Genomic DNA, 56819 nt, shown 5'->3' on the forward strand with positions numbered 1-56819 from the left:
CCTCCTCGTCGGGAGGCGGGCCCGTTCGCGCGTCCGGGGCGGCTACTTCTGGTAGATCGCCTCGACGTCGGCCGCGAAGTCCTTCAGGACGACGTTGCGCTTGAGCTTCAGGGACGGCGTGAGGTGGCCGCTCTCCTCGGAGAACTCGGTGTCCAGCAGGCGGAACTTCTTGACCGCCTCGGCGTGCGAGACGGCCGCGTTGCCGTCGTCGACGGCGGCCTGGAGCGCGGCCAGCAGGTCCGGGTCCTCGCGCAGTTCGGCGACCGTCGCGGTGGCGGGCTTGCCGTTGAGCTCCTTCCACTTGGGGAAGAAGTCCGGGTCGACGGTGATCAGGCACCCGATGAAGGGCTTGCGGTCGCCGACCACCATGACCTCGCCGACCAGCGCGTGCGCCCGGATCCGGTCCTCGATCACCGCCGGGGCGACGTTCTTGCCGCCCGCCGTGACGATGATCTCCTTCTTGCGGCCGGTGATGGTCAGGTAGCCCTCGGAGTCCAGCGAGCCGAGGTCGCCGGTGGCCATCCAGCCGTCCTTGAGGCTGTCGGCGGTCGCCTGCGGGTTGTTCCAGTAGCCGGTGAAGACGTGCGGGCCCTTGAAGAAGACCTCGCCGTCCTCGGCGATCCGCACGGAGGCGCCGGGCACCGGCTGGCCGACCGTGCCGATCTTCGGCTTGTCCCACGGGTTGAAGGCGGTGGCCGCGCAGGTCTCGGTCAGGCCGTAGCCCTCCAGGACGGTGAAGCCGATGCCGCGGTAGAAGTGGCCGAGGCGCTCGCCGAGCGGGGCGCCGCCGGAGATGGCGTGGGTGGCCCGGCCGCCGAGGGCGGCGCGCAGCTTGCTGTAGACCAGCTTGTCGAACACCGCGTGCTTGATCCGCAGGCCGAGGCCGGCGCCGCCGGCGTCCAGGGCGCGGCTGTAGGCGATCGCGGTCGCGGCGGCCTTGTCGAAGATCTTGCCCTTGCCGTCGGCCTGGGCCTTGGCGCGGGCGGTGTTGTAGACCTTCTCGAACACCCGCGGCACGCCGAGGATGAGGGTCGGGCGGAAGGAGGCCAGCTCGGCGGTGACGTCCTTGATGTCGGAGACGTGGCCCAGCTTGATCGGGGCCATCGCCGGGGCGATCTCGACGATCCGGCCGAGCACGTGGGCCAGCGGGAGGAACAGCAGGACGGAGCTCTCGCCGGTGCGGAACAGCGGGGTGAGGCGCTCGACGACGTTGCCGCACTCGGCCAGGAAGTTGCCGTGCGTCAGCTGACAGCCCTTCGGGCGGCCGGTGGTGCCCGAGGTGTAGACGATGGTGGCGATCGAGTCCTCGGAGGCGGTCGAACGGCGCTCCTGGACGGTCGCGTCCGCGACGCCCTCGCCCGCCTCGGCCAGTGCGGCGATCGCGCCGCCCTCGATCTGCCAGAGGTGCTCCAGCTCCGGCAGCCGGCCGCGGACCTCCTCGACCACCTTGAGGTGCTGGTCGGTCTCGGCGAACACGGCGACCGCGCCGGAGTCGCCGAGGATCCACTCGACCTGCTCGGCGGAGGAGGTCTCGTACACCGGCACGGTGATCGCGCCGGCCGTCCAGATCGCGAAGTCCAGCAGCGTCCACTCGTACCGGGTGCGGGACATGACGCCCACCCGGTCGCCGGGCCGGATGCCCGAGGCGATCAGGCCCTTCGCCGCCGCGTGCACCTCCACCAGGAACTGGGTCGCGGTCAACTCCTGCCAGCGGCCGTCCACCTTCCGGCTGAGCACCACGACGTCCGGGTACCGCTCGGCGTTCTGGTGCACGAGGTCGGAGAGGTTACCGCCGCTCGGTACCTGGTAGAGGGCCGGAAGGCTGAAGTCGAGCAAGACTGCTCCTCGTTCGCGACGCTGCGGGACGGCAGGACGTTACTGCCCGGTAGGCAGCTTCGGCCAGGGGGGTCGGCCCCGGTGTTCGAAGTGTCACACCCGGCCGGGTCGGACCAGGCCGTGACCGGGTCGTTCGACTGGCACCCTACGGCAGGGCCGGGCGACCGGCCGGTAACATGCGCCGCCGCCGGGCGCCCGCGGGCGTCCGCCGTCCGCCGCCCGGTGCCCGTGCGGCCGAGTCGATCGCCGGTCGCGATAGCCTGCTCCGGGCGCACCCGGGCGAGCACGCCTCGACCGGGGCGGCAGGCAAGAGGGACCGAGTCGGAGGGCCATTCCATGGCGGAGCACACCAGGTCGAGCATCACCATCGACGCGACCCCGGCCACGGTCATGGCCGTGATCGCCGACTTCGCCGCCTACCCGGCCTGGACCGGCGAGGTCAAGGAGATCGAGGTCCTGGAGGCCGCCGAGGACGGCCGCGCCTCGAAGGTCCGCCTGCTGCTCGACGCCGGCGCCATCCGCGACGAGCACGTCCTCGCCTACACCTGGGACGGCGACCGCGAGGTCGGCTGGACCCTCGTGCGCAGCCAGATGCTCCGCTCGCTCGACGGCTCCTACACCCTCGCCCCGCTCGGCGCCGACCGCACCGAGGTCACGTACCAGCTCGCCGTGGACGTCAAGATCCCGATGCTGGGCATGATCAAGCGCAAGGCCGAGAAGGTCATCATCGACCGCGCGCTGGCCGGCCTGAAGAAGCGCGTCGAGGACGGCGGCGGCAAGAAGCCCGCCCAGGGCTGACGGCGCGGAACGGGGGCCCGACGGCATGACGGCGACACGCACCATCCTGGTCAGCGGCGACGCGGGCGCGCCCGCGGTGGCCGCCGCCACCGCCCTGCACGCCGCCCGCGGCGGCCGGCGGGTCTGGCTGCTGGCCGCCGACGACCCGCACCGGGCGCTGGACTCCGTGCTGGGCGTCCGCCTGGAACCCGAACCGCTGCGGTACGCACCCGGCCTGACCGTCTCCCGGATCGACGAGCAGGCCGCCTTCCGGCACGCCCTCGGCGAGATCGCCGGGCGCCTCAAGCCCGCCCTCGACCTGCTCGGGGCCGAGCCGCTCGACCCCGAGGAGCTCACCGCCCTCCCGGGCATCGCCCGGATCGCCCTGCTGCGCGCCCTGCCCGCCGCCGACGGGGACGTCCTGGTCGTGCTCGCCCCGCCGCCCGCCGAGCTGATCGGCGCCCTCGCCCTGCCCGAGCAGCTGGAGCGCTACCTGGACCGGCTGGTCCCCGAGCAGCGCCAGGCCGCCCGGGCGCTGCGCCCGCTGCTGGCCGGACTGGCCGGTGTCCCGATGCCCGCCGACTGGCTGTACGAGAGCCGCGGCAAGGCCGCCGGCGTGCTCGCCGAGTCCCGGGCCGCGATCACCTCGCCCGGCACCAGCGTCCGCCTCGTCGTGTCGGCCGACGGCCATCCGTTCGACGACCTGCGGCGGATCCGCGCCGGGCTGGCCCTGCACGGGCACCGGCCGGACGCCGTCGTGGTGCACGGCGCGCTGCCGGACAAGGCGCTGGAGTCGCCCGACCCGTGGCTGGCCGCGCTGGCCGAGCGCCGCCGCGAGGAACTGGCCGCGCTGACGGCGGCGAGCGACGCCCCCGTCCTCGTCACCGGGCTCGCCGACGTCACCCTGGAGGCCGTCGCCGACCGCCTCTACGGGGACGGACCCGGCCCCGAGCCGCTGGCCGCCGAGCCCTGGCCGGTGGAGGACCGGCTCGCCGAGGAGGGCCTGCTGGTGTGGCACCTCGCGCTGCCGGGCGCCGAGCGGGCCGACCTGGACCTCGTGCGCCGTGGCGACGAGCTGGTGGTCGGCCTCGGCGCCCACCGCCGGGTGCTCGCCCTGCCGTCGGCGCTGCGCCGCTGCACCGTCGCGGGCGCGGGGCTGACCGACGGGGTGCTCACGGTGCGGTTCGCGCCCGATCCGGCGCTCTGGCCCCGGGGCTGACGTCCTCCTGCGCCGCGGGGCCGTGTCGCGCCTCGGGTAGCGTCGGTGGCCGGTGGCCGCGGGGTGCGGCCGCAGCAGAGGAGGCCCCGCGATGACCAGCACCGACCGCACCGAGCCGACGGACGAGGCGACGGACGGGCCGACCGACGAGGCGGCGAACGGACCGACTGCCGAGGCGACGGACCAGGCGGCGAACGGGCCGACGGACGCCGACGCGGACGGTTCGGCCGGCGGTCCCGGGGACACGCAGGCCCACCCCTTCGGCCCGGAGCTCGGCCCGCTGGTGGACGAGGTGCGCCGGTTCGCCGACGCCTTCGGCCAGAAGGCCCAGGAGGCGGGCGCCGACACCCTGATCACCCTGGCCGGCTTCGCCGACCGGCTGCGCGAGCAGAAGCCGGAGGTCTACGGGCACCTCGCGGCCGCCGGCTCCGGACTCGCCGCCGCCGGCGCCGAGCTGCTGGCCGCCTACCGCGCCGCCGTGGCCGGCCACGAGCGCCGCTGGACCGCGGGCGACGGCGCCGCCAGCGAGCGGATCGACCTCGACAGCCCCGACGAGCCGTCCACCAAGCAGTGAATCCGTAACCCCTGACGGGTGACGATCTCACCCCCGAGCGTGACGAACCGGGAGTATTCGTAAGACTTTTGAAGCGTCACGGCCCGGTTGGTCCCGGATTGTCTTCGGCTAATGTATGCGAGGCTGTGTACGAGGGCGTGTTTGGGCGGTACCGTTCCGTCCAGCGGGAACGAGTGAATAGCTGAGGGACACATGGCTCTGACCATCGGCGTCGATGTCGGCGGGACCAAGATCGCGGCAGGTGTGGTCGACGAGGCGGGCGCGATCCTCGCCAGGACCAGGGTGCCCACCCCGGCCGACCCCCAGTGGGCCGTCGACGCCATCGCGCAGGCCGTGCGCGAGCTCAAGGAGCAGCACCCCGACGTCACCGCCGTCGGCGTCGGCGCCCCCGGCTTCGTCGACCGCAACCGTTCCACGGTGATCTTCGCGCCCAACATCGACTGGGAGAACGAGCCGCTGCGCGGCCGGATCGAGGAGCTCACCGGCCTCGACACCGTCGTCGAGAACGACGCCAACTGCGCCGCCTGGGCCGAGTTCCGCTTCGGCGCCGCCGCCGACCACGAGGACATGGTCCTGATCACCGTCGGCACCGGCATCGGCGGCGGCATCGTCCTGGACGGCCGGCTGCACCGCGGCCGGTTCGGCGTGGCCGGCGAGATCGGCCACCTCAACATGGTCCCCGACGGCCTGCAGTGCGGCTGCGGCGGCAAGGGCTGCTGGGAGCAGTACGGCTCCGGGCGCTCGCTGCGCCGCTACGGCCGGGAGAAGGCCGCCGCCGACCCGGTCCGCGGCCGGCGGATGCTGGAGCTCAACGACGGCGTCGCCGAGACCATCCGCGGCATCCACATCACCGAGGCCGCCGAGGCGGGCGACCCGCTCGCCCTGGAGTGCTACGCCGAGCTCGCCGACTGGCTGGGCCGCGGCATGGCCGACCTCGCCGCGCTCTTCGACCCGGGCGTCTTCGTCCTCGGCGGCGGCGTCTCCGACTCCGGCCGGCTGCTGCTCGACCCGGTCGCCAAGGCCTTCGAGCACTACCTGACCGGCGGCGTGCACCGCCCGCGCGCCGAGGTCGTCCTGGCCTCGATGGGCTCGGCCGCCGGCATCGCCGGCGCGGCCGACCTCGCCCGCACCGTCTGACCCGTCCCACCCCTCGAAGAAGAAGAGCCCGCCGGCGGCGGTGCGACCGGACCCCGACCACCTCCGGACGCGCCGCCGCCGTCGCACGTCCCCGGGCTGCCGTACGGTCGGTCCCACCGATCACGGACGGGGAGGAACATGACGACGGCACCCACCGCACCGCTGCCCGGGCCCGGCCCGCGCCGACTGCGGCTGCTCGGCTACAACGTCCGCTCGCTGCGCGACGACCGCGAAGCACTCGTCCGGGTGATCCGGGCGTGCGAGCCGGACGTCGTCTGCATCCAGGAATCGCCGCGCTACTGGCGGCCCGAGGGCCAGGCCGGGTGGCTCGCGCGGCGCACCGGGACGGCCGTCCTCGCCGGCGGCGGCCGGATGGCGGCCGGGCCGCTGCTGCTCGGCCGGCCCGGCGCCGTCGAGGTGCTCGGCGTGCACGACCGCTTCCTGCCCAAGACCCGCGGCCTGCACGCCCGCGGCTTCGCCACCGCGCTGCTCCGGCTGCCCGGTTCGGCGCCGTTCACCGTCACCAGCTGCCACCTGAGCCTGGACGCCGACGAGCGGTACGGGCAGTTCGAGCTGCTGCTCGACCAGCTCGGGATCACCGAACTCGGCGTCATCGCGGGCGACTTCAACGAGCACCCGGACGGCGAGGGGTGGCGGCTGCTGGCCTCGCGGCTCCAGGACGGGCACGTCACGGCGCCCTGGGGCGGCGAGTTCACGTCCGTCCCGGAGCGCCCCTACCAGCGGATCGACGCCGTCTTCGCCACGCCCGGGATCACCGTGCGCGCCTGCGGCGTGCCGCACGGGCTGCCGGGCGTCACCGAGGCGGACCTGCGGGCCGCGACCGACCACCTGCCGGTGCTCGCCGTGCTGGAGATCCCCGAGCCCTGATGGCGCGCCGGGGGTCGCAACACGGCGGACCCACCCGGCCACGGCACCGGCTACACGACCGCGCCGTGGTCCGGGTCCTCCGGCTCGTCCTCGTCGCGGTCCTTCATCCGGACCACGAGGGTCACGAAGCCGCCCAGGAAGGCGCTGAACCCGACCCAGGCCGGCCAGCCGGAGATCTCCCGCCACACCACCGCGTCGAACAGCAGCAGCGCCGGGCCGCCGAGCACCGCGAGCCACGCGAACTTGGTGGTCACGTCCGCCGGCGGCAGCGGCTCCGGATCCGGCGGGATGAAGTGGCCCTCGTCCGTCTCCTCGGACAGCTCGAAGTCGCGCGGGCCCCCGCCGGCGGCCGGCAGCACCGGGCCGCCCGACCGGGAGCGGGGCTGCGGGGCCAGGTCGGAGAGGTCGTCGGGGGCGCCCTGGCCGGCGCCGTCCTTGTAGCCGCCCTTCAGCTCGCCCCGGGCCCGGAGGTTCTCGATCTCCGGCCAGTTCGGGTTGTTCAGGTCGACGGGGTCGTCGAACTGGGCCACCAGGGCGGCGAAGATCTCGTCCTGTTCGGCCTGGCTGCGCTCGGGCGCGCGCCGCGGCCGGGGCTCCGCGGGGGCCTCGCCGGCCCCGTCCGCCGCCGTGCCGCCGCCGACACCGCTCCCCGCCGCGTCGTTCTTCGCCCCGTCGGTCGTGCCGTCCTCGCGGGGTGCCTCGTCCCCGCCGCCCGCCGTGCTGCTCTCGTGCACTTCCGGCCCTTCAGCCATGGTGATCGTCGGATTCGACCCGGTTGACGCCCGCCGCGTGCGCGGGAGCCAGCCGTCGGATGAAGTCCAGGCCGCCCCTGAATATTTCCGCCGCGTCGTGGTCCAGCGTCGCGACGTGGAAGCTGCGCTGGCACAGCCGCTCCGTCACGTCGGTCGAGGATATCCGGGCCAGCACCAGTTCCGAGTTGGCCGGCGAGACCACGTGGTCCTGCGGACTGCGGAACAGCAGCACCGGCTGGGTCACTTCCGGCAGCCGCCGCTGGACCTCCTGCCACAGCTTGCCCAGGGACCAGGCGGCGTCCAGCGGCGTCCGGTCGTAGCCGCCCTCGGTGACGCCGGGCCGGGCGATGTCGTCGGTGATCCCGGGGACGCTCGGGACGAGGTGGCGCAGCACCGGAAGCAGCACACTCGCGGGGTTGTCCGAGCGCACCGACGGGTTGACCAGCACCAGTCCGGAGACCGTCGGGCCGTGCAGCGCGGCCAGCCGCAGGGCCAGCGCGCCGCCCATCGACAGCGCGAAGACGAAGACCTGCTCGCACTCCTCGGCGAGCACCCGCAGCTCCCGGTCGACCTCGGCGTACCAGTCCTCCCACCGGGTGACCTGCATGTCCTGCCAACGGGTGCCGTGCCCCGGCAGCAGCGGCAGGGAGACCGTGAGCCCGGCCGCCGCCAGCTGCTCCGCCCACGGGCGCATCGACTGCGGCGACCCGGTGAAGCCGTGGCACAGCAGGACCCCCACCGGTCCGCCCCGGTGGCGGTACGGTTCGGCACCGGGCAGCAACGGCATGGCGGGCTCCTTCGCGGGCGGGCGGCGCTGGGGGAGGGGACGCTGGAACTGGAGGCTGCGGAATTCGCATCGTCCCACGCGCTCCGCCGGGTCGTACACCCCCGGGCGTGCGCCCCGCGCCCACCCGGCGAGCGGGGCGGGGCGCGGGCCGCGCTCACGGGGCATTAGGATCGACCGGTCCGCAATACAGGAGGCCCGGGTTGTTCTACCGACTGATGAAGATGATCGTCGCGCCACTGCTTCGGATCTTCTTCCGGCCGTGGATCGAGGGTGAGGAGAACATCCCGATCGAGGGTGCGGCGATCATCGCGAGCAACCACCTGTCCTTCTCGGACTCGTTCTTCTTCCCGGCACTGATCAAGCGCCGGGTCACCTTCATCGCGAAGGCCGAGTACTTCAACACCCCGGGCCTCAAGGGCCGGCTGACCGCCGCCTTCTTCAAGGGCGTCGGCCAGCTGCCGGTCGACCGCTCCGGGGTGCGCGGCGCCGGCGAGGCCGCGATCCGCAGCGCGATCGCGGTCCTGGACCGCGGCGAGCTCTTCGGCGTCTACCCCGAGGGCACCCGTTCGCCCGACGGCAAGCTGTACCGCGGCAAGGTCGGCGGTCTGGCCCGCGTCGCGCTGGCCACCGGCGCGCCGGTCATCCCGGTCGCCATGATCGACACCGAGAAGGTGCAGCCGCCCGGCCAGGTCGTCCCCAACTTCGGCATCCGCCCCGGCATCCGGATCGGCCGCCCGCTGGACTTCTCCCGCTACCAGGGCATGGAGAACGACCGCTTCATCCTCCGTTCGGTGACGGACGAGGTGATGTACGAGATCATGCGCCTCTCGGGCCAGGAGTACGTCGACATCTACGCGACGGCCGCCAAGCGGCAGATCTCCGAGGACAAGAAGCGCGCCGACGCCGAGCGCAAGGCCGCCGCCAAGGCGGAGAAGGCCGAGGCGGAGAAGGCGGCCGAGGCCGAGAAGGCCGCGGAAGCCGAGAAGGCCGCCGAGGCGGAGAAGACGCAGGAGCAGAAGGACACCGGGTCGGCCTGACGGACCACCCGGAGGCCCAGGGGAGGGGCGGGCGGATGACGGACGGCGGCAGAACCGGGGCGGTGGGCGCCGGCGGCGGCTCCGGTGCCGGTGGCACGGGGCTCGGCGGCACCGTCGCGGCCGGCGGCATGTCGGTCGAACTCCCGCTCTGGCGGGCGATGTCCTACTTCCGGGTCCTCGCCCTGTGCTACGCCCTGCTCCGCTACTTCCACTCCTACCTGCACTTCCTGCACCCCGTCGCCGGCTGGATCTACCTCGGCGCGCTCACCCTCTGGACCCTCGCCAGCACCCGGGCCTTCGCCGGCCCGCAGCGCTGCACGTGGTACGTCCTCGGCACCGACCTCGCGATGGCCGTCACCGGCATCGTGATGAGCGGCCAGACCGACGACCCGGTCCGGATCAGCCACGGCTCGACCACCCTGCCGACCATCTGGGCCGCGGGCACGGTGCTCGGCTTCGCCGGCAAGGGCGGCTGGCGCTGGGCCGCGGCGGCCGGCTCGGTGATCGGCGTCGCCAACATCCTCGGCCACGGCGGCATCACCGCCGACAACGTCCACAACATCGTGCTGCTGATGGTGGCCGGCTGCGCGATCGGCTACGTCATCGAACTCGCCCGTGCCAGCGAGGCCGCGCTCACCCGCGCCCTCCAGGTCGAGGCCGCGACCCGCGAGCGCGAGCGGCTCTCCCGGGACATCCACGACGGCGTCCTCCAGGTGCTCGCGCTGGTCCAGCGCCGGGGCGCCGAGCAGGCCGAACGCCCCGGCGCCGGCGCCGACTTCGCCGAGCTCGGCCGCCTCGCGGGCGAACAGGAGCGCGCCCTGCGGACGCTGATGACCGGCGGCCCGATCCCTGCCCGCCGCTCACCGCAGGCCGTCGAGGAGCCGGGCGACCTCACCGCGCTGCTGCGCCCGTACGCGGACGAGCGGATCACGATCTCCGCCCCCGGCACACCCGTCCTGCTGCCCGCGCCCGCCGTCGGCGAACTGGCCGCGGCGGTCGGCGCCGCCGTCGACAACGTCCGCAAGCACGCCGGTCCCGCCGCCCGCGCCTGGATCCTGGTCGAGGACGAGCCGGAGGCCGTCACCGTCAGCATCCGCGACGACGGCCCCGGCTTCGCCGCCGGGCGGCTCGGCGAGGCGGAGCGGGCCGGACGGCTCGGCGTCAGCCAGTCGATCCGCGGCCGGCTGCTGGACCTCGGCGGCACCGCCGAGCTGTACTCGGCGCCCGGGGAGGGCGTCGAGGTCGAACTGCGCGTCCCGAGGAAGGGCTCCGATGACCGACCAGCCAGCGACTGATCCGGCGGCCGAACGGCCGGTGCGGGTGATGGTCGTGGACGACCACCCGATGTGGCGCGACGCCGTCTCGCGCGACCTCGCCGAGGCCGGGCTGGACGTGGTGGCCACCGCGGGCGACGGCGAGGAGGCCGTCCGCCGGGCCCGCGCCTGCACGCCCCAGGTGGTCGTGCTCGACCTCAACCTGCCCGGCCTGCCCGGCGCCGAGGTGTGCCGGCAGGTCGTGGCGCACGACCCGTCGGTGCGGGTGCTGGTGCTCTCCGCGAGCGGCGAGCACCAGGACGTGCTGGAGGCCGTGAAGTCCGGCGCGACCGGCTACCTGGTGAAGTCGGCCGGGCGGGAGGAGCTGCTGGACGCCGTGCGGCGCACGGCCGTCGGCGACGCGGTCTTCACCCCGGGCCTGGCCGGCCTGGTGCTCGGCGAGTTCCGCCGCCTGGCCGCCGAACCGGCCCCGGCCTCCGCCCCGGCCGTGCCCCAGCTGACCGCCCGCGAGACGGAGGTCCTGCGGCTCGTGGCGAAGGGCCTGTCGTACCGCCAGATCGCCGAGCGCCTGGTGCTGTCGCACCGGACGGTGCAGAACCACGTGCAGAACACTCTGGGGAAGCTGCAGTTGCACAACCGGGTGGAGCTGGTGCGGTACGCGATCGAGCAGGGGCTGGACGACGAGATCTGAGGGGTGCCTCCGGCGGTTCGGTGGGGCCGGGGGGTTCGGGGGCGGGCTTGGAGCTGGTGCGGTACGCGATCGAGCAGGGGCTGGACGACGAGATCTGAGGGGCGCCTCCGGCGGTTCGGAGGGGACCGGGCTTCGGGGGCGGGCCTGGAGCTGGTGCGGTACGCGATCGAGCAGGGGCTGGACGACGAGATCTGACGAGATCCGAGCGGCGCCTCCGGCGGTGGGATCCGCGCGGGCGCTCTGCCCGGATCCCGCCGCCCGGCCCCTCAGCGCCGCGCGGCCGCCGTCTGGCGGAGCAGGGCGGCGACGATGTCCACGCCCTCGCGGGTCAGCACCGACTCCGGGTGGAACTGGAGGCCGGCGAAGCCGGGCCCGCGGAGCGCGTGCACGTCGCCGGTGGCCGCGTCGCGCGCGACTTCGACGCCCTCGGCGGCGAGCCGGGCCGCGTCGGCGTCCGTGCAGCGCGCGGTGAACGTGTTGTAGAAGCCCACCGTGCGCTTCGTCCCGAACAGGTCGACGGTCTCCTGCGCGCCCTGGTACGGGACGGGCTTGCGCGCCAGCCCGAGCCCGAGCTCGGCGGCGAGCAGCTGGTGGCTCAGGCAGACCGCGAGCAGCGGCGCCGTCCGGGCACCGGAGCGGACGGCGGCCAGGGTGTCGGCGACGATCGGCCGGAGCACGGCCATCTTGGGGTCGTCGGCGAGCCGGGGGTCGCCCGGCCCGGGGCCGAGCACGAGCGCTCCGGGGTGGGCGGCGACCCGGGCGCGCAACCCGGGTTCGTCGTAGCGGACGACCGAGACCCGGTGGCCGAGCGAGGTGAGCAGGTGGGCGAGCATCGCGGTGAACGTGTCCTCGCCGTCGACGACGAGGGTCGGCTCGGGCTCGGTGATCTCGGCCGGGGCCTGCATCCGCAGCCAGAACGGCGCGAGGCCGCCGCGCCGGGCGCCGAGCGCGGCCTGGACGCGGTGGTCGTCGCCGAGGCGCGGCCCGCCCGGGTTGGGCAGCCGGGCGGGCACGGGCCGGGCGCCGATCGCGGTGAGCACCCCGGCGGCCTTGGCGTGCGTCTCGGCGACCTCGGACTCCGGGTCGGAGTGCCGGACGAGGGTGGCGCCGACCCGCACGACGAGGCGCCCGGTGGCCGGGTCGATGTCGGCGGTGCGGATGCAGATGGGGGAGTCGAGCAGCTGGCCGCCGCTGGCCGAGCGGCCGATGAGGGCGAGCGCGCCGGAGTAGTAGCCGCGTCCGCCGGGCTCGTAGCGCCGGATGACGCGGGTGGCGTTCTGGACCGGGCTGCCGGTGACGGTGGCGGCGAACATCGTCTCGCGGAGCACGTCCCGGACGTCCAGCGAGGTGCGGCCGCGCAGTTCGTACTCGGTGTGGGCGAGGTGGGACATCTCCTTGAGCCGGGGGCCGAGCACCTGGCCGCCGAGGTCGCCGACGGTGCACATCATCTTCAGCTCTTCGTCGACGACCATCGTGAGCTCTTCCAGCTCCTTCGGATCGTGCAGGAACCGGAGGAGGGAGTCGATGTCCGAGCCGCCCGCCGGATAGCGGTAGGTGCCGGAGATCGGGTTCATCACGACGGTGCCGCCGCTCTGCCGGACGTGCACCTCGGGGGAGGCGCCGACGAGGCAGCGACCCGGTTCGCCTCCGGCAAGACGCTCCCCGGTGTGGACGAGGAACGTCCAGTACGCGCCGCGCTCCTGGTCGAGCAGACGGCGGAACAGGGTGAGGGCGAGCTCGGGCGAGAAGTTCTCCAGCGTGGCCGTGAAGTCGCGCCGGATCACGAAGTTGGCGCCCTCGCCGTTGCCGATCTCGTCCCGGATCACCCGGCGGACGATGTCGGCGTACGCGGCGTCGTCCACGTCGAACGAGCCGTCCGTCAGTGTGACCGGCAACTGCGGTAGTGCGGCCACGAGTTCGGCCAACGGAAGGGCGTACTGCTCGGTCACCGCGAGGGCCTGGAGCGGTGTGCCGTCGTCGTGCGCCTCGAAGCCGCGCTCGCGGATCTGCCGGTAGGGGACGAGCGCGAGCAGGTCGTGGACCGGGCCGCCCTCCGGCGCGCCGGAGCGGACCGGCAGGTCGGCGAGGTGCTCGTAGGTGCCGACGGTGCCCAGCAGCACCTCGACGGTGTCCGGGGCGAGTCGCGGGGTGCGGCGGTGCAGCAGTGCGAAGGCCGGGGCGTCGGGGCCGGTGAGGCGGGCGAGCAGGTCGGCGGTGGTGGTCACGGTGCGGCTTCCTTCCGGGAGGACGTGCGGGGTGCGGTGCTGGGGTGTTCCGCTCCCGGAGGGGCCGTCTGCTCAGACGCCGACGGCCGCCCCGAGGGGCGGCCGTCGTGTTCGTCTAGGAACGCGCGATCGGTGGGCCACCCGAGGGGGAGGCCCACCACCAGGAGTGGGTGTGGGGCGCGTGCATGGGTCGAGCGTAGCGGATTGGGCGGACCGGGTGAGGCCGGTCACTTCTTTGTCCGAGATGTGTCTCACCCATCGAGCATTGGTCACGAATCGCTGGTGTCACCCCGTAGCCTTGGCCGTGTGACCGTGACGAATCTCCACTCCTGGCAGTCCCTGCCCGCGGCGCAGCAGCCTGAATGGCCGGACCAAGAGGCTCTGCGCAAGACCCTTGCGGAGCTCGCCTCCTATCCGCCCCTCGTCTTCGCCGGCGAGTGCGACCAGCTGCGCGCCAGGCTCGCTGCCGTGGCGCGTGGAGAGGCGTTCCTCCTGCAGGGCGGCGACTGCGCCGAGGCCTTCGACGGCGTCTCGGCCGAGCACATCCGCAACAAGCTGAAGACGCTGCTGCAGATGGCCGCGGTGCTGACGTACGCGGCCTCCGTGCCGGTCGTGAAGGTGGGCCGGATCGCCGGCCAGTACTCGAAGCCGCGCTCGAAGTCGACCGAGACCCGGGACGGCGTGACCCTGCCGGTGTACCGCGGCGACTCGGTGAACGGCTTCGAGTTCACCCCCGAGTCCCGCATCCCGGACCCGGAGCGCCTGAAGCGGATGTACAACGCGTCCGCCGCGACGCTGAACCTGGTGCGCGCCTTCACCACCGGTGGTTACGCCGACCTGCGCCAGGTGCACGCCTGGAACCAGGACTTCGTCCGCAACTCGCCGGCCGGCCAGCGGTACGAGCAGCTCGCCCGGGAGATCGACAACGCGCTGGCGTTCATGAACGCCTGTGGTGTCGCCCCGGAGGAGTTCAAGACGGTCGAGTTCTACTCCTCGCACGAGGCGCTGGTCCTCGACTACGAGACCGCGCTGACCCGCGTGGACTCGCGCACCGGCGAGCTGTACGACGTCTCCGGCCACATGGTGTGGATCGGTGAGCGCACCCGGCAGCTGGACCACGCGCACATCGAGTTCGCCTCGAAGATCCGCAACCCGATCGGCGTCAAGCTCGGCCCGACCACTTCGGTGGACGACGCGCTGACCCTGATCGAGAAGCTGGACCCGGAGCGCGAGCCCGGCCGCCTCACCTTCATCACCCGGATGGGTGCGGGCAAGGTCCGTGACCACCTGCCCACCCTGGTGGAGAAGGTCACCGCGTCCGGCGCCCAGCCGGTGTGGATCTGCGACCCGATGCACGGCAACACCTTCGAGGCCTCCAGCGGCCACAAGACCCGCCGCTTCGACGACGTGCTCGACGAGGTCAAGGGCTTCTTCGAGGTGCACCGCGCGCTCGGCACCCACCCGGGCGGCATCCACGTGGAGCTGACCGGCGACGACGTGACCGAGTGCGTCGGCGGCGGCGACGAGGTGCTGGTCGACGACCTGCACCAGCGCTACGAGACGGCCTGCGACCCGCGCCTCAACCGCAGCCAGTCGCTCGACCTGGCGTTCCTGGTGGCGGAGATGTACCGCGGCCAGTAGGTCCCGGTCGTGCCGCAGCCCCCGGATGTGACGAAGGCCCCTCCGGTTTCGGGATTCCCGAGGCCGGAGGGGCTTTTTCGTACCCGGAACGCCGGGTAAGGTGAGGCTTAGTGAACTAAGGCAAGCCTTAGTCAAGATCCACTGCAGTCGAGAGCAGCTGCGCCACACCCCCGGGAGAGACCGCGATGTACGTGTGCATGTGCCATGCGGTCACCGAGGACCAGGTGAAGCGGGCGATCGACGAGGGCGCCAACACCCCGCGGCAGATCGCCAAGGGCTGCAAGGCCGGCACCGACTGCGGCTCGTGCGTGCGCCGGATACAGGCGCTGCTCGGCGAGCACGGCGCCCGGCCCTGCCCGACCGCCCGGCTGGCCGCCAGGCTCGGCCTCGCGGACCCCGAGGGCCCCGCCGCCCCGGGGCCGGTCGCACCGGCCCCGACGGCCCCGGTCCCGGCGCCCGTCGTCCCGCTGCGCGCGGCCTGACCGCCGCGGCGGCTCAGGACTCCGGCTGCTCGATCAGCTGGGCGAGGTAGAGCGCCTCGCCGAGCTTCTCCAGGAGCTCCAGCTGGGTGTCGAGGTAGTCGATGTGGTGCTCCTCGTCCGCCAGGATGTCCTCGAAGATGTTCGCCGAGGTGACGTCGTTCTTGGCGCGCATGACCACGATCCCGCGCTTGAGCCGGTCGATCGCCTCGACCTCGACCTGGCGGTCGGCCTCGAACATCTCCTTGACCGTCTGCCCGATCCGGACGTGGAACAGCCGCTGGTAGTTCGGCAGGCCCTCCAGGAAGAGGATCCGGTCGGTGAGCACCTCGGCGTGCTTCATCTCGTCGATCGACTCGTGCCGGGTGAACTTGGCGAGCTTCGTCCAGCCGAAGTTCTCCTGCATCTTGGCATGCAGGAAGTACTGGTTGATCGCGGTGAGCTCGGCGGTGAGCTGCTCGTTGAGGAACTCGATGACCTCTGGATCGCCCTGCATGACGGTGCCTCCCTGCGCTGGGGCCTGCTGTGAGTGCTGCGCTGCGCATCCTGGCACCGAAATGGGAGGGACTTCCAGTAAGTTCACACTCACTAGGACATGTGTCGGAATATCCGATTTGGGGGAATGTCTGCCGGCCGTTGGCCCGTACGGGCGGGGCGCGCGGGGCACCGAAAGGGGCGCGCGCCGGGGGCCGGACGCCGTCTGTCACCATGGAGCCATGGGTCAGTCCGAACAAGAACAGCTTCCGCCGCCTGACCCGAGGCTCCCCCCGGGGCAGCGCGTCCAGCGCGGCTGGCCCGCCCTGCACTACGGTCCCGTGCCCCGCTTCAAGCCGCTGACCTGGGACCTCCAGGTGTTCGGCGCGACCGCCTCGGCGGAGAAGCACAGCTGGGACTTCGACGCCTTCACCGCCCTGCCGCGCACCACCGTCCGCGCGGACCTGCACTGCGTGACCAAGTTCTCGGTGCTCGGCAACGAGTGGACGGGCGTCCCGGCCTCCCTCGTCCTCGACCTCGTGCCCCCGGCGCCCGGCGTCACGCACGTGATGGTCTGGGCCGAGTACGGCTACAGCGCCAACCTGCGGCTGGCCGACTTCGCCGATCCGCGCACGCTCTTCGCCACCCACCGCAACGGCGAGCCGCTGACCGCGGAACACGGCTTCCCCGTCCGGCTCGTCGTCCCGCAGCTGTACGCCTGGAAGGGCCCGAAGTGGGTCCGCGCGGTCGAGTACATGCGGGCCGACCGGCGCGGCTTCTGGGAGGAGCGCGGCTACCACAACCTCGCCGACCCGTGGCGCGAGCAGCGCTACACCCACCAGGAGGAGCCGGGGGACGGCCCGCTCCGCTAGGGCCTGGGCCCTGGGCCCCCAACCCCCTCAGATGAAGGGGAAGTTGACCGTCACCGCGGTGTGCTGGGGACGCCGCTCGCCGGCCGCCGGGAACTGGCTGCTCGCCTTGCCGCTGCCGAACAGGTTGACCCCGGTGGTCTGCATCGTGAACCCGGCCGCCGTGAGCGCCTTCTCGGCCGCGTCCTTCGTCATCCCGGTGACGTCCGGCACCGGCACCATGCCCTTGCTGACCACCAGCGAGACCGGGGTGTTCTCCGCCACCTGCTGGCCGGCCACCGGCGAGCTGCTGATCACCGAGCCCTCGGGCACGGCGTCGTTGAACGTCTCGGTCACCGAGCCCTTCGCCAGCTGCACGCCGGTCAGCGCGGACGCGGCCTGGTCGGCGGGCTTGCCGGTGACGTCCGGCACGGCGATCCGGTGCGGCCCCTTGGAGACGGTGACCGTCACGGCATCGCTCTTGCGCGACCGGGTGCCCACCCCGGGGTCGGTGGAGATCACCTGGCCGGACGGCACGGTCTCGCTGTACGCGTCCACGAACTTCCCGTGCATGCCGTCCTTGTCCAGGATCCGCTGCGCCTCGGCGCGGTCCTTGCCGAGCACCCCGGGCACCGGCCCGTACAGCGACTCGGACAGCCCGTACGTCACGCCGCCGACCAGCAGCACCAGGACGGTCAGCGCGGAGGCCCAGATCACCGGCTTGCGCGGGACGCGGCGCAGCGGGTTCGGGCGGGGCGGGCGGACGGGGGTGGGCTCGTCGTAGGGGCGGGGCTCGACCAGCAGCTGGTCCATCAGGTCCGGCGGGACGTCGAGGACGCTGGTGCGCTCGGCCACGGGCGGCTCGACCGGCTGCGGGAGGGGGAGCGGCAGCTGGTGCGGGGCGGCCTGCGGCGTGCGCTGGATCACCGAGGTCGGCTCGCTGGTCGGGTAGCGCGGGCTGGGCCTGGTGGAGGTCGGCGGCTCGGCGTCCAGCTCGGCCGGGCCGAGCTCGCGCCGGACCCGCTGCAGGGTGGCCAGCAGCTCGACGGCGTCGTACGGGCGGGTGTCGGGGGTTCGGGCGCAGGCGCCGAGCACTATCGCGTCGAGCGCCGGGGGGACGGTCGGGACGCTGCGCGAGGGTGGGGGGACGTCCTCGTGCAGGTGCTTGTACATGACCTGGACGGGGTTGTCGCCGGTGTGCGGGCGCGTGCCGGTGAGCATCTCGTACAGCAGGATGCCGGCCGCGTAGACGTCCACGCGCTGGTCGGTGGGGGCGTCCGGGAGGATCTGCTCGGGCGCGAGGTAGGAGACGGTGCCCATGACGGTGCCGCCGGTGGCGGTGGTCGTCGAGGTGGGGGCGCCGTCGGCGCTGCCCAGGACCCGGACCAGGCCGAAGTCGGCGACCTTGACCAGGCCGCCGTCGGTGATCAGCACGTTCTCCGGCTTGACGTCCCGGTGGACCAGCCCGGCGCGGTGGGCGGCGCCGAGCGCGGCGAGCACCGGTTCCATGATGTCCAGCGCGGCCCGGATCGACAGCGCGCCGCGGTCGCGCAGCAGGTCGCGCAGGGTGCGGCCGGGCACGTACTCCATGGCGAGGAAGACGTTTCCGTGGTCCGCGCCCTGGTCGAAGACGTTGACCACGTTGGGGTGGGCGAGGCGGGCGACGGCCTTGGCCTCACGGATGAAGCGGGCGGTGAAGCCCTCGTCCCCGGCGAGGTCGGGGTGCATCACTTTGAGGGCGAGCACGCGGTCGAGGCGGGTGTCGGTGCCCTTGTAGACCGTGGACATGCCGCCGGTCGCGATGCGCTGCTCGACCCGGTACCGGCCGTCGAGCAGGGTACCGATCAGGGGGTCGCGCCATGCCGTGTCCACCCGAGGAGTGTAGTGCGGCGGGTCGCGGCCGGTCCCGGCGGACATCGCCTCCGGGACCGGCTTGTGACACGGGTGCCGCGTCAGAACGCCGGGCGCTCGCGGGTGTCGAGGTCGGCGCGGCCGGCCATCGCGGAGGAGGCCTCCGCGTGGAAGCGGCGCGGGATCCGGCCGGCCCGGTGGGCGAGGCGGCCGGCCTCGGTGGCGTGCCGCATGGCCTCGGCCATCAGGACCGGGTCCTGTGCGCGGGTCACCGCGGAGGCGAGCATCACGGCGGAGCAGCCGAGCTCCATCGCCAGCGCGACGTCGGAGGCGGTGCCGGCGCCCGCGTCCAGGACGACCGGGACGTTCGCGCCCTCCACGATCAGCTGGAAGTTGTGCGGGTTGCGGATGCCGAGGCCGGAGCCGATCGGCGAGCCGAGCGGCATGATCGCCGCGCAGCCGACGTCCTCCAGCTTGCGGGCCAGCACCGGGTCGTCGTTGGTGTACGGGAGCACCGTGAAGCCGTCGTCGACGAGGGTCTCGGCGGCGTCCAGCAGCTCGATCGGGTCCGGCAGGAGGGTCCGCTCGTCGGCGATGACCTCCAGCTTCACCCAGTCGGTGCCGAGTGCCTCGCGGGCCAGCCGGGCGGTCAGCACGGCCTCGCCGGCGGTGAAGCAGCCGGCCGTGTTGGGCAGCACCCGGATGCCGTTGCGGGTCAGCACGTCCAGGACGGAGCCCTGGGTGGTCGCGTCGACCCGGCGCATCGCGACGGTGGTCAGCTCGGTGCCCGAGACCCGCAGGGCCTGCTCCAGGACCTCCAGGCTGGGGGCGCCGCCGGTGCCCATGATGAGCCGGGAGGTGAAGGTCGTCCCGGCGATGGTGAAGAGGTCGTCGGCCATGGCGCTCAGCCTCCCTGCACGGCGGTGAGGATCTCGATCCGGTCGCCCGCCGAGAGCCGCGTCTCGGACCACGAACCACGCGGCACCACGGCCTCGTTGAGCGCGGCGGCGACGCCGGTGTTGGCCTTGCTGAGGGTGGTGACCACCTCGGCGAGGGTGGTCGCGGCGGGCACCTCGCGGGGCTCGCCGTTGACGGTCAGTGCGATGTCGGTCATGCGACGGCCTTCGTGGTGGAGCGGGCGGGGGAGAACCGGGAGGGTGCGAACGGCCGTGCGAGCTCGGGGACTTCGCCGGTCGCCAGGTAGTCGGCGAGCAGGTCGGCGGTGACCGGGGTGAGCAGGACGCCGTTGCGGTAGTGGCCGGTCGCGGCGACCAGGCCGGGCAGGTCGGTCGGTCCGAGCAGCGGTGCGTTGTCCGGCGAGCCGGGACGCAGCCCGGCCGAGGTCTCGACGAGCGGGAGTTCGGTGATGCCGGGGACCAACTCGTGGGCGTCGCGCAGGAGTTCGTAGACCCCGCCGGCGGTGACGGTGGTGTCGTAGCCCTGCTCCTCGGTGGTCGCGCCGATCACCAGCTCGCCGTTCTCGCGCGGCACCAGGTACAGGTGCTGCCCGCGCACGACCGCGCGGACGTTGCGGTTGAGGAAGGGGCGGTAGGCGTCGGGGATCCGCAGCCGCAGGATCTGCCCCTTGACCGGACGGACCGCCGGCAGCACGTCCTCCGGCAGGCCGGGCAGCCGGTGGCTGTGCGGGCCGGCGGCGAGGACGACCCGGTCGGCGGCGAGGGTCCCGCCGGTGCCGAGCCGGGCGCCGACCGCGCGGCCGCCCTCGACCAGCAGCTCGACGGCCTCGGTGCGGTGGAACACGACGCCCGCGCGTTCGCAGGCGCGGACCAGTGCGGTCAGCAGCCGGCGGGGGTCCACCTGGTGGTCGTCGGCCACGTGCAGGCCGCCGCGCACGCCGGGGGCCAGCATCGGTTCCAGCTTGCGGGCCTCCCGGCCGGTCAGCCAGGTCGAGTCGAGGCCGAGCCGCTCGTGGAAGGCGTGCAGTTCGCGCAGTTCCGCGCGGTCGTCGGAGTCCAGCGCGACGGCGACCGTGCCGCACCGGCGGTAGCCGGTGTCCTCGCCGCCGCTCGCCTCGGTGAGCTCGGCGGCGAACGCCGCGTACCGCTCGTTCGAGGCCATCCCGAGGCGCAGCAGCGGCTCCTCGCCGTACTGCAGCTCGGTGACCGGGGCGAGCATCCCGGCCGCGACCCCGGCCGCCCCGTGACCGGGGGAGGGGTCGACCACGACGATGTCCTCCAGGCCGCGCTGCGCCGCCCGCCAGGCGACGGCGAGGCCGATGACGCCCCCGCCGATCACCAGCACGTCGGCGCGGCTGCCCGGTGCCAAGCGTGTCAAAGCTGCTCTTCTCCCTTCGCCGGTATGACCCGGATCAGGTTCGGACGGTCGCGGGCCGTGCCAGCCCGCCTCTCAGCCCGGTACGCCGGGCTCCCGTGATGGTGTCCCCACCATAACTCCGGTGGTCCGCCCGGCCGAAGGCCCGTACGAAGGGTGGACGGGCCCGGCGCGGCCCGTCCGTGCGCGGGACGGACGGGCCGCCGGGGCACGTGGGGCCGCTGAGTACAGTGGCGCCGTGGCAGAGCTGAGCGGAACGGATCGGGTGGTCGTCGTCGGGGCCGGGCTGGCCGGCGCGCAGTGCGCGCTGGGGCTGCGGCGGGGCGGCTGGCAGGGGCGGATCGTGCTGGTCGGGGAGGAGCCGCACGCGCCGTACGACCGGCCGCCGCTCTCCAAGGACGTCCTGCTCGGCAAGAGCGACGCCACCACGCTGGACATCGACTTCCCGCACCTCGGCGTCGAACTGCTCACCGGCCGCCGTGCCACCGGACTCACCCCGGGCGTGCTGCACACCGACGCCGGCGACCTCCCGTACGGATCGCTGGTGATCGCCACCGGTGCGACCCCGCGCGCCCTGCCCGGCGCCGAGCGCGCCCACCTCCTGCACACCCTGGACGACGCGCTCGCCCTGCGCGCGCTGCTGCGGCCCGGCCTGCGCCTGGTGCTGGTCGGCGCCGGCTGGATCGGCGCGGAGGTGGCCACCGCCGCCCGGGAGGCCGGCTGCGAGGTGACCGTCGTCGAGGCGGGCCCGGCGCCCGTTCCCGGTGCGCTGCCCAGGGAGGTCGGCGCGGCGATGGCCGCCTGGTACGCCGGGGCCGGGGTGGACCTGCGCTGCGGCGTCGGCGTCGCGGCCGTCGAGCCCGGCGCGGTGCTGCTGGCCGACGGTTCGCACCTGCCCGCCGACGAGGTGGTGGTCGGCATCGGCGCCCGGCCCGCGACCGACTGGCTGGCCGGCACGGGCGTCGAGCTGGACGCGACCGGTGCGGTCGTCGTGGACGGGCGGCTGCGCACCAGCCTGCCGGGCGTCTTCGCGGCCGGCGACTGCGTCAGCTACCCGTCGGTCCGCTCCGGCGCCCGGCTGACCGTCCAGCACTGGGACCACGCGCTGCAGTCCGGCGAGGCGGCGGCCGCCGCCGTCCTCGGGGTGGACGCGCCGTACGACCCGGTGCCGTACTTCTGGTCGGAGCAGTTCGGCCGCATGGTGCAGTACGCCGGACGGCACGCCGAGGGCGACGAGCTGCTCTGGCGCGGCTCCCCGCAGGACGCGACCTGGTCGGTGCTGTGGCTGCGCGACGGTGTGCCGAGCGCGCTGCTGGCCGTGGACCGCCCGCGCGACCTCACCCAGGGCCGCCGCCTGATCGAGCGCGGCACCGCGCTGGACCCGGCCCGGGCCGCAGACCCGGCAGTGGCGCTGAAATCGGCGGTCGCGGGGTAGCGGCTGGTGCGCGGCGGGCTCCGGAGGTGGCAGTCTGGTGGCGTGAGTGAGATCGAAAGCAAGATTGAAGCCCTGGTCGCCGAGTGGATGTACCTGCCCGACATCTCGGAGCAGTGGGGGGTCCGCGTCACCGAGGTGCGCGACCTCGTCCGCAACGGCGGCCTGATCGCCGTCCGGCGGGGCCCGAACAACTCGCTGCAGGTCCCTGCGGCGTTCATCGACGGCCAGGGGCTGGTCAAGCACCTGTCCGGCACCCTGACCGTGCTGCGCGACTGCGGGTACAGCGACGTGGAGATCCTGGAGTGGCTCTTCACCGAGGACCCGTCGCTGCCCGGCAGCCCGATCCAGGCGCTGCGGGAGAACCGTGGCACCGAGGTCAAGCGCCGCGCCCAGGCGATGCTGATCTGATGGCGGCGGACACGCCGCGTCAGCGGCTGGCCGAGGCCCGGCTGTACCTGTGCACCGACGCCCGCCGCGAGCAGGGCGACCTGGCCGAGTTCCTGGACGAGGCGCTGGCCGGCGGGGTCGACATCGTCCAGCTCCGGGACAAGGGCCTGGAGGCCAAGCAGGAGCTGGAGGCCCTGGAGGTCTTCGCGGACGCCTGCCGCCGCCACGGCAAGCTGCTCTCGGTCAACGACCGCGCCGACGTCGCCCACGCGGCCCGGCCGGACGTCCTGCACCTCGGGCAGGACGACCTGCCCGTCCCGGCCGCCCGGGCGATCCTCGGCGAGGACGTCCTGATCGGCCGGTCCTGTCACGCCGAGTCCGAGGTGGACGCGGCGGTCGCCGAGCCCGGCGTGGACTACTTCTGCACCGGTCCGGTCTGGCCGACCCCGACCAAGCCGGGCCGCCCGGCCCCGGGCCTCGGCCTCGTCTCGTACGCGGCGAAGCAGCCCACCGACCGCCCGTGGTTCGCCATCGGCGGCATCGACCTGGGCAACGTCGACGAGGTGCTCGCCGCGGGCGCCCGCCGGATCGTCGTCGTGCGCGCCATCACGGCCGCGGACGACCCGCGGGCGGCAGCCGCCGAGCTCTCCCGGCGGCTGCGCCAGGCCTGATCCCGGCAGGGGCCGCCGTCGGCCGCGAGGCTCAGTACTTGCGGACGGTGGCGGCCTCGGCCAGGGCCAGCAGCACCTCGCGGGCGCGCCGGTCGGCGAGCGGCGCCGCCTCCAGGGCGGCCAGCGACTGCCGCATCAGCTCGTCGATCCGGGCCTCCACCAGCTCCGGCGCCCCGCTCCGCGCGACGAGGTCCCGCAGGCCGGTGACCTCGGCGGGCGCGAGGTCCGGCGCGCCGAGCCGCTCGTCCAGGTGCCGCGCGTCGGCGGCCGGCAGCCCGCGCATCGCGTGCGCGACCAGCAGCGTGCGCTTGCCCTCGCGCAGGTCGTCCCCGGCCGGCTTGCCGGTGACCGCCGGGTCGCCGAAGACGCCGAGCAGGTCGTCCCGCAGCTGGAACGCCTCGCCCAGCGGCAGGCCGAACGCGCCGTACGCCGCGACCAGGCCGGGCCCGGCGCCGGCCAGCAGCGCGCCGACCTGGAGCGGGCGCTCGATCGTGTACTTCGCCGACTTGTAGTGCAGCACCGTCTGCGCCCGGTCCAGTGCACCCTCGTCCGTCGAGTCCCCGGCGACCGGCTCCAGCACGTCCAGGTACTGGCCGAGCATGACCTCGGTGCGCATCAGGTCGAACGCCGGCTTGGCGGCCAGCACCGCGGCGGGGGCCAGGCCGGAGCGCAGGAACAGCTCGTCGCACCAGATCAGCAGCAGGTCGCCGAGCAGCACCGCGGCCGAGGCGCCGTACTGCTCGCGGTCGCCGCGCCAGCCGCGCTCGCGGTGCATCGCCTCGAAGCGGCGGTGGATCGACGGCAGACCGCGGCGGGTGTCGCTGCGGTCCATCAGGTCGTCGTGGACCAGCGCGCTCGCCTGGAGCAGCTCCAGGGCCGCCGCCGCGTTCGCGATCCCCTCGCCCTCGGCCGAGCCGCCGGCGCCGCGCCAGCCCCAGTAGCAGAACGCCGGGCGCAGCCGCTTGCCGCCGTCGAGCAGGAAGTCGCGCAGCGCGTCGGCGGCGGGCGCCAGCTGGGGCGAGATCCCGCCGAGCAGAGCGGACTGGCCGTCCATGAACGCGGCGAGGGCGGCGTTGACGCGCTCGCGGACGTCCTCCACGTCAATGGGGTTGGCCGGCCGGTTGCTGGACGAGGTCACGATGAGGCTCCGGTGGTTCGCTTGGGGTGCAGCAAGCGTAGCGGGGCGGCCGGGAACACCCGTGCGAGCAGGGCGCGGGCGCGGCCGGGACGGCAAGCGGAATGCCGTCCATTCTTTGTCTCAATCCGTGGAACCGAGTTGTCGCGGCCCTTCGGGCGGCGGATAACCTGCCAGCATGGCACTCGGTATCGCTTCCACCCGATCGGACCGCGCGTTGACGGTCCGCGAGCTGCTGGCGGCAGGCAAGCGGTCCTTCTCCTTCGAGTTCATGCCCCCGCGCACCGAGGTCGGCGAGCAGAAGCTCTGGGACGCCATCCGGCGGCTGGAGCCGCTCGACCCGAACTTCGTCTGCATGACGTACGGCGCCGGCGGCTCCTCGCGCGAGCGCACCGTCAACATGGTCGGCCGGATCGCCACCGAGACCACGCTGACGCCGGTCGCCCACCTGACCGCGGTCGACCACTCGGTCGCCGAGCTGCGCAACATCATCGGCCAGTACGCCGACCAGGGCGTGCGCAACGTCCTCGCGGTGCGCGGCGACCCGCCCGGCGACCCGACGGGCGAGTGGGTCAGCCACCCGGAGGGCGTCACCTACGCCTACGAGCTGGTCGAGCTGATCAAGGGCATCGGCGACTTCTGCGTCGGCGTGGCGGCCTCGCCGAACATGCACCCGCGCTCGACGAACTGGGACGACGACATCCGGCACTTCGTGGCGAAGATCCGCGCGGGCGCCGACTACGCGATCACCCAGATGTTCTTCGAGGTCGACGACTACCTCCGGCTGCGCGACCGGGTGACGGCGGCGGGCTGCGAGGCGCCGATCATCCCGGAGATCATGCCGGTCACCAACGCCAAGCAGCTGGAGCGCTTCCCGCAGCTGAGCGGCTCGGCGTTCCCCGCCGACCTGGAGGCCCGCCTGCGGAGCGCGATCGACGACCCGGCCGCGCTGCGGGCGATCGGCATGGAGCACGCCACCGCGATGGCCGAGCGGCTCCTCGCCGAGGGCGCGCCCGGCCTGCACTTCATCACGCTCAACCACTCGACCGCGACGCTGGAGATCTACCAGAACCTCGGACTGCACCGGCGCTGAGCGTTCACGGGCCCGTCACCGCACCGATGGTGGTGGGCTCGGTCGTGTGCAGTCAGGCCCCACGGACGGCGGGAACGCGATGCGGTGCCCCGGCCGTTGAACCGGTACAGTCGCCGCACACGCGCGGCGCGCGCGGGCACGCGACTGGAGGTATCGGGCGGATGGGCATCGGATACCTGCTGCTGTACGCCGCGTTGGCGGTGGTCGCGCTCTGGCTGGTCGCCGAGCTGCTCCTGCAGAACCGGGCCCCGGTGCACTGGCGCGCGCTCGCCCTGGCCGGCTTCCTCGGGGTGGCCGGCGGGATGGTCCTCGGGTCCGTCCCGGTGATCGGCGCGGGCGCGGCGCTCTTCGCGGTCGGCCAGACGTTCGTCACCCTCTCGGTCAAGCGCGGCTACACCGGTGGCTGGTCGCTGCGCGCCGCCGACGGCTCCCTGCCGGGACCGCTCGCCAAGGTGCCGCTGCTCGGCGCGCTCACCGGCGGCGCGGCGGTGGCCGCCGTCGCGGTGGCGGCCGAGACGCGGGTCGGCGAGGTCAGCGCCGTCGAGGAGACCCCGGAGCCGGACCCGCTCGCCCCCGTCGGCGAGGCCGTCCCGGAGGTCGAGCAGACCGCCGCCTTCGAGATGCAGGAGCTCGCCGCCGACGGCGTCTACACGCCCGGCTACTACGAGCAGCACCAGCAGCAGGACCCGTACGCGGAGGCCTACCAGGCCGGGTACGACGTCCCGCAGCAGCAGCCCGCCTACGACCAGCAGCAGTGGCAGCAGCAACCGCAGCAGCAGCCCGCCTTCGCGTACGACCAGGGCTACGGCACCTACCCGCAGCAGCAGGACCCGTACGGCTACCCGCAGCAGGACCCGTACGGCGGCGGCTACCCGCAGCAGGCTCCGGCCTGGGACCCGAACGCCCAGCAGCAGCAACAGCAGCAGCAGTGGCAGCCGCAGCCCGAGCAGCACACCCAGGGCATCCCGCAGCAGCCGACGTACGACCAGGGGTACGGCTACCAGCAGCAGAACACCTGGCACCAGGGCTGAGCCCGGCCCTCGCCGGTCAGGCGGGGCCGATGAGGTTGGCCGCGATGCAGGCCGACATGCCGACCCGCGCCAGCCCGCCGCCGGGGTGGGCGGCGCCACCCACCAGGTAGAAGCCGGGGGCGTCCTCCGTCGGCGCCTGGAGGAACGCGCCACGGCCGCCGGGCAGCGCCGGACGCGGGACCGAACCCTGCCACGAGCCCGTTTCGCGCTCGGTGTCGGCCGGGGTCCGGACCACCCGCCACAGCGCGCGGCCGGCCAGCCCGGGGACCGCCGCCTCCGCCTGGGCGACCATCCGGTCGGCGAAGCGGTCGGCGACGCCCGGCTCCGTCCAGTCGACGCCGCCGGCCGGCACGGTGGCCGTCAGCACGGCCGACTCGTGGCCGGCGGGGTGCAGCGACGGGTCGTCCGGGCGCAGCACCTGCACGGTCGGGCGCTCCGGGAGCGGGCCGGGGCCGAAGATCCCGGCGAGCTCGGCGGCCGGGTCGGCGGCGTGGACGACCGTGCGGTGCGCGGTGCCCGCCGGGCGCTCGCCGCGCAGGGCGAGCAGCACGACGGCCCGGCCGGGGACGTCGTCGGCGTGGGCCACCGAGTCCGGCCAGTGGTCCTGGTCCGGCGCCATGCCCGTCCACTCGCGGTACTGCCGGTTCGCGTCCGCGGCGTGGACGACGAAGTCCGCCTCGACCGGCCCGGCCGTCGTGACGACCCCGGCGGCCCGGCCGTCCTTCTCCAGCACCTCCTCGAAGCGGGTGTCGAAGCGGAACTCGACCTTGCGCTGCTCGCAGCGCCGGTACACCGCGTCCGCCAGCGCGCGCATCCCGCCCTTGACGTACCAGACGCCGAACGACTGCTCCATGTACGGCAGGACGGTCGCCGCGGCCGGGGCGGTGCGCGGGTCGAAGCCGAAGCGCACCGCGTGCTCGTGCAGCAGGGCGGTGAGCCCGGGGTGGCCGTCGAGCTCGCGCGCCGCGACGTCGGCGAGCGTCCAGCGGCCGGACGGGCGCAGCCGGGCGAGGCCGCGCCGGGGCGGGACGGGGTACGGGTCGGTGTGCAGCGGCCTGGGGTCGGCCGGGAGCGGCTCCTCCAGCAGCGGGCGGCGGGTGGCCTCCCAGACCGTCCGGCCGCGGTTGACCACCGCGTTCCAGCGGGCGCCCGACCCGGCGCCGAAGGCGTCGTCCAGCGCCTGGGCGACGCCGCCGCGCGAGGCGTTGGGCAGCGTGAGGGCGGTGCCGTCCGGGAGCAGGTGCCGGCTCTCCGGGTCCACCGGGGCCAGCCCGACGAGCTGCTCCAGCGGCTCGCGGCCGGTCTTCAGCGCGAGGTCGCGGTAGACCGCCGGGAGGGTGAGCAGGCCGGGGCCGGTGTCGAAGGCGAAGCCGTCGCGCTCGTACCGGCCGACCATGCCCCCGTAGGTGCCGCTCGCCTCGCAGACCGTCACCCGGTGTCCGAGGGTCGCCAGTCGGGAGGCCGCCGCGAGCCCGCTCATTCCTGCGCCGATGACGACGATCCTTGCCATGGCACAGATCCTATGGCTACGGCAACCTACGCTTGCTGGGCGTACACCCCCTGAGCCGCCCGCGCGCGGGCGGCCTTGCGCTCGCGGCGGCGGGCGCGGAACGCGCGGATCCGGCTGATCGCCAGCCACACCAGCAGCACGCCGATCGCCAGCAGCACGGCCGAGATCGAGGCGGCCAGCCACGGGTGGAAGATCGCCAGGGTGACCAGGCCGGCCACCGACAGGTCCTCGGCCAGGCTGACCGCGATGTTGCTGGCCGGCTCGGGGGAGGTGTTGACGGCCATCCGCAGCGAGGCCTTCACCAGGTGGCTGACCAGCGCCGTCGTGCCGCCCATCGCGCCCGCCGCGACCTCGCCCAGCGAGCCCGGGTGGCTGCTCGCGATCAGCGCGGCCACGGTGGCGCCGGCGACCGGGCGGATCACGGTGTGCACGACGTCCCACACGCTGTCCACGTACGGGATCTTGTCGGCCACCGCCTCCAGCAGGAACAGCAGGGCGGCCGCGACCAGCACGTCGGTGCGCTCCAGGGCGGGCGGCACCGAGTCGGCGCCCCCGAACCGGCCCAGCAGCCCGAGCAGCAGCACCACCGCGTACGCGTTGATGCCGCTGGCCAGTCCGCTGGTGAAGATCAGCGGCAGGATCGTCATCGGGTCCCCTCCTCGGAACGGCCGTCCGCCGGCCTCGCCGTACCGTACCGGGACGCGGCCGGGCACCCCGCCGGTTCCGGCGCGGCGGCGCGAGCGCGGACCTGAGTACGGATACTCAGATCCGCGGTTGAGTACTTCTGCGGATAGCCCCCCGACCTGCGCGGACGCCACAGTGGTGGCACCCGGGCTGCGGGGCGCGTCGGGCGCCGCGCACCCCGGACGGCGGACCCGTCCGTCCGCCGGCCCTGGGGAGCCGGCGGACGGTCGGCGCAGGGGCCCGCCACCGGAGCCGGCCGGGACGCCGCGCACCGCCGACACGGGGCGGCGGAGCGCGGCGAGGGGGAGCCGGCCACCGGGGGTGACCGCACCGGCGGGAATTGTCAGTGGTGCCGTTCACGATGGAGGAGCACGGACCACCCGGTCCGCGCGCTGCCTCGGAACGGGGGAGACCATGACCATCAGCCACCCTGAGCCCGTCACCGCCCGCCTCCACTCCGCCGCCCTGCCGCACTCCCCGGGCACCCGCCCCGGCGGCGGGGACGTCCATCCCGTGCTGCGCCGGGTCGCCGCGCCGCCGGCCGCCCTCGACCTGCTCGCCGACGCCCACCGCACCCTCGCCGGGGCCCGCGCCCTGGAGGACCCGCTGGAGCGCTACGCCGCCGCGCACCTGGCCGCGCTGCGCACGGTCGCGGCCGTGCTCGCCGTGCGCGGGCGGCCGGAGAAGAACCCGCGCCGCCGAAAAGCCATCCGCAGCGCCTGGGAGGTGCTGCCCGAGGTCGCGCCGGAACTCGCCGAGTGGGCCGTCTACTACGGCGCCGGCGCCCGCCGCCGGGCCGCCGCCGAGGCCGGCATCCGGGGCGCCGCCTCGGCCCGAGACGCCGACGACCTGGTCCGCAACACCGCCCTGTTCCTGCGTCTGGTCGAGCGCCTCCTCGGCCTGCGCCCGACCCCGCCCGCCCCGCGCCTGCCCCCGGCCGGCGACTCCCCGCACGAGGCGTGACGGCGGTCCCACCCGCCCGGTCTAAGGTGGTGACGTTCCCGATCGATCTGCACGTGCCGAGGAGTCCCGCCTTGTACCCGACGCGCCCCCGCAGCGCCCTGCGTACCGCCGTGGTCTGGGAGGTGGTGCGGGCCGCCCTGGAGAAGCGGGCCGCCGAGCTGGACCAGCCCGTGCTCGACGTCGTCGACACCGGCGGTGGCACGGGCAACTTCGCCGTGCCGGTGGCCAAGCTCGGCCACCGCGTCACCGTGGTCGACCCGAGCCCGGACGCGCTGTTCGCGCTGGAGCGCCGGGCCGCCGAGGCCGGCGTCACCGACCTGGTCCGCGCCGTCCAGGGAGACACCCAGACCCTGCCCGAGGTGATCGCCCCCGGCACGATGGACGCGGTGCTGTGCCACGGCGTCCTGGAGGTCGTGGACGACCCGGCCGAGGCGCTCGGCAGCCTGGCCGGCACCCTGCGCCGGGGCGGCCTGGTCAGCCTGCTGGCCGCCAACCGCAACGGCGCCGTGCTGGCCCGCGCGCTGGCCGGCCACTTCACCGAGGCCCGCACCGTGCTGTCGGCCACCGACGGCCGCTGGGGCGAGCAGGACCCGATGCCGCGCCGCTTCACCGGCGAGGAGCTCACCGGCCTCGCCGAGGGCGCAGGCCTGCGGGTCGAGTCGGTGCACGGCGTCCGGGTCTTCTCCGACCTCGTCCCCGGGGTCCTGGTGGACACCGAGCCGGGCGCGATGGAGGCGCTGCTGAAGCTGGAGGAGGCCGCCGCCGCGCAGCCCGCGTTCCACGCCGTGGCGACACAGCTGCACCTGCTGGCCACGCTCGGCTGAGCCTTCGACGGCCTCCCCGGACGGCCGTCCGGACGTCCGCCGCCGCGCGCTTCGCACACCGTGCGGCGGCGGTTCGTCTCCCCTCCACCTCCCGGCCGCGCGGCGGTGATCGTCGCAGCTCCCCAGGTCCGGGCCGATTCCACCGGATCGGGCACTAGTTCGCCGTCCGCGGCGTTGGGAGGAGTGCGGTCGGCCCCGGCCGAAGTGGCCCGGCCCACGCGCCGCGGACCACCCCGGAACGGGCCCACGGACCGTATGATCTGGGTAAAGCCGGAAAGCATGACAGCCGGACGCATGGGGCATATGGACGACACGGACCGGGTCCCCCGCACAGGCGTCCGACCGCGTGTCCCGAAGGCCGAATGGACTTGCCTCCCCGACCGGGGCGGCGGACCGGTCGCACCGGCGACCGACGAGTAGGAGGACTCCGTGCCGCTCTCGGAGCACGAGCAGCGACTGCTCGACCAGATGGAGCGAGCGCTGTATGCCGAAGATCCCAAATTCGCGTCGGCGCTTGAGGGAACCGGGCTGCGCACCTACACCCGCCGACGGGTCTACCTGGCCGTCGCCGGCTTCGTGGTGGGCGTCGCCCTGCTGATGGGCGGCATGGTCGTTCCGGACCAGATCTGGGTCAGCGTGGTCGGGTTCCTGGTGATGCTCGGGTGCGCGGTGTTCGCCGTGACGGGCTGGCGCCGGGGGCCCGCGGGCCAGGGCACCGGCCCCAAGCAGGCCGCCGCGCCGCGCCGCAAGGCGGGGATGATGGACCGCGTGGAGCAGCGCTGGCAGCGCCGCCGGGACGAGCAGACCGGCGGGTTCTGAGCCGCCTGGACGGCGTCCGGGCGCACGAGCCGGCCGACAACCGAGCCTGAAGAGCCGCCGGGGGCGGGCAGTCGATGGACTGCCCGCCCCCGGCGGCTCTTCGCGTTCCCCGCGTCCCTCAGGACTCCTGGTCCCGCCCCTTGCGGGTGAACACCCGCCGCACCGGTCGGGTGACGGCGTCGGACACCCGGCCGACCCTGCCGCCGACCGTCACCCGGGCGGCCAGGACGGCGTCGGAGATCCGCCACCACAGCTGCGCCGACGACGGCGGCAGCAGCACCGCCCGCGTCCGCTCGCGCCGGCCCGCGGTGGCCAGCAGGCCCTCCCGGGCGGTGCGGACGTCGGCCGCGAGCGGCGCGGTGACGTGGGCGGAGCGGGCGTAGAGCACCCGCTCGGTGGCCAGCGCCAGGCGCCCGGCGGCGGCCGCCGCGTCCTCGCCCAGTTCGGCCCGCTCGGAGATCCGCCGGGCGGCGGCGCGCGGGGTGCGCGACTCGTCCGGCGGGATGCCGAGGTCCCAGGCGGAGTCGACCAGCTCGTCCCAGGCGGCCAGGACCTGCTCGTCGGTGAGCTCGGCCGGGCCGTCCCCGCCGGGGCGGCGGCGCCCGCCGCCGATCCGGCGCCGGCGCACCGCGGCGCGCCAGAACATCGGGACGAGCAGCAGCGCGATCAGCGCGACCACCACCGCGAGGGTGCCGAGCACCTGCGCGGAGAGCAGCCAGGAGTCCTGGCCGGTGTCGCCGACGGCGGTGTTCTTCTTGCCGCACTCGCCCAGCTGACGCAGCTTGGCGTCGCAGTCCTTGCTGTTGGACGGTGCCGGCGCGGGCGCGTCGCTGGTGGCGGCGGCGGTCGGCTGCTGGCTCGGGGCGGTGGTCGCGGTGGCGGCCTGCTCGTTGTAGCGGGGCTGCACGCCGCGGCTGGGGGTGGGCTCGAAGCGCATCCAGCCGTAGCCGCCGAAGTACAGCTCGGGCCAGGCGTGGTACATCCGGCCGGTCACCGAGTAGGTGTTGGCGCTCTGGGCGTCGCCGGGGGTGAAGCCGACGGCGACCCGGGCGGGGATCTTCAGGGTGCGGGCCATCGCCGCCATGGTGGAGGCGAAGTGGACGCAGAAGCCGCGCTTGTCGCGCAGGAAGGTGACGATGGCGTCCGTGCCGGTGCCGCTGCTGACGCTGGTGTCGTAGCGGAACTCCGGTCCGGTGAACCAGGCGGCGAGGGCGACGGCCTTGTCGTAGTTGGTCGTCTGCTTGGCGGTGACCTGCCGGGCCAGCTGCGAGACCTCCGTGGGCAGGTTCGTCGGCAGCGCCGTGTAGTGCTCCCGGATGTCCTGGGGCGCGCTCGGCGCGTCGCGCAGGTCGTTGGCGGTGGGCCGGACGTCCAGCGAGGTGACCTGGTAGTGCAGGCCCTTGATCGACTTGTCGTTGGTGGGCATCACGGTGCGGGTCAGCTGGTCGAGCTTCCACTCGCCGCGGTTGGGCAGCTGGACCGAGAGCGCCGGGTACGGCATCGGCAGCCAGCTCTTCTCCAGCGCGTTGCTGACCTGGAAGTCGCCCTTCATCTGCGGGAGGTTGGGGTCCTGGAGACCCTCCGGCGGGGGAAGGGCCGCGCCCAGGTCGGCGACGGTGGTGGAGCCGAGCTTCCAGTTGGTGCCGTCGAACACGTCCAGCGAGCCGGTGCGCAGGTAGGTCTGGTCGGCGATGTCGCTGTCCAGGGTGTAGCGCAGCAGTTCGGTGTTGGTGGGCCGGGTGATCTCGGCCTGCAGGCTGACCAGCGGGTCGAGGCTGGTGACCGCGCCGGCCGAACCCCCGCCGCCGCTGCCGCCGGAGCCGGAGTGCAGCAGGCCGGAGTCCCAGTGCGGCAGGAAGACGGGCAGCAGCATGGCGACGGCCAGGGCCAGGATGCCGACCTGCTGGCCGCCGAGGCCGACGGCGCCGGAGCTCTCGGTGCCGCGCGAGGTGCCGCGGAAGATCCGGCCCCAGCGGGAGACGCGGTCCTGGCCCTCGGCGAAGAGGAGCAGCAGGTAGCCGGCCGCGGCGAGGCCGAACCAGATCCAGCTGCCGTGGTCGCCGGCCAGGCCGTTGCCGACCGAGTACAGCGCGAGCAGCGGCAGCCCGGCCAGCGCCGAGCGCCGGTACGTCACCGCGACGGTGTCGACGATCAGCGCGATCAGGCCGACCGAGCCGACCAGGATCAGCCGCAGGCCCGCGTTGGGCGGCGCGGGGATGGCGTACTGCTGGATGTCGTCCAGGCCGGAGCCGAACACCCGGTCCAGGGAGCTCGGCGAGTTCGGCCCCGGAATCAGGCCGCCCCACACGGAGCCGGATTCGGCGAAGCCGATCAGCAGCAGGAGGACCAGCGCGACCAGCTGTCCGAGCGGCACCGTCCAGCGGAACAGCGGGGTGCGGCGCAGGCCCGCGCCGACGGCGGCGAGCACCGCGATCACCAGGAAGGCGTGGGTGATCCAGCTCTTGGTGGTGAGCAGCGGGGTCAGGCAGAGCGAGGCGAGGGCGGTGGCCAGCGCCGAGTAGACGGTCAGTTTGGCCCGGGTGGTCACGCGCCGGCCTCTTCTCGGTAGGGGGCGGTGGTCTTCGCGCCCTCGGCGGCCCGCCACAGGTCGGGGAGCGAGTCCCCGGCGCGCACCGGCAGGACCGTCCAGCCGGCCTCGCGCAGCTGGCGCACCCGGGCGCGGAACTCGTCGCCGCCGGTCTCGGGGGCGAGCATCCGCAGGCCGGTCCACGTGCCGGTGTCGAGGAGGAAGGCGATGGCGCCGCCGGTGCGCCCGCGCAGCCGGGCCAGCCGTGCGGCCTGGGACTCGTCCAGCTCGCCGAGGACGGCGACCAGCAGGCCCTCGCCGCCGGCGCGCAGCGGCTCCTCGGCGCGGGAGAGCCCGCCGCCGTCGGACAGGTCGGCGACCGCGAGCGCGTCCAGGATCAGCCCGGAGGACTCGGCCGCCGCGTTGGTGCCGCCGGTGCCGGGGCCGGGGACCCACTGGCCGGTGTCGGTGAGCAGCCTGGTCTGGTAGCCGCGCTCCAGCAGGTGGACGGAGACGGACGCGGCGCAGCTGACCGCCCACTCGAAGGAGGAGGCGGGGCCGCTGCCCCGGTGGGCGATCTCGCGGGTGTCCAGCAGCACGGTGGCGCGGGCGCGCTGCGGCTGCTCCTCGCGGCGGACCATCAGTTCGCCGTAGCGGGCGGTGGACTTCCAGTGCACGCGGCGCAGGTCGTCGCCGGGCCGGTACTCGCGCAGGATCACGTCGTCGTCGCCGGCCAGCGCGAGGGTGCGGGCGTGGCTCTCGCCCTGCCCGAGCCACTCGCCGCTCAGCCGCACGTGCGCCAGCGCCTGGACCTGGGGGACGACGGTGAGCACGTCGGACGCGGTGAACGAACGGTTCACCTCGCACATCCCGAACGGGTCGGACAGCCGCAGCTGGAGCGGGCCGAGCTCGTAGCGGCCGCGCAGGTCGGAACGGACCCGGTAGGAGACCTCCCGGTTGCCGCGCGGCTCGACCCGGTCCAGCACGAAGCGCGGGCGCGGCCCGAGCACGTACGGGACCTTGTCCTCCAGGAGCAGCAGCCCGGTGGGCACCCGGGAGATGTTGTCGACCCGCAGGTGGACCCGGGCCTCCTGGCCGGCGATCGCCCGGTGCGGGCTGAGCCGGCGCCCGCTGGCCACCCGGTAGCGGGTGTTGGCCAGCACCAGGGCGGCGGCCAGCGGGAGCGCGGCGAGCAGCACACCGACCCGCAGCAGCGCGTCCTGGTCGAGCAGGTAGGCGCAGACCATGGCGGTGAGCCCGGCGGCGAGGAAGGAGCGGCCCCGGGTGGTGAGGCCGCGCAGGCCGGCCCGCAGGCCCGACGGTGCGTCGGACGGCGACACCTCAGACCCTCCGGCCGGCCGGGCCGCCCTGCGGACGCGGCAGCGGCAGCCGGGCGACGAGGTCGGCCACGATCTGCTCGGAGGTGCGGCGGCTGAGCTGGGTCTCGGCGGTCGGCATCAGGCGGTGCGCGAGGACCGGGACGGCGAGGCGCTGGATGTCGTCCGGGGTGACGTAGTCGCGCCCGTCCAGCGCGGCGGCCGCGCGGGCGGCCCGGACCAGGTGCAGGGTGGCGCGCGGCGAGGCGCCCAGGCGCAGCTCGTGGCTGGTGCGGGTGGCGCCGACCAGGTCGACGGCGTAGCGGCGGACCGGGTCGGCGATGTGCACGGTGCGCACCAGGTCGATGAGCTTGAGGATGTCGGCGGCGTGCGCGACCGGCTGGAGGTCGGCCAGCGGGCTGGCGCCGGCGTGCACGTCGAGCATCGCGAACTCGGCCTCGGGGCTGGGGTAGCCGATCGAGATGCGGGCCATGAAACGGTCCCGCTGGGCCTCGGGGAGGGGATAGGTGCCCTCCATCTCGACCGGGTTCTGGGTGGCGACGACCATGAACGGCGACGGCAGCTCGTAGCTGGTCCCGTCGATGGTGACCTGGCGCTCCTCCATCGACTCCAGCAGCGCGGACTGGGTCTTGGGCGAGGCGCGGTTGATCTCGTCGCCGACCACGATCTGGGCGAAGATCGCGCCCGGGCGGAACTCGAAGTCGCGCTGGTGCTGGTCGTAGATGTTGGTGCCGGTGACGTCCGAGGGCAGCAGGTCGGGCGTGAACTGGATGCGCCGCACGGTGCAGTCGACCGAGCGGGCGAGCGCCTTGGCCAGCATGGTCTTGCCGACGCCGGGGACGTCCTCCAGCAGCAGGTGGCCCTCGGCGAGCAGGACGGTCAGGGCGATCCGGACGGCCTCCGGCTTGCCCTCGATCACGCTCTCGATGTTGGCGCGGACCCGGTCCACGACGGCGGCGAGCTCGGGCAGGCCGACCCGGTGGTAACCGTCCGCCTCCTGGGCGCCCCCCGAAGAACCGCCGACACCGGCCTGATCGCTGTAGCTCGTCACCCGTTACGCTCCCTGGCACACCGTGCCCGCCTCACCCCGAGGCCGGCCCCCACCCCATGCTTGACGCGGCCGTACCAGGGGCGGTTCCGTGCGGGATCCGGCGCCGGGACAGCGGCCTGCGGCCCGGCCGCCCCAGGTGGTTCGAGGTCAACCGGCAGGCGCATTCTCCCCTGCCGGGGGCGCGGAAGTCACCCTGTCGCCGTGACTCGCCCGCTCGCCTCCGGGCGCTCGGGTCCGACGCCGACGGTCGTCGCTTCCTCGCTCCTCCCTTTCGGCGTCGGCGCTTCCTTCGGCTCGGGGCGGGTGACCGGGGGCGGGGCGTCGGGCCGTCAGTGGATCTCGCGCAGGAGACCCGTGTGGACGTCGAAGACGAAGCCGCGGACGTCGTCGGTGTGCAGCAGGAACGGGGAGGTGCGGACGCGCTGCATGGACTGGCGGACGTCGCCGTCCAGGTCGACGAAGGCCTCGACCGCCCACTGCGGGCGCTGGCCGACCTCCAGTTCCAGCTCGCGGCGGAAGTCCTCGGTGAGCCCGAGCAGGCCGCAGCCGGTGTGGTGGATCAGCGCGATCGAGCGGGTGCCGAGGGCGCGCTGGCTGATCGTGAGGGAGCGGATGGTGTCGTCGGTGACGACGCCGCCCGCGTTGCGGATGACGTGGGCGTCGCCCAGTTCGAGGCCGAGCGCCGCGAACAGGTCGAGGCGGGCGTCCATGCAGGCGACGACGGCGATCTTCTGCACCGGGCGGGCGTCCATGCCGCCGTCGTGGAAGGTGACCGCGTACTCGCGATTGGAGGCCACGAAGCGGTCGATGATGGCCGGGGTCTCGGGGTCGGCAGCGGCGGTCGGCGTGGGCCGGTCGGGGGTCACTGTCATAGGGGCGACGTTAGTGCGATTCGAGGGGCCGCGGTGGGGTGGAGAGCTACAGAACGCGGCGCTGTGACCGAGCGCATAGCCACAACGGACGGGTTTGTCCGGCCTGGTCCCGAAGCGCGCGACCCGGGGCGCGCGACCGGGCGCCGCGGCCGCCCCGCTCGCCCCGGCCCGACCGCCGGGACGGCCGCGACCTGCGGTGATCCGTACCGCCGCCCGGGTGGTGCGCCGGAGCGGGCCATTGACTGGTGGGGCCCGCGCGATAGAGTTGCGGCGCAGTGGAGCACACCCCCCGGGGCCCGTCAACCGGGCCTTCCAGGCCGGTGCTCCGGCCCGACCCGGCCCGTGGCCTCCACCCGCTCCGTGTCCTCCTGGCGCACCTTCCCCGGCGCCCGGCGGTCATGTCCTTCCCCTCGAGCGGGCGGGGACCACGGGCCGTGTCGTGCCCGCTCCCGGCGGTGGGCGAGAATGGTCGCAGCTCCCGGACGTCGGGCTGCTCCGCACCGAGGAAGGGCGCCGCCGCGCATGACCACCAACGAGCCGGGACCCAAGCACGTCCCCGTCATGCTGCAGCGGTGCATGGACGCGCTGGCCCCGGCGATCTCCCGGCCCGGCGCCGTGGTGGTGGACGCCACCCTCGGCCTCGGCGGGCACAGCGAGGCGCTGCTCACCCAGTTCCCCGAGGTCCGGCTGGTCGCGGTGGACCGCGACCCGGCCGCGCTCAAGCTCTCCGGCGAGCGCCTCGCCCCGTTCGGCGACCGGGCCACCCTGGTGCACGCCGTCTACGACGAGATCCCCGAGGTGCTGGAGCGCCTGGGCATCGACCGGATCGACGGCGTCCTGTTCGACCTGGGCGTCTCCTCGATGCAGCTGGACGAGGCGGACCGCGGCTTCGCGTACGCCCAGGACGCCCCGCTGGACATGCGGATGGACCAGACCCGGGGGATCAGCGCGGCCGAGGTGCTCAACACCTACAGCCACGGCGAGCTGGCCCGGATCCTGAAGTTCTACGGCGAGGAGCGGTTCGCCGGGAAGATCGCCTCGGTGATCCTCCGGGAGCGCGAGAAGGAACCGTTCAGCAACAGCGCGCGTCTGGTCGAGTTGGTGCGCAACGCCATTCCGGCGGCCACCCGGCGCACCGGCGGGAATCCCGCGAAGCGGACCTTCCAGGCCCTGCGGATCGAGGTGAACGGCGAACTGGAGGTGCTGGACCGGGCCATTCCGGGAGCGCTGGACGCCCTCGCGATCGGTGGACGGATCGTCGTGATGTCCTACCAGTCGCTGGAGGACCGCCTGGTGAAGCAGTACTTCGCGGCCGGAGCGACCAGCACGGCGCCGCCGGGACTGCCGTTCGTCCCCGAGGAGCACCAGCCCTGGCTGAAGCTGATCACCCGCGGTGCCGAGCTGGCCACCGAGGAGGAGATCGAGGAGAACCGGCGCGCCGCGCCCGTGCGGCTGCGGGTGGCGGAGAGGATCAGGGACCGGAAGAAGCGGGGCTGAGCGGGTCCCGGGGCGGTCCGAAGGGCGGAGGAGAGCAGTGGGGCCGGTGGCCGGTGGGGTCCGGGCGGGGAGCGGAGCACTCCCGGGGCAGGGCAGGGCGCGGATCACGGTCCGGCCGGGGCGGCGCCCCGTGCGGGGACGCACGCCCTTCGCCGTCCTGGTGGTGGTCCTGCTGGCGGCGGGGCTGCTCGGGCTGCTGGCGCTGAACACGGCGCTCAACGAGGGCTCCTTCGAGCTGTCCCGGCTGCAGCGGCAGACCACCACGGCGACCGACGAGCAGCAGAGCCTCCAGCACCAGATCGACCAGAACTCCGCGCCGGACGCGCTGGCCCGGCGGGCCGCCGAGCTGGGCATGATCCCGGCCGGCGGGATGGCCTTCCTGGACCTGGGCAACGGCGGCAAGGTGCTCGGCAAGCCCGGCCCGGCGCAGGACAGCCCGCCGGTGAAGCGGTCGACGGCCGAGCCGTGGCCGACCAGGCAGCAGCCGGCGCCGAGCTCCCAGCCGAGCGCCCCGGCGCCGACGGCGACCGCGGGCGACTCCGTCGTCCAGATCAACCCGGGCGCCCCGGCGCCCTCGCCGACGGGGGGTGCGGCCCGATGAGCGGGTGGAGCACGCGGGACACCGGAACCGAGAGCGGCGAGGCGGGCGCATGAGCAAGCGCAGCGAGCTCGTCATCGACACGTGCGGGTGGGCGGATGCCCCTGCCGAGAGCAGCGAGGCGGGCGCATGAGCACTCCGCGACAGCCGTCCGCCGGGGGCTCCGGCAACCCGCGCCGTCCGGCGGCGCCCAAGGGCGCGGCCCCGCGCGGGCAGGCGGCGAAGAAGGCCCAGCCCGCCAAGCCGCAGCCCGCCAAACCGCAGCCCGCGAAGGTGCAGCCGGCCCGGCCGAAGCAGCCCGCCAAGGGCCAGCCCGCGAAGGCCGCTGCCGCCCGGACGCCGAGGGCCCCGCAGCAGCGCCGCCCCGAGGGCCGGCCGCCGGCCAGGTCCCAGGCGGCGGCCCGGCCGCGCCCCAAGTCCCGTCCGCCGCAGCGCCCCAAGGCGCTCAAGCTGGCCGAGCCCAAGCGCCGGCTGCGGGTGATCACCGTCGTGCTGTCGTTGGTGTTCTCCGTCTTCGCGGGCCGGCTCGTCCAGCTGCAGCTGCTGGACGCCGACGCGCTGGCCGCCGACGCCAACACCAACCGCTACCTCAACGTCCCGATCACCGCCGAGCGCGGCTCGATAACGTCCTCCGACGGCGTGGCCCTGGCGGCCACCGTCGACGCGTACGACATCACCGCCGACCCGGCGATGTTCACCCCGGAGGCCACCGGCGTCCCGGACGCCCCCGAGCAGGCGGCGGCGCTGCTGTCGCCGATCATCGGCGTGCCCAAGGAGAAGATCGCCGCCGACCTGCACACCCCCAAGAGCCGCTACAAGCGGCTCGCCGCCCGGCAGACCCCGGGCGCCAAGAGCCAGATCAGCGAGCTCAAGGCGAACCTGGAGAAGCAGGCCGGTTCGCGCGCCTGCCAGGCCCAGAAGCGGCAGCTCGGCAAGCCCGCCGAGCAGGGCGGGCGCACCCGGGTCGACAACGAGTGCGCCAACCCGCTGGCCGGCGTGTTCAACCAGGAGACCCAGAAGCGGGTCTACCCCTCCGACGGCCTGGCGGCCAACCTGGTCGGCTTCGTCAACGGCGAGGGGCAGGGCGCGGGCGGCCTGGAGCTGCAGTACCAGAAGCTGCTGGCCGGCAAGGACGGCCACAACAGCTACGCCCAGGCGGCCGGCCGGCTGGTGCCCACCGCCGGGGGCTCGCTGGAGGCCGCCGTGCCCGGCAACGACGTCAAGCTGACCATCAACCGGGACATCCAGTGGGCCGCCCAGCGGGCGATCACCGACCAGGTGGCCAACTCCGGCGCGGAGAAGGGCTACGTCGTCGTCCAGGACGTGAAGACCGGCCAGGTCCTCGCGATGGCCACCGCGCCCGGCTTCAACCCGAACGACCTGAGCCTCGCCAAGCAGTCCCAGATGGGCAATCCCGCCCTGGTCGACGCGTACGAGCCGGGCAGCACCGCGAAGCTGATGAGCCTGGCCGCCGTCCTGGACTCCGGCAAGGCCAGCTGGGACACCAAGGTCACCGTGCCCGGCAACCTGGTCCGGGCCGGACAGCAGTTCAAGGACGACGTCCCGCACGGCGACTGGTACCTGACCCTGGCCGGGGTGCTCGCCAAGTCCTCCAACATCGGCACCATCGAGGCGATCGAGACCCTCGGCGACGGCGACCAGCTGAAGGCCAACCAGGTGCTGGACGGCTACATGCGCAAGTTCGGCGTGGCCCAGCCGACCGGCCTGAACTTCCCCGGCGAGACGGCCGGCAAGCTCAAGAAGCCGGAGGACCTGGTCGCCTCGGAGAAGTACAACATCTCCTTCGGCCAGGGCCCGCTGCAGATGAACGCGCTGCAGGCCACGTCGGTGTACTCGACCATCGCCAACGGCGGCGTCCGGGTGGCGCCCAGCATCGTCCAGGGCATCACCAGCCCGGACGGCAAGTACACCCCGACCGCGCCGGGCGAGCAGACCCGGGTGGTGAGCGACCAGACCGCCAAGACCCTCACCCAGATGCTGGAGTCCGTCGTCGACGACGAGCAGGGCACCGGCGGCAAGGCCGCCATCCCCGGCTACCGCGTCGCCGGCAAGACCGGCACCGCCAACCGCGGCGCGGCCAACGGCGTCGGCTACGACGGCTACACCGCCTCCTTCATCGGCTTCGCCCCGGCGGAGGCCCCCCGGGTGACCGTCTCCTGTACCCTCCAGGGCCCGGTCAACGGCCACTTCGGCGGCCAGCTGTGCGGCCCGGTGTTCAAGCAGGTGATGGAGTTCACCCTCAAGACCCTCCAGGTCCCGCCGAGCAACAGCGAGGCACCCAACCTGCCCGTCGACTGGAAGCCGTGAACGAGCATGAGCAACGAGCTGGCCGGGCCGGCCGGCGGCGCGGCGCAGGGCCGGTTTGGCCCTGGGCACCCTTCGGCGGATAGCCTTCCCGCCGTGCCGAAACCCGATCAAATCACCGTGAGTCCGCCCCGCCCGGCCGAGGCCGCCGCCCTGCCGCTCGCCGAGCTGGCCGGCCGGCTGGGCCTGCCGCCCGTCGAAGGCGGTGCCGTCACCGGCGTCACCCACGACTCCCGCGCGGTGCGCCCGGGCGACGTGTACGTGGCCTTCCCCGGCGCCAACCACCACGGCGCGGCCTTCGCGGCCAAGGCCGCGGACGCCGGCGCGGTGGCCGTGCTCACCGACCCGGCGGGCGCCGAGCTGGCCGCCCCCACCGGCCTGCCGCTGCTGGTCGTCGACCGGCCGCGGGCCCGGATGGGCGAGCTGGCCGCGATCGTCTACGGGCACCCGTCCGAGCGGCTGCTGATGCTCGGCCTGACCGGCACCAACGGCAAGACCACCACCTCCTACCTGGTCGAGGGCGGCCTGCGCGGCGCCGGCCGCAGCCCCGGGGTGATCGGCACCGTCGAGATGCGGGTCGGCACCGAGCGGATCAAGAGCGAGCGGACCACCCCCGAGGCCACCGACCTGCACGCGATCCTCGGCGTGATGGCCGAGCGCGGCGCCGACGCGGTGACCATGGAGGTCTCCAGCCACGCCCTCGTCTTCGGCCGCACCGACGGGGTGACGTACGACGTCGCCCTGTTCAACAACCTCACGCCGGAGCACCTCGACTTCCACCCGGACATGGAGGACTACTTCCAGGCGAAGGCCCGGCTCTTCCAGCCCGGCAAGTCCCGCCGCGGAGTGGTCAACGTCGACGACGAGTACGGCCGCCGGCTGGCCGCCGAGGCGAAGATCCCGGTGGCCACCTTCTCCGCCGCCGGCGACCCCGGCGCCGACTGGCGCGCGGTCGACGTCCAGCTCGGCCCGGTCGGCTCCACCTTCCGGGTGCTCAGCCCCGACGGCGCCGAGGCCGACGCCTCCGTGCCGCTGCCCGGCCCGTTCAACGTGGCCAACGCGCTCGCCGCGATCACCGTCCTGGTCTCCGCCGGACTGCCGCTGGACCGGGCCGTCGCGGGCGTCGCCGCCGTACCCGGCGTGCCGGGCCGGCTGGAGCGGGTGGACGCCGGACAGCCGTTCGTCGCCGTCGTCGACTACGCGCACAAGCCGGACGCCCTGCGCGCCGTCCTCGCCTCGCTGCGCGAGGTCACCAAGGGCCGGCTGCACGTCGTCGTCGGCTGCGGTGGCGACCGCGACCCGCACAAGCGCGGCCCGATGGGCGACATCGCCGCCCGGCTCGCCGACACCGCCCTGCTGACCAGCGACAACCCGCGCAGCGAGGACCCGCTGGCGATCCTCGCCAGCATGCTCGGCGGCGCCGCCGCGGTCCCCGAGGCCGAACGCGGCGACGTCCTGGTCGTCCCCGACCGGGCCGAGGCGATTCGCCTCGCGGTGGCCCGCGCGCACGCCGGCGACACCGTGCTGGTGGCCGGCAAGGGCCACGAACTTGGCCAGTACGTACGAGACGAGATCCGCCCCTTCGACGACCGGGAGGTGCTGCGGGAATCCATCACGCAGACCACGGCCGCCCGGGGCGACCGAGGAGTAGAGCAGCAGTGATCGCACTGACCCTCGCCGAGGTGGCCGCAGCCGTCGGAGGCACCCTGGACGGCGCCGACCCCGCCACCCCGGTGACCGGCCCGGTCGAGGTCGACTCCCGGAAGGTGCTGCCCGGCGGGCTGTTCGCGGCCTTCGTCGGCGAGCACGTGGACGGCCACGACTACGCGGCCACCGCGGTCGGGGCCGGCGCCGTCGCGGTGCTGGCCTCCCGGCCGGTCGGCGTGCCCGCCGTCCTGGTCGACAGCGTCGTGGACGCCCTCGGCAAGCTGGCCCGCGCCGTCGTGGCCCGCGCCGAGGCCACCACCGTGGTCGCACTGACCGGCTCGGCGGGCAAGACCAGCACCAAGGACCTGATCGCCCAGCTGCTCCAGCGCCTCGGCGACACCGTCTACCCGCCCGGCTCGCTCAACAACGAGATCGGGCACCCGATGACCGCGCTGCGGGTCGAGCCCGGCACCCGGCACCTGGTCATGGAGATGGGCGCCCGGCACAAGGGCGACATCGAGTACCTCACCTCCATCACCCCGCCCCGGATCGGCCTGGTGCTGAACGTCGGCACCGCGCACGTCGGCGAGTTCGGCTCGCAGGAGAAGATCGCCGAGGCCAAGGGCGAGCTGGTCGAGGCGCTGCCCGCGGACGGCGCCGCGATCCTCAACGCCGACGACCGGCTGGTCCGCGCGATGGCGGCCAGGACCAAGGCCAGGGTCGTCCTGTTCGGCGAGTCCCCGGACGCCCACGTCCGGGCGACCGACGTTCGCCTGGACGCCACCGGACGGCCATCGTTCACGCTCACCACCCCGGCCGGTTCCGCGCCCGTACAGCTGCGCCTGTACGGTGAGCACCACGTCTCGAACGCCCTCGCCGCCGCCGCGGTGGCGGTGGAGCTCGGGATGTCCGTCGACGACGCCGCGGCAGCCCTGGGCGAGGCGGGTGCGCTGTCCCGCTGGCGCATGGAGGTCGTCGACCGGGCCGATGGTGTCACCGTCGTCAACGACGCCTACAACGCGAACCCCGACTCGATGAGGGCCGCGCTGCGGGCGCTGGTCTCGATGGGGGGCCGCGGCCCGGAGCGCCGCCGCACCTGGGCGGTGCTCGGCGAGATGCGGGAGCTCGGCGAGGACAGCCTGGCCGAGCACGACGCCATCGGGCGGCTCGCGGTGCGGCTGGACGTCACCAAGCTGGTGGCGGTCGGCGGACGCGAGGCGGCCTGCATGGAACTGGGCGCGAGGAACGAAGGTTCGTGGGGTGAGGAGTCGGTGCTGGTGTCCGACGCGGACGCGGCGGTCGAACTGCTGCGCAGTCAGCTTCGGCCGGGGGATGTGGTCCTGGTGAAGGCGTCCCGTTCGGTGGGGCTGGAGAAGGTGGCCGAGGCCCTCCTCGCGGACGGTGCGGCCGAGTGATGAAGCAGATCCTCTTCTCCGGCATGATCGGCCTGGTCCTGTCGCTGCTCGGCACCCCGGCGCTGATCAAGCTGCTCGCCAAGCACGGCTACGGCCAGTACATCCGCGACGACGGCCCGAAGGCGCACCACAGCAAGAAGGGCACGCCCACCATGGGCGGCATCGCCTTCATCCTGGCGACGCTCATCGCCTACTTCGCGACCAAGGCGATAACGGGCGAGAGCCCGACCGTCTCCGGGCTGCTGGTGCTCTTCCTGACCGCGGGCCTCGGCCTGGTCGGCTTCCTGGACGACTACATCAAGGTCGTCAAGCGCCGCTCGCTCGGTCTGCGGGCCAAGGCCAAGCTGGCCGGCCAGTCGATCGTCGGCCTCGGCTTCGCGGTCCTGGCGATGCAGTTCCAGGACGACCGCGGGCTCACCCCGGCGTCCCAGAGCCTGTCCTTCGTCCGGGACTTCAAGTGGGCGGTCGGCCCGGTCCTGTTCGTCATCTTCGCGTACTTCATGATCGCGGCGATGTCCAACGGCGTGAACCTGACGGACGGCCTGGACGGCCTCGCCACCGGCGCGTCGGTCATGGTCTTCGGCGCCTACACCTTCATCGGCATCTGGGAGTACACCCAGAGCTGCGCCTACGCGATCACCGCGACCGCCAACTGCTACGACGTCCGCGACCCGCTGGACCTCGCCGTCGTCGCCTCCGCCCTGATGGGCTCCTGCTTCGGCTTCCTCTGGTGGAACACCTCGCCCGCCAAGATCTTCATGGGCGACACCGGCTCGCTCGCCCTCGGCGGCGCCCTCGCGGGCCTGGCCATCTGCTCGCGCACCGAGCTCCTGCTCGCGCTGCTCGGCGGCCTCTACGTGATCATCACCCTGTCGGTGATCATCCAGGTCGGCTCCTTCCGGATGACCGGCAAGCGCGTCTTCAAGATGGCACCGCTGCAGCACCACTTCGAACTCAAGGGCTGGACCGAAGTCCTGATCGTGGTCCGCTTCTGGATCATCCAGGGCCTCTGCGTCGCCGTCGGCCTCGGCCTCTTCTACGCGGGATGGGTGACCGGATGACCGAACCCCGATTCACCGGGACGCAGTGGAAGGCCCTGCCCGTCGTCGTCGCCGGGCTCGGCGTCTCGGGCATCAGCGCCGCGCGCGTCCTGCACGGCCTCGGCGCCCACGTCACCGTGGTCGACGGCGGCAGCGGCGAGGGCCTGAAGGCCCGCGCCGCCGAACTGGAGGCCCAGGGCATCACCGTGCGCCTCGGCGACGGCGCGAGCCTGCCCGAGGACACCCGGCTGGTCGTCACCTCGCCCGGCTGGCCGCCGAACAGCCCGCTGTTCGCCGCCGCCGACCTGGCCGGCGTCGAGGTCTGGGGCGACGTCGAGCTCGCCTGGCGGCTGCGCAGGCCGCTGCCCGCCACCGGCGAACCCGCCCCCTGGCTGGCCGTCACCGGCACCAACGGCAAGACCACCACCGTCCAGATGCTCGCCTCGATCCTCACCGCGGCCGGCAAGCGCACCGCCGCCGTCGGCAACGTCGGCGTCTCGGTGCTGGACGCGGTGCTCGCCGACGAGCCGTACGACGTCCTCGCGGTCGAGCTCTCCAGCTACCAGCTGCACTGGGCGCCCTCGCTGCGCCCGCACTCGGCGGCCGTGCTCAACCTGGCGCCCGACCACCTCGACTGGCACGGCTCGATGGAGGCGTACGCCGCCGACAAGGGCCGGATCTACGAGGGCAACGTCGTCGCCTGCGTGTACAACCTGGCCGACCCGGCCACCGAGGCGCTGGTCCGCGAGGCCGACGTCGAGGAGGGCTGCCGGGCGATCGGCTTCGGCCTCGGCGCCCCCGGCCCGTCGAACTTCGGCGTCGTGGACGGACTGCTGGTCGACCGCGCGTTCGTGCCCGACCGGGCCAAGAGCGCCGCCGAGCTGGGCTCCGTCGAGGACGTCAACCCGCCGGCCCCGCACAACATCGCCAACGCCCTCGCGGCGGCGGCGCTGGCGCGGGCCTACGGGGTCGAGCCGAAGGCCGTCCGGGAGGGCCTGCGGGCCTTCCGTCCGGACGCCCACCGGATCGCCGAGGTCGCCGTGGTCGACGGGGTCACGTACATCGACGACTCCAAGGCCACCAACACCCACGCCGCCGCGGCCTCGCTGGCCGCCTACCGGCCGATCGTCTGGATCGCCGGCGGCCTCGCCAAGGGCGCGACCTTCGACGACCTCGTCCAGGGCGCGGCCGAGCGGCTGCGGGCCGCCGTGCTCATCGGCGAGGACCGCGCGCTGATCCGGGAGGCGCTCGCCCGACACGCGCCGGATGTCCCGGTGATCGAGGCGGCCGAGGGCCAGACTGGCGCGGTGGCGATGACCGAGGTGGTCCGGACGGCCGCGTCGCTCGCCCAGCCGGGTGACACGGTGCTCCTGGCCCCGGCCTGCGCGTCGATGGACATGTTCACCAACTACGGCGAGCGCGGCGACCTCTTCGCCGCCTCCGTCCGGGAGCTGGCGGGCGGGTAGCCGGGCCCCGCGAGGGCGTCCGTACGAAGAGAGCGAGCGGGGAGTTGGCGGGGCAGGGCAGGGCGGATTCGGGCGTGCGGGAGCAGGCCGCGGCCGATCCGTGGCGCGTGATCTCCGCCACCACCACGAAGTACAAGTCGGCCGGTCCACTGGGCCGCCTGAGCGCCTTCCGCGCCCGGGTGCGGTACTGGCTGGACCGGCCGCTGACGCCCTACCTGCTGATCGTCGGCACCACGCTGCTGCTGGTCGTGCTCGGCCTCATGATGGTCTTCTCGGCCTCGCAGATCCTGGCCCTGAACCAGCACCACACCGCGCAGTACTACTTCCTCAAGCAGCTGATCGCGGCCATCCTCGGCCTCGTCCTGCTGGTCGGCATCGCGGCCGTCCCGGTGGCGGTGCTGCGGGTGGTCGTCTACCCGGTGATGTTCGGCGTGATCGGCGCGCTCGCGCTGGTCGCCGTGCCCGGCATCGGGGTGCGGATCAACGGCAACCAGAACTGGCTGGACTTCGGCTTCTTCCAGTTCCAGCCCTCCGAGTTCGCCAAGTTCGCGCTCGTCCTGTGGGGCGCCGACCTGCTCGCCCGCAAGCAGAAGGCCGGCACCCTCACCTCCTGGAAGCACCTGCTCGTGCCGCTCGTGCCGGGCGCCCTGCTGCTGCTCGCGCTGATCATGCTCGGCGGTGACATGGGCACCTCGATGATCCTGGTGGCCATGCTGTTCGCGCTGCTCTGGATGGTCGGCGCACCGCTGCGGCTGTTCGTGGCCACCCTCGGCGTGGCCGTCGTCGTCTGCACCGCCCTGGTGGTCACCGTCCCGCACCGGGCGGAACGCCTCGGCTGCATCGGGATCACCAAGCTCGACCCGGACGGTGCCTGCTTCCAGGCCCTGCACGGCGTCTACTCGTTCGCCCTCGGCGGCGGCTTCGGCACCGGCCTCGGCGCCGGCGTCGAGAAGTGGGGCCAGCTGCCCGAGGCGCACACCGACTTCATCTTCGCCGCGACCGGCGAGGAACTCGGTCTGGTGGGGACGCTGTCGGTGATCGGTCTCTTCGCGGCACTAGGCTACGCGGGTATCCGTGTGGCCATCGGTACGAAGGACCCCTTCGTCAGGTACGCCGCGGGAGCCGCCACCACGTGGATCATGGCCCAGGCCGTGATCAACCTGGGGTCGGCGCTGGGACTGCTGCCGATCGCGGGCGTCCCGCTCCCGCTGTTCTCCTACGGCGGTTCCGCCATGCTGTCGGCCATGTGCGCGATCGGAGTGCTGCTCTGCCTGGCACGCAGCACCTCCGGCGCGAAGGCGGCCCTGGCCGCCCGGAGCAAGAACTCCCGGATCAGGAGACGACTGGCCCGGGTGCTGCCACGACGACGAACCACAGCGCGCCCGGCCCCCGGGCCGGCACGCAGGGAGCGGTGAATTTCGGTGCATGTCGTACTCGCCGGCGGGGGGACCGCCGGTCACATCGAGCCGGCCATGGCCCTCGCGGACGCCCTCCGCAGGCACGACCCGTCCATCGGGATCACCGCCCTGGGCACCGAGAAGGGGCTGGAGACCCGGCTGGTGCCCGAGCGCGGCTACCAGCTGGAGCTCATCCCGGCCGTCCCGCTGCCCCGCAAGCCCACCCCCGAGCTGATCACCGTCCCGGGCCGGCTGCGCGGCACCGTCCGCGCCGCCCAGGAGATCATCGAGCGGGTCAACGCCGACGCCGTGGTCGGCTTCGGCGGCTACGTCGCCATGCCGGCCTACCTGGCGGCCAAGCGCGCCGGCGTGCCGATCGTGGTGCACGAGGCCAACGCCCGCCCGGGCCTGGCCAACAAGATCGGCGCCCGCTACACCGACTTCGTCGCCGTCTCCACCCCGGACAGCAAGCTGCGCGACTCCCGGTACATCGGCATCCCGCTGCGCCGCACGATCGCGACCCTGGACCGGAACACGGCCCGCCCGGAGGCCCGGCAGTACTTCGGCCTCGACCAGCGGCTGCCCACCCTGCTCGTCTCCGGCGGCTCCCAGGGCGCGCGCCGGCTCAACGAGACGGTCACCGCGATCGCCCCGCGCCTCCAGCAGTACGGGGTGCAGATCCTGCACGCCGTGGGGCCGAAGAACGAGCTGCCGCAGGTCAACGACATCCCCGGGATGCCGCCGTACCGCCCGGTGCCGTACGTCGACCGGATGGACCTCGCCTACGCCGCGGCCGACCTGATGCTCTGCCGGGCCGGGGCCATGACGGTGGCCGAGCTCGCGGCCGTCGGGCTGCCCGCCGCGTTCGTCCCGCTGCCGATCGGCAACGGCGAGCAGCGGCTGAACGCCCAGCCGATGGTCAAGGCGGGCGGCGGCCTGCTGGTGGACGACGCCGAGCTGACCCCGGACTGGGTGCTGCAGAACGTCCTGCCGGTCCTGACCGACCCGCAGAAGCTGTGGGACATGAGCCGGGCCGCGGCCGAGTTCGGCCGCCGGGACGCCGACGAACTGCTGGTCGGCATGGTCTACGAGGCCATCGAGGCCGCCCGCGGCGGCCGCCGCCGTGGTTGACGGCCGGCTCGCCGACCCCCTGGAGGAGGAGCTGGAGGCCGAGGAGCACGCTCCCCGGCTCCGGCTCTCCCGGCGGGGCTTCGTGGTGCTGGGCGTGCTCGGTGCCGCGGTGGTCGGCGTGCTGGCCTGGGTGGTCTTCTTCTCCTCGCTCCTGGACGTGCGGGACGTCGCCGTGCAGGGCGCCACCGACGACAAGCTGACGGCGGACCAGGTCCGCGCCGCGATCGGCGGGCTCGGCGACGGCCCGCTGGCCCGGGTGGACCTGGACGCCGCCCAGCGGCGGGTCGAGGCGATCCCGCGGGTGGCCGGGGCGGAGGTCTGGCGGGGCTGGCCGCACACGCTCCAGGTGAAGGTCACCCAGCGCAAGGCGGTGGCCGCCGTCAAGGGCGACGACGGTCAGTTCACCCAGGTGGACGCCGGCGGCGTGAGCTTCGCCACCGAGGCGGCCCCGCCCGCCGGGGTACCGGTGGTGGAACTGCGGCCCAGTCAGCAGGCGAAGGACGCGGACGGGGTGATCTCCCGTGCGCAGTTGGTGCAGGGAGCGGTGGCCGTGGCCGCCGGGCTGCCGTCCGACGTCGCCCAACGGGCCGGGGCGCTGCTCGTGCACTCGTACGACGACATCGAGCTGCAGCTCAACGGGGGTGCGACGGTGCGCTGGGGGAGTCCGGAGCAGAACGACCGGAAGGCCCGGGTCCTGGTGGCCCTGCTGGCTCAGAAGGGCACGAACTACGACGTGAGTGCGCCGGACGCGCCGGCGGTGTCCGGATGATCCGGTAGGTTCTGTTCCTGGGGGTGGGGTTGACGCTTCGGAGTGTCGGCCCGACCCTTGGTGGTCACCCCGGTTTCATATGCCGGCCGATGATCACATAGGCTCAAAAGAAAAAGGGAAGCTCGGCGTGTTCGTTGAAACGCGTGCCCGGAGCCACCTAGTGTCCTGTGTCACCAGACTGTGTCCCCTGGTGATGTGACGGAGGCACAGGACTAACCCTAAAGGTCAAGTTTAGGGTTGGGGTCGGCGGTCGGCATTTCGGACATTGCGTCAGAAACCAGGCTCCCTACCCATCGACATCCGTCGGTACGGCTCTCACCGGGCCTCGCCGACCCGGAAATTCGAGGCGAGAGGCCTTCGACGTGGCAGCACCGCAGAACTACCTCGCAGTCATCAAGGTCGTCGGTATCGGCGGCGGTGGTGTCAACGCCATCAACCGGATGATCGAGGTCGGTCTCAAGGGCGTCGAGTTCATCGCGATCAACACCGATGCGCAGGCCCTCCTCATGAGCGACGCCGACGTCAAGCTCGATGTGGGCCGTGAACTCACCCGGGGCCTCGGCGCCGGCGCCAACCCCGAGGTCGGCCGCAAGGCCGCCGAGGACCACCGCGAGGAGATCGAGGAGGTCCTCAAGGGGGCCGACATGGTCTTCGTGACCGCGGGCGAGGGCGGTGGCACGGGCACGGGCGGCGCGCCCGTCGTCGCCAACATCGCCCGCTCGCTCGGCGCGCTCACCATCGGCGTGGTCACCCGCCCCTTCACCTTCGAGGGCCGGCGGCGCGCGAACCAGGCCGAGGACGGCATCGCGAGCCTGCGCGAAGAGGTCGACACCCTCATCGTCATCCCCAACGACCGGCTGCTGTCCATCTCGGACCGCCAGGTCAGCGTGCTCGACGCGTTCCGCTCGGCCGACCAGGTCCTGCTCTCCGGCGTCCAGGGCATCACCGACCTGATCACCACCCCGGGCCTGATCAACCTCGACTTCGCCGACGTCAAGTCCGTCATGTCGGACGCCGGTTCGGCGCTCATGGGCATCGGCTCGGCCCGCGGCGAGGACCGCGCCAAGGCGGCGGCCGTGATGGCGATCTCCTCGCCGCTGCTGGAGGCCTCGATCGACGGCGCCCGCGGCGTGCTGCTCTCCATCTCCGGCGGCTCGGACCTCGGCCTGTTCGAGATCAACGAGTCGGCCCAGCTGGTCAGCGAGGCCGCACACCCCGAGGCCAACATCATCTTCGGTGCGGTCATCGACGACGCGCTCGGCGACGAGGTGCGGGTCACCGTCATCGCGGCCGGCTTCGACGGCGGGCAGCCGCCGGCGATCGTCCGCGACCCGGTCGTCAAGTCCACCCCCGCCGCCCCGGCCACGCCGCCGGCCGCCCCGGAGCGCCCGGCCTCCCGGCCGTCGTACGGGGGCATCGGCTCGGTGACGTCCCGCTCCGAGGGCGACTCGCCCGCGCCGTCCCGCTCGACCGAGACCCCGGCCACCGCGACCGCCGCCCCGGTGCCGCCGCAGGTGCAGCTGGCCCGCCAGCCGTTCGTGGAGAGCCCGGCCGAGGAGCTCGACGTGCCGGACTTCCTTAAGTGATCGATCACGCCGTACGCGATGGTGCTCACTTCGCCTTCACCGACAGGTGGGGCGGGGTGAGCACTTCGCCGTACGGGGAGCTGAACCTCGGCGGCGCGGTCGGGGACGACCCGGAGGCCGTCCGGGAGAACCGGGCGCTCGCCGCCCGCGGGGTGGGGCTGAACCCGGCCGACGTGGTCTGGATGAACCAGGTGCACGGCGCCGACGTGGCGGTGGTGACGGAGCGGCAGCCGGCCGGGGAGGCCCCGACGGTCGACGCGGTGGTCACCGACCGGCCGCTCGCGCTCGCGGTGCTGACCGCCGACTGCACGCCGGTGCTGCTGGCCGACCCGGTGGCGGGGGTCGTGGGCGCGGCCCACGCCGGACGCCCCGGCCTCGCGGCCGGGGTGGTGCCCGCGGTCGTCCGGGCGATGACGGAGCTGGGTGCCGAGCCCGGCCGGATCGTCGCCGCCACCGGTCCCGCGGTGTGCGGCCGCTGCTACGAGGTGCCCGCCGAACTGCGTGCCGAAGTCGCCGCGGTGGTGCCCGCCGCCTTCGCCGAGACGTCCTGGGGGACACCGGCCCTGGACGTGCCGGAAGGAGTGGTGGCCCAGCTGGCCGCCGCGGGGGTCACCGAGGTGGTGCGATCACCGGTCTGCACCCTCGAATCCGCCGATCACTACTCCTATCGCCGCGAGCAGCGCACGGGGCGGCTCGCGAGCTACGTCTGGTTGGGCTCTGATCACTGATGACGAACGACATCTACGGACCGTTCCCGGGCGGCGCGGATTTCGCGTCGGCACTGACGGAGGGCCAGCGGGCCCGCTACGAGGAACTCGGCACCAACCTCGACGTGGTCGAGCGCCGGATCGCCGACGCGTGTGCCGCGGCCGGGCGGGACCGTCGCGAGGTCACGCTGATCGTCGTCACCAAGACCTACCCCGCGGAGGACAGCGCACTGCTGGCCGGACTGGGTGTGACGGACGTCGCGGAGAACCGCGACCAGGACGCCGCGCCCAAGGCGGAGCAGTGCAGAAACCTTCCTCTTGACTGGCACTTCGTCGGACAGCTGCAGACGAACAAGGTCCGGTCGGTCGTGCGGTACGCGAACCACGTGCACTCGGTGGACCGGTTGCGGCTCGTGGAGTCGCTCTCCGCGGCGGTGCTCAAGTCGGAGCGGCCGGAGCTCGGCTGCCTGGTGCAGGTGGCGCTGGAGAAGGATGTGTCGAGCGGCGGTTCCGCCGCGCGGAAAGAGGGCGCGCACCGGGCCGGGGTCGCCCCGGCGGACGTCGCCGAACTGGCCGACGCCATCGCCGCCGCGCCCGGGCTGCGGCTGGACGGTGTGATGACGGTCGCTCCGCTTGCCGGCCCGCTCGCGGGGGACCCGGCCCGGGCCTTCGATCGGCTGGCGGAAATCGCAACCGCCGTACGGACGGCCCATCCTGCTGCCACCATGGTTTCCGCAGGGATGAGCGGCGACCTTGAGCAGGCGATTGCCGCCGGAGCGACACACGTGCGCGTCGGAACGGCGGTACTCGGAGTGAGGTCACCCCTCAGGTAACGTCACCGAGTAAGTAGATCAGACTGCAGGACAAAATAGGACAGAAACTAGCAGCTTTTCAGCGCGCTAGTGAACCGTGGATCGCAGCTCCGCGGCCCCCGCCACTTATTCACCAAATCTGACCATCCGTCGATCTGACGGGCTGTCGCGGGCGGACCGTCGCGGAATCCGCAGGCAGGGCGACTGGCCCTGGCCGCCGAACCACCGAGCGGAGGAGACAGGAGCATGGCCGGCGCGATGCGCAAGATGGCGGTCTACCTCGGCCTCGTGGAGGACGAGACGTACGACGGCCAGGGGTACGACCCCGACGACGACTACGACGCGGACCCCGAGCCGATTCGAACGGGGGCGCGGACGGAGGACATTCCCCGGCCGGCCGCGGCGCCCGCCCCGGTCTCCTCGATCACCCCGCAGCCGGTGCCGGCCGCGGTCCCGATCCGGCAGGAGACCCCGAGGATGGCGCCAGTGTCGTCCATCACACCCGAACGCCGCCACAATCTGGAGAAGAGCGCCCCGGTGATCATGCCCAAGGTAGTGAACGAACGAGAGCCCTACCGCATCACCACGCTGCACCCGCGGACCTACAACGAGGCCCGTACCATCGGGGAACAGTTCCGCGGCGGCACCCCCGTGATCATGAATCTCACCGAGATGGACGACACCGATGCGAAGCGACTCGTAGACTTCGCCGCTGGACTCGTCTTCGGTCTGCACGGCAGTATCGAGCGCGTGACGCAGAAGGTGTTCCTGCTGTCTCCTGCTAACGTCGATGTCACGGCGGAGGACAAGGCTCGGATCGCCGAGGGTGGGTTCTTCAACCAGAGCTGACCCGGCCACGACTTTACGTGTGGATCTGATCAACAGTGGGTTAGCGACAGGCGACAGGCAGCGGGCCCCAGGGCCCGGGACCGGGGAGAGGGAAACGCGATGGAGATCGTGTGGGCGGTGGCCTATTACGCCCTGACCGTCTTCCTGGTGTTCCTGCTTGTGCGGCTGGTGATGGACTGGGTCTTCCAGTTCGCGCGTTCGTGGCGGCCCGGCAAGGCCATGGTCCTGGTCCTGGAGGCCACGTACACTGTCACGGATCCGCCGCTCAAGCTTCTTCGGCGGTTCATCCCGCCGTTGCGTCTCGGGGGCGTGGCGCTCGACCTGTCCTTCTTCGTACTGATGATCATTGTGTATGTCCTGATCTCGCTTGTGCGGCCCTAGTCGTAGGTGACCGATGCGACAGGATGCCGGTGTGCCGACGATCACGTTGAGGTGAAGAGATGCCATTGACCCCCGAGGACGTTCGGAACAAGCAGTTCACGACCGTCCGCCTGCGCGAAGGCTATGACGAGGACGAGGTCGATGCCTTCCTCGACGAGGTCGAGGCGGAGCTGACCCGCCTGCTCCGCGAGAACGAGGACCTGCGCGCCAAGCTGGCCGCCGCGACTCGCGCCGCCGCGCAGAACCAGGCCAACATGCGGAAGGAACCGCCGCAGGACTCCCGTCCCGGCGCGCCCGTTCCGGCCGCCATATCCGGCCCGCCGGTCCCCGGCCAGCAGGGTCCGGGCGGCCCGCAGCAGATGGGCCCCGGCGGTCCCCAGCAGATGGGCCCGGGCGGCCCGCAGCAGATGGGACCCGGCGGTCCGCAGCAGATGGGCCCGGGTGGTCCGCAGCAGCAGATGGGCAACCAGCCCCTCGGTCTGCCCTCGGGCGCCCCGCAGCTCCCGGCCGGCCCCGGCCAGCAGCAGATGAACCAGACCATGGGTGGCCAGCAGCAGCTGGTCCAGCCGATGGGCGGTCAGATGCTCCAGCCGATGGGCGGCCCCGGCGGCCCGCAGCCCATGGGCAACCCGATGGGCCAGGGCATGGGCCAGGGTCAGGGCATGGGCCAGGGTCAGGGCATGGGCCAGGGCATGGGCCAGGGCATGGGTCAGGGCATGGGCCAGCAGCAGATGCAGCCGATGGGCGGCCCCATGGGCGGCCCGCAGCAGCAGATGGGCGGCCCGCTCGGCGGCCCGATGCAGCAGCAGGGTCCCGGTGGCGACAGCGCCGCGCGCGTCCTGGCGCTCGCTCAGCAGACCGCCGACCAGGCGATCTCCGAGGCCCGCTCCGAGGCCAACAAGATCGTCGGCGAGGCGCGCAGCCGGGCCGAGGGCCTGGAGCGCGACGCCCGTGCCAAGGCCGACGCCCTGGAGCGGGACGCGCAGGAGAAGCACCGCGTCGCGATGGGGTCGCTGGAGTCCGCGCGGGCCACGCTGGAGCGCAAGGTCGAGGACCTGCGGGCGTTCGAGCGCGAGTACCGCACCCGCCTGAAGTCGTACCTGGAGACCCAGCTCCGTCAGCTGGAGTCGCAGGCCGACGACTCGCTCGCCCCGCCGCGGATCCCCGCCACCGCGTCGCTGCCGCCGGCGGCCTCGTCGATGGCTCCGGCCGGTGCCGGTGCGATGACCTCCGGTGGGACGTCCTTCGGTGGGAACCAGCCGTCCTTCGGTGGCAGCACGCCGTCCTTCGGCGGGCAGAGCTCCTTCGGCGGCAACCCGCCGGCGCCGAGCTTCGGCGGTCCGTCGGCCGGTGGCAGCACCGGGGCGCCGCAGATGCAGCCGGCCGGGATGACCCAGCCGATGGCGGCCGTCCGTCCGCAGCCGCCGCAGCCGATGCAGCAGGCTCCGGCGCCGATGCGGGGCTTCCTGATCGACGAGGACGGCGACAACTGAGGTTGTAGCAGGGCCTTTGGGGGCGTCCCCTTTCTGACCTTTTGGGTTGGGGAGGGGGCGCTTCTTTGTGTCGGGGGTTAAGGATGGGGGCCGCTGCGCGGGGCTTGGGGTGCGGGGTGGGCTTTCGGGTGGGTGGGGTTCGCCGGGGGTGGCTGCGGGGGTGGTCGCTCCGGGGGCTGGATGATTTTCCGACTGCCGATTCTGTGGGTGGGGGGCTTGGACCGTTGGCAGTCTGAAAATCACCCGTCACGCCCCTCTCCGCGGCCACCCCCTCCGCCACCCCCTCCCGCAGCCCGACCCTCTCGCTTGGGGGGATGAGGGGTGGGGGGTGGTTGAGGGGGTGCGTTGGTGCGGGTGGGGAGGGGGAGGGGGCGGGGGAGTTGGGTGGGCTGGGGAGTTGGGTGGGGTGGGAGGGGTTTGGGTTTGGGTGTGGAAACGCCGCCCGGCTCTGCTGAGCCGGGCGGCGGTTCTTGTTCGGGTCAGGCCTTGCGGAGTTGGAAGGCCAGGCCGAGGGACTCGTCGGTGAAGGTGCCGGAGGTCCAGTCGGCGGCGCCGGCGGCGAAGTCGGTCGCGAGGACCTCGTCG

Annotated in this window: 52 protein-coding genes and 1 riboswitch (1 of these 53 running past the window's edge); of the genes, 35 read left to right on the plus strand and 17 right to left on the minus strand. The window is 73.6% G+C overall.

The window, feature by feature from the left end; translation table 11 throughout:
- Nucleotides 1–42: 42 nt before the first annotated feature.
- Nucleotides 43–1836, minus strand: coding sequence for an AMP-dependent synthetase/ligase (locus tag ACFVSN_RS20930; protein WP_387956372.1), 1794 nt, complete (start codon nucleotides 1834–1836; stop codon nucleotides 43–45).
- 336 nt (nucleotides 1837–2172) lie between these two features.
- On the opposite strand from ACFVSN_RS20930, the gene ACFVSN_RS20935 reads away from it, so the two are divergent.
- The 5 genes from ACFVSN_RS20935 (at nucleotide 2173) to ACFVSN_RS20955 (ending at nucleotide 6431) form a co-directional block, all read left to right on the plus strand.
- Nucleotides 2173–2634: an SRPBCC family protein gene (locus ACFVSN_RS20935; protein ID WP_380446001.1), complete on the plus strand. Its 462-nt coding sequence runs from the start codon at nucleotides 2173–2175 to the stop codon at nucleotides 2632–2634.
- A gap of 25 nt (nucleotides 2635–2659) precedes the next feature.
- Nucleotides 2660–3832, plus strand: coding sequence for an ArsA family ATPase (locus ACFVSN_RS20940; RefSeq protein ID WP_387601865.1), 1173 nt, complete (start codon nucleotides 2660–2662; stop codon nucleotides 3830–3832).
- 91 nt (nucleotides 3833–3923) lie between these two features.
- Complete coding sequence (locus tag ACFVSN_RS20945; RefSeq protein ID WP_387956373.1) at nucleotides 3924–4406, plus strand: DUF5304 family protein; 483 nt, start codon at nucleotides 3924–3926, stop codon at nucleotides 4404–4406.
- Nucleotides 4407–4598: 192 nt separating this feature from the next.
- The gene (locus ACFVSN_RS20950) at nucleotides 4599–5543 is read left to right on the plus strand and encodes an ROK family glucokinase (RefSeq protein ID WP_380446004.1); all 945 of its coding nucleotides are present in this window, start codon (nucleotides 4599–4601) and stop codon (nucleotides 5541–5543) included.
- Nucleotides 5544–5681: 138 nt separating this feature from the next.
- Nucleotides 5682–6431 carry an endonuclease/exonuclease/phosphatase family protein gene (locus ACFVSN_RS20955; protein ID WP_387956374.1) on the plus strand — a complete coding sequence of 250 codons (750 nt, stop codon included), beginning with the start codon at nucleotides 5682–5684 and terminating at the stop codon, nucleotides 6429–6431.
- A gap of 50 nt (nucleotides 6432–6481) precedes the next feature.
- Here ACFVSN_RS20955 and ACFVSN_RS20960 read toward each other — a convergent pair whose 3' ends face one another.
- Both ACFVSN_RS20960 and ACFVSN_RS20965 read right to left on the minus strand, forming a co-directional pair.
- Nucleotides 6482–7165: a hypothetical protein gene (locus tag ACFVSN_RS20960; RefSeq protein WP_380498856.1), complete on the minus strand. Its 684-nt coding sequence runs from the start codon at nucleotides 7163–7165 to the stop codon at nucleotides 6482–6484.
- A 10-nt stretch (nucleotides 7166–7175) separates the two neighbouring features.
- Nucleotides 7176–7970 (minus strand): alpha/beta hydrolase, encoded by a 795-nt coding sequence (locus ACFVSN_RS20965; RefSeq protein WP_380498858.1) that lies wholly within the window; start codon nucleotides 7968–7970, stop codon nucleotides 7176–7178.
- Nucleotides 7971–8170: 200 nt separating this feature from the next.
- Here ACFVSN_RS20965 and ACFVSN_RS20970 point away from each other — a divergent pair, with 200 nt between their 5' ends.
- The 3 genes from ACFVSN_RS20970 (at nucleotide 8171) to ACFVSN_RS20980 (ending at nucleotide 10972) form a co-directional block, all read left to right on the plus strand.
- Complete coding sequence (locus ACFVSN_RS20970) at nucleotides 8171–9007, plus strand: lysophospholipid acyltransferase family protein (protein ID WP_387956375.1); 837 nt, start codon at nucleotides 8171–8173, stop codon at nucleotides 9005–9007.
- Nucleotides 9008–9135: 128 nt separating this feature from the next.
- Nucleotides 9136–10302 carry a MacS family sensor histidine kinase gene (gene macS, locus ACFVSN_RS20975; protein WP_380446030.1) on the plus strand — a complete coding sequence of 389 codons (1167 nt, stop codon included), beginning with the start codon at nucleotides 9136–9138 and terminating at the stop codon, nucleotides 10300–10302.
- Nucleotides 10280–10972 (plus strand): response regulator, encoded by a 693-nt coding sequence (locus tag ACFVSN_RS20980; protein ID WP_380446009.1) that lies wholly within the window; start codon nucleotides 10280–10282, stop codon nucleotides 10970–10972. The genes macS and ACFVSN_RS20980 overlap by 23 nt, the downstream gene beginning before the upstream one ends.
- 266 nt (nucleotides 10973–11238) lie before the next feature.
- On the opposite strand, the gene ACFVSN_RS20985 is transcribed toward ACFVSN_RS20980, so the two are convergent.
- Nucleotides 11239–13197, minus strand: a complete 1959-nt coding sequence (locus ACFVSN_RS20985; RefSeq protein ID WP_380446010.1) for an anthranilate synthase family protein — start codon at nucleotides 13195–13197, stop codon at nucleotides 11239–11241.
- Between the two features lie 306 nt (nucleotides 13198–13503).
- Here ACFVSN_RS20985 and ACFVSN_RS20990 point away from each other — a divergent pair, with 306 nt between their 5' ends.
- On the plus strand, nucleotides 13504–14838 hold the full coding sequence (locus tag ACFVSN_RS20990; RefSeq protein ID WP_380446011.1) for a class II 3-deoxy-7-phosphoheptulonate synthase: 1335 nt from the start codon (nucleotides 13504–13506) through the stop codon (nucleotides 14836–14838).
- 185 nt (nucleotides 14839–15023) lie between these two features.
- Nucleotides 15024–15320, plus strand: coding sequence for a bacterioferritin-associated ferredoxin (locus ACFVSN_RS20995; protein ID WP_387601882.1), 297 nt, complete (start codon nucleotides 15024–15026; stop codon nucleotides 15318–15320).
- A gap of 13 nt (nucleotides 15321–15333) precedes the next feature.
- Here the strand turns inward: ACFVSN_RS20995 and bfr are convergent, their stop codons facing one another.
- The gene (bfr, locus tag ACFVSN_RS21000) at nucleotides 15334–15813 is read right to left on the minus strand and encodes a bacterioferritin (RefSeq protein WP_380446013.1); all 480 of its coding nucleotides are present in this window, start codon (nucleotides 15811–15813) and stop codon (nucleotides 15334–15336) included.
- 220 nt (nucleotides 15814–16033) lie between these two features.
- Here bfr and ACFVSN_RS21005 point away from each other — a divergent pair, with 220 nt between their 5' ends.
- Complete coding sequence (locus tag ACFVSN_RS21005) at nucleotides 16034–16663, plus strand: sulfite oxidase-like oxidoreductase (RefSeq protein WP_380446014.1); 630 nt, start codon at nucleotides 16034–16036, stop codon at nucleotides 16661–16663.
- A 27-nt stretch (nucleotides 16664–16690) separates the two neighbouring features.
- Here the strand turns inward: ACFVSN_RS21005 and pknB are convergent, their stop codons facing one another.
- From pknB to thiO, 4 genes are all read right to left on the minus strand, one after another.
- Nucleotides 16691–18511, minus strand: coding sequence for a Stk1 family PASTA domain-containing Ser/Thr kinase (gene pknB, locus ACFVSN_RS21010; RefSeq protein WP_387601886.1), 1821 nt, complete (start codon nucleotides 18509–18511; stop codon nucleotides 16691–16693).
- An 80-nt stretch (nucleotides 18512–18591) separates the two neighbouring features.
- Nucleotides 18592–19389 carry a thiazole synthase gene (locus ACFVSN_RS21015; protein ID WP_380498867.1) on the minus strand — a complete coding sequence of 266 codons (798 nt, stop codon included), beginning with the start codon at nucleotides 19387–19389 and terminating at the stop codon, nucleotides 18592–18594.
- 5 nt (nucleotides 19390–19394) lie between these two features.
- The gene (thiS, locus tag ACFVSN_RS21020; protein WP_380446017.1) at nucleotides 19395–19604 is read right to left on the minus strand and encodes a sulfur carrier protein ThiS; all 210 of its coding nucleotides are present in this window, start codon (nucleotides 19602–19604) and stop codon (nucleotides 19395–19397) included.
- Nucleotides 19601–20785, minus strand: coding sequence for a glycine oxidase ThiO (thiO, locus tag ACFVSN_RS21025; protein ID WP_380502870.1), 1185 nt, complete (start codon nucleotides 20783–20785; stop codon nucleotides 19601–19603). The genes thiS and thiO overlap by 4 nt, the downstream gene beginning before the upstream one ends.
- A riboswitch (TPP riboswitch) is annotated at nucleotides 20780–20892 on the minus strand. It overlaps the preceding gene by 6 nt.
- 128 nt (nucleotides 20893–21020) lie before the next feature.
- Here thiO and ACFVSN_RS21030 point away from each other — a divergent pair.
- Genes ACFVSN_RS21030 through thiE form a run of 3 tightly spaced genes read left to right on the plus strand, consistent with a single transcriptional unit; the run spans nucleotide 21021 to nucleotide 23275 of the window.
- Complete coding sequence (locus tag ACFVSN_RS21030; protein WP_387956376.1) at nucleotides 21021–22217, plus strand: NAD(P)/FAD-dependent oxidoreductase; 1197 nt, start codon at nucleotides 21021–21023, stop codon at nucleotides 22215–22217.
- A 42-nt stretch (nucleotides 22218–22259) separates the two neighbouring features.
- Nucleotides 22260–22625 (plus strand): Rv2175c family DNA-binding protein, encoded by a 366-nt coding sequence (locus ACFVSN_RS21035; protein WP_380446020.1) that lies wholly within the window; start codon nucleotides 22260–22262, stop codon nucleotides 22623–22625.
- Nucleotides 22625–23275 (plus strand): thiamine phosphate synthase, encoded by a 651-nt coding sequence (thiE, locus tag ACFVSN_RS21040; protein ID WP_380498873.1) that lies wholly within the window; start codon nucleotides 22625–22627, stop codon nucleotides 23273–23275. The genes ACFVSN_RS21035 and thiE overlap by 1 nt, the downstream gene beginning before the upstream one ends.
- A 31-nt stretch (nucleotides 23276–23306) precedes the next feature.
- On the opposite strand, the gene ACFVSN_RS21045 is transcribed toward thiE, so the two are convergent.
- Nucleotides 23307–24413: a polyprenyl synthetase family protein gene (locus ACFVSN_RS21045; protein WP_387956377.1), complete on the minus strand. Its 1107-nt coding sequence runs from the start codon at nucleotides 24411–24413 to the stop codon at nucleotides 23307–23309.
- A gap of 175 nt (nucleotides 24414–24588) precedes the next feature.
- Here ACFVSN_RS21045 and metF point away from each other — a divergent pair, with 175 nt between their 5' ends.
- On the plus strand, nucleotides 24589–25503 hold the full coding sequence (metF, locus tag ACFVSN_RS21050; protein WP_380446023.1) for a methylenetetrahydrofolate reductase [NAD(P)H]: 915 nt from the start codon (nucleotides 24589–24591) through the stop codon (nucleotides 25501–25503).
- A gap of 161 nt (nucleotides 25504–25664) precedes the next feature.
- A complete protein-coding gene (locus ACFVSN_RS21055; RefSeq protein WP_380446024.1) occupies nucleotides 25665–26534 on the plus strand; it encodes a hypothetical protein in 870 nt (289 codons plus the stop codon).
- A 16-nt stretch (nucleotides 26535–26550) separates the two neighbouring features.
- Here ACFVSN_RS21055 and ACFVSN_RS21060 read toward each other — a convergent pair whose 3' ends face one another.
- Together ACFVSN_RS21060 and ACFVSN_RS21065 are read right to left on the minus strand one after the other, a co-directional pair.
- Nucleotides 26551–28044, minus strand: a complete 1494-nt coding sequence (locus ACFVSN_RS21060; RefSeq protein ID WP_387956378.1) for a phytoene desaturase family protein — start codon at nucleotides 28042–28044, stop codon at nucleotides 26551–26553.
- Nucleotides 28045–28070: 26 nt separating this feature from the next.
- Complete coding sequence (locus ACFVSN_RS21065; RefSeq protein WP_380446026.1) at nucleotides 28071–28691, minus strand: DUF4126 domain-containing protein; 621 nt, start codon at nucleotides 28689–28691, stop codon at nucleotides 28071–28073.
- Nucleotides 28692–29142: 451 nt separating this feature from the next.
- Here ACFVSN_RS21065 and ACFVSN_RS21070 point away from each other — a divergent pair, with 451 nt between their 5' ends.
- The 3 genes from ACFVSN_RS21070 (at nucleotide 29143) to ACFVSN_RS21080 (ending at nucleotide 31334) form a co-directional block, all read left to right on the plus strand.
- Complete coding sequence (locus tag ACFVSN_RS21070) at nucleotides 29143–29691, plus strand: SAV_6107 family HEPN domain-containing protein (protein WP_387956379.1); 549 nt, start codon at nucleotides 29143–29145, stop codon at nucleotides 29689–29691.
- 71 nt (nucleotides 29692–29762) lie between these two features.
- A complete protein-coding gene (locus ACFVSN_RS21075) occupies nucleotides 29763–30515 on the plus strand; it encodes a methyltransferase domain-containing protein (RefSeq protein ID WP_380446028.1) in 753 nt (250 codons plus the stop codon).
- Between the two features lie 429 nt (nucleotides 30516–30944).
- A complete protein-coding gene (locus ACFVSN_RS21080; protein WP_380446029.1) occupies nucleotides 30945–31334 on the plus strand; it encodes a DUF3040 domain-containing protein in 390 nt (129 codons plus the stop codon).
- Between the two features lie 118 nt (nucleotides 31335–31452).
- Here the strand turns inward: ACFVSN_RS21080 and ACFVSN_RS21085 are convergent, their stop codons facing one another.
- The 4 genes from ACFVSN_RS21085 to ACFVSN_RS21100 form a co-directional block, all read right to left on the minus strand.
- The gene (locus ACFVSN_RS21085) at nucleotides 31453–33882 is read right to left on the minus strand and encodes a transglutaminaseTgpA domain-containing protein (RefSeq protein WP_387956380.1); all 2430 of its coding nucleotides are present in this window, start codon (nucleotides 33880–33882) and stop codon (nucleotides 31453–31455) included.
- Nucleotides 33879–35201, minus strand: a complete 1323-nt coding sequence (locus ACFVSN_RS21090; protein ID WP_387602538.1) for a DUF58 domain-containing protein — start codon at nucleotides 35199–35201, stop codon at nucleotides 33879–33881. The genes ACFVSN_RS21085 and ACFVSN_RS21090 overlap by 4 nt, the downstream gene beginning before the upstream one ends.
- Before the next feature lies 1 nt (nucleotide 35202).
- Nucleotides 35203–36249: an AAA family ATPase gene (locus ACFVSN_RS21095; RefSeq protein WP_380446893.1), complete on the minus strand. Its 1047-nt coding sequence runs from the start codon at nucleotides 36247–36249 to the stop codon at nucleotides 35203–35205.
- A gap of 329 nt (nucleotides 36250–36578) precedes the next feature.
- On the minus strand, nucleotides 36579–37121 hold the full coding sequence (locus ACFVSN_RS21100) for a beta-class carbonic anhydrase (protein WP_380446890.1): 543 nt from the start codon (nucleotides 37119–37121) through the stop codon (nucleotides 36579–36581).
- A gap of 522 nt (nucleotides 37122–37643) precedes the next feature.
- Here ACFVSN_RS21100 and rsmH point away from each other — a divergent pair.
- The 16 genes from rsmH to ACFVSN_RS21180 all read left to right on the plus strand — a co-directional run bounded on the left by rsmH (nucleotide 37644) and on the right by ACFVSN_RS21180 (nucleotide 56234).
- Entirely contained in the window at nucleotides 37644–38618 is a 975-nt protein-coding gene (rsmH, locus tag ACFVSN_RS21105) for a 16S rRNA (cytosine(1402)-N(4))-methyltransferase RsmH (RefSeq protein WP_380446888.1), read from the plus strand.
- Between the two features lie 130 nt (nucleotides 38619–38748).
- Complete coding sequence (locus ACFVSN_RS21110) at nucleotides 38749–39219, plus strand: cell division protein FtsL (protein WP_380446886.1); 471 nt, start codon at nucleotides 38749–38751, stop codon at nucleotides 39217–39219.
- A 126-nt stretch (nucleotides 39220–39345) separates the two neighbouring features.
- The gene (locus ACFVSN_RS21115; RefSeq protein WP_380446884.1) at nucleotides 39346–41544 is read left to right on the plus strand and encodes a penicillin-binding transpeptidase domain-containing protein; all 2199 of its coding nucleotides are present in this window, start codon (nucleotides 39346–39348) and stop codon (nucleotides 41542–41544) included.
- 93 nt (nucleotides 41545–41637) lie between these two features.
- Nucleotides 41638–43203, plus strand: coding sequence for a UDP-N-acetylmuramoyl-L-alanyl-D-glutamate--2,6-diaminopimelate ligase (locus tag ACFVSN_RS21120; RefSeq protein WP_387602549.1), 1566 nt, complete (start codon nucleotides 41638–41640; stop codon nucleotides 43201–43203).
- On the plus strand, nucleotides 43200–44603 hold the full coding sequence (gene murF / locus ACFVSN_RS21125; RefSeq protein ID WP_380446879.1) for a UDP-N-acetylmuramoyl-tripeptide--D-alanyl-D-alanine ligase: 1404 nt from the start codon (nucleotides 43200–43202) through the stop codon (nucleotides 44601–44603). Before ACFVSN_RS21120 ends, murF begins: the two co-directional genes overlap by 4 nt.
- A complete protein-coding gene (mraY, locus tag ACFVSN_RS21130) occupies nucleotides 44603–45664 on the plus strand; it encodes a phospho-N-acetylmuramoyl-pentapeptide-transferase (protein WP_329928346.1) in 1062 nt (353 codons plus the stop codon). The genes murF and mraY overlap by 1 nt, the downstream gene beginning before the upstream one ends.
- Entirely contained in the window at nucleotides 45661–47109 is a 1449-nt protein-coding gene (gene murD / locus ACFVSN_RS21135) for a UDP-N-acetylmuramoyl-L-alanine--D-glutamate ligase (RefSeq protein ID WP_380446876.1), read from the plus strand. The genes mraY and murD overlap by 4 nt, the downstream gene beginning before the upstream one ends.
- Before the next feature lie 74 nt (nucleotides 47110–47183).
- Nucleotides 47184–48524, plus strand: a complete 1341-nt coding sequence (gene ftsW, locus ACFVSN_RS21140) for a putative lipid II flippase FtsW (RefSeq protein ID WP_380446874.1) — start codon at nucleotides 47184–47186, stop codon at nucleotides 48522–48524.
- 6 nt (nucleotides 48525–48530) lie between these two features.
- Complete coding sequence (murG, locus tag ACFVSN_RS21145; RefSeq protein WP_359974828.1) at nucleotides 48531–49637, plus strand: undecaprenyldiphospho-muramoylpentapeptide beta-N-acetylglucosaminyltransferase; 1107 nt, start codon at nucleotides 48531–48533, stop codon at nucleotides 49635–49637.
- Complete coding sequence (locus tag ACFVSN_RS21150) at nucleotides 49630–50406, plus strand: cell division protein FtsQ/DivIB (RefSeq protein WP_380446872.1); 777 nt, start codon at nucleotides 49630–49632, stop codon at nucleotides 50404–50406. The genes murG and ACFVSN_RS21150 overlap by 8 nt, the downstream gene beginning before the upstream one ends.
- Nucleotides 50407–50768: 362 nt before the next feature.
- Nucleotides 50769–51992, plus strand: coding sequence for a cell division protein FtsZ (gene ftsZ / locus ACFVSN_RS21155; protein ID WP_387956381.1), 1224 nt, complete (start codon nucleotides 50769–50771; stop codon nucleotides 51990–51992).
- Complete coding sequence (gene pgeF / locus ACFVSN_RS21160; RefSeq protein WP_380446868.1) at nucleotides 51989–52720, plus strand: peptidoglycan editing factor PgeF; 732 nt, start codon at nucleotides 51989–51991, stop codon at nucleotides 52718–52720. Before ftsZ ends, pgeF begins: the two co-directional genes overlap by 4 nt.
- Nucleotides 52720–53532 carry a YggS family pyridoxal phosphate-dependent enzyme gene (locus ACFVSN_RS21165; RefSeq protein ID WP_387956382.1) on the plus strand — a complete coding sequence of 271 codons (813 nt, stop codon included), beginning with the start codon at nucleotides 52720–52722 and terminating at the stop codon, nucleotides 53530–53532. The genes pgeF and ACFVSN_RS21165 overlap by 1 nt, the downstream gene beginning before the upstream one ends.
- 225 nt (nucleotides 53533–53757) lie before the next feature.
- Complete coding sequence (locus tag ACFVSN_RS21170; RefSeq protein WP_153460377.1) at nucleotides 53758–54360, plus strand: cell division protein SepF; 603 nt, start codon at nucleotides 53758–53760, stop codon at nucleotides 54358–54360.
- Nucleotides 54361–54459: 99 nt separating this feature from the next.
- Entirely contained in the window at nucleotides 54460–54741 is a 282-nt protein-coding gene (locus ACFVSN_RS21175) for a YggT family protein (protein WP_329928339.1), read from the plus strand.
- Nucleotides 54742–54800: 59 nt separating this feature from the next.
- Nucleotides 54801–56234, plus strand: coding sequence for a DivIVA domain-containing protein (locus tag ACFVSN_RS21180; protein ID WP_387956383.1), 1434 nt, complete (start codon nucleotides 54801–54803; stop codon nucleotides 56232–56234).
- A 479-nt stretch (nucleotides 56235–56713) separates the two neighbouring features.
- Here ACFVSN_RS21180 and ileS read toward each other — a convergent pair whose 3' ends face one another.
- Nucleotides 56714–56819 carry the 3' portion of an isoleucine--tRNA ligase gene (ileS, locus tag ACFVSN_RS21185; RefSeq protein WP_387956384.1) on the minus strand. Its footprint extends 3023 nt past the window's final position, so only the last 106 of its 3129 coding nucleotides appear in the window; its start codon lies beyond the right edge, outside the window — the gene reads right to left on this strand; its stop codon occupies nucleotides 56714–56716.

This window comes from Kitasatospora sp. NPDC057904 (genome assembly GCF_042887925.1).
In the GTDB taxonomy this organism is placed as follows: Bacteria; Actinomycetota; Actinomycetes; order Streptomycetales; family Streptomycetaceae; genus Kitasatospora.

Coding starts and splice junctions, on each gene's coding strand:
- ACFVSN_RS20935 (WP_380446001.1), top strand. CDS start 2,173: ATGGCGGAGCACACCAGGTCGAGCATCACCATCGACGCGACCCCGGCC.
- ACFVSN_RS20940 (WP_387601865.1), top strand. CDS start 2,660: ATGACGGCGACACGCACCATCCTGGTCAGCGGCGACGCGGGCGCGCCC.
- ACFVSN_RS20945 (WP_387956373.1), top strand. CDS start 3,924: ATGACCAGCACCGACCGCACCGAGCCGACGGACGAGGCGACGGACGGG.
- ACFVSN_RS20950 (WP_380446004.1), top strand. CDS start 4,599: ATGGCTCTGACCATCGGCGTCGATGTCGGCGGGACCAAGATCGCGGCA.
- ACFVSN_RS20955 (WP_387956374.1), top strand. CDS start 5,682: ATGACGACGGCACCCACCGCACCGCTGCCCGGGCCCGGCCCGCGCCGA.
- ACFVSN_RS20965 (WP_380498858.1), bottom strand. CDS start 7,970: ATGCCGTTGCTGCCCGGTGCCGAACCGTACCGCCACCGGGGCGGACCG.
- macS (WP_380446030.1), top strand. CDS start 9,136: ATGTCGGTCGAACTCCCGCTCTGGCGGGCGATGTCCTACTTCCGGGTC.
- ACFVSN_RS20980 (WP_380446009.1), top strand. CDS start 10,280: ATGACCGACCAGCCAGCGACTGATCCGGCGGCCGAACGGCCGGTGCGG.
- ACFVSN_RS20995 (WP_387601882.1), top strand. CDS start 15,024: ATGTACGTGTGCATGTGCCATGCGGTCACCGAGGACCAGGTGAAGCGG.
- bfr (WP_380446013.1), bottom strand. CDS start 15,813: ATGCAGGGCGATCCAGAGGTCATCGAGTTCCTCAACGAGCAGCTCACC.
- ACFVSN_RS21005 (WP_380446014.1), top strand. CDS start 16,034: ATGGGTCAGTCCGAACAAGAACAGCTTCCGCCGCCTGACCCGAGGCTC.
- ACFVSN_RS21015 (WP_380498867.1), bottom strand. CDS start 19,389: ATGGCCGACGACCTCTTCACCATCGCCGGGACGACCTTCACCTCCCGG.
- thiS (WP_380446017.1), bottom strand. CDS start 19,604: ATGACCGACATCGCACTGACCGTCAACGGCGAGCCCCGCGAGGTGCCC.
- thiE (WP_380498873.1), top strand. CDS start 22,625: ATGGCGGCGGACACGCCGCGTCAGCGGCTGGCCGAGGCCCGGCTGTAC.
- metF (WP_380446023.1), top strand. CDS start 24,589: ATGGCACTCGGTATCGCTTCCACCCGATCGGACCGCGCGTTGACGGTC.
- ACFVSN_RS21055 (WP_380446024.1), top strand. CDS start 25,665: ATGGGCATCGGATACCTGCTGCTGTACGCCGCGTTGGCGGTGGTCGCG.
- ACFVSN_RS21060 (WP_387956378.1), bottom strand. CDS start 28,044: ATGGCAAGGATCGTCGTCATCGGCGCAGGAATGAGCGGGCTCGCGGCG.
- ACFVSN_RS21065 (WP_380446026.1), bottom strand. CDS start 28,691: ATGACGATCCTGCCGCTGATCTTCACCAGCGGACTGGCCAGCGGCATC.
- ACFVSN_RS21070 (WP_387956379.1), top strand. CDS start 29,143: ATGACCATCAGCCACCCTGAGCCCGTCACCGCCCGCCTCCACTCCGCC.
- ACFVSN_RS21100 (WP_380446890.1), bottom strand. CDS start 37,121: ATGACAGTGACCCCCGACCGGCCCACGCCGACCGCCGCTGCCGACCCC.
- rsmH (WP_380446888.1), top strand. CDS start 37,644: ATGACCACCAACGAGCCGGGACCCAAGCACGTCCCCGTCATGCTGCAG.
- ACFVSN_RS21115 (WP_380446884.1), top strand. CDS start 39,346: ATGAGCACTCCGCGACAGCCGTCCGCCGGGGGCTCCGGCAACCCGCGC.
- mraY (WP_329928346.1), top strand. CDS start 44,603: ATGAAGCAGATCCTCTTCTCCGGCATGATCGGCCTGGTCCTGTCGCTG.
- murD (WP_380446876.1), top strand. CDS start 45,661: ATGACCGAACCCCGATTCACCGGGACGCAGTGGAAGGCCCTGCCCGTC.
- ACFVSN_RS21165 (WP_387956382.1), top strand. CDS start 52,720: ATGACGAACGACATCTACGGACCGTTCCCGGGCGGCGCGGATTTCGCG.
- ACFVSN_RS21170 (WP_153460377.1), top strand. CDS start 53,758: ATGGCCGGCGCGATGCGCAAGATGGCGGTCTACCTCGGCCTCGTGGAG.
- ACFVSN_RS21175 (WP_329928339.1), top strand. CDS start 54,460: ATGGAGATCGTGTGGGCGGTGGCCTATTACGCCCTGACCGTCTTCCTG.
- ACFVSN_RS21180 (WP_387956383.1), top strand. CDS start 54,801: ATGCCATTGACCCCCGAGGACGTTCGGAACAAGCAGTTCACGACCGTC.